Raw genomic sequence first — 57,671 nt, 5'->3', positions numbered from 1 at the left:
CTGGTCGTAAATTAGATGACATGCAAGCAGGCGCTTCAGAACGCGTTGATGTTGAAGTTGAAAAGAAACATCCATTTGACTTTGTTCTTTGGAAACATGCCAAAGAGAATGAACCTGCTTGGGCATCACCTTGGGGCAATGGCCGTCCAGGTTGGCATATTGAATGCTCTGCAATGTCGACTTGCTGCCTAGGCAACCATTTCGATATTCATGGGGGTGGTTCAGATCTGATGTTCCCGCATCATGAAAATGAAATCGCACAAAGTGAAGCATCAACGGGCGAACAATATGTCAATTATTGGATGCATGTTGGTTTCATCAATGTTGATGGCGAGAAAATGTCTAAATCTTTAGGCAACTTCTTTACCATTCGCGATGTGATGGAGAAATTCCATCCCGAAGTGATTCGCTACTTCATTGTGTCTTCACATTACCGCAGCCCGGTTAACTTCTCTGATGTGGCATTAAAAGAAGCAAAAACTGCGCTAAGCCGTTTTTATCATTCATTTAAAGCCTATCAACAAGTCTATGGTCAAACAACTGTTGATACCCTAGAACAAGGCTTTGTTAAACGTTTTAACAATGCCATGTGTGATGACTTTAATACTGCTGAAGCAATGGCGGTACTTTTTGAACTGAATAAAGAACTGAACCGTGCAGTAAAAGAAGAACAAGCTGAACAAGCCACGCTTCTTTACTCTACCCTACGCCATTTAACTGACATTCTTGGCTTGGTTCAGCATGATGTTGATGACTTCCTCAAATCAGATATTGGTCAGGAAGCACTTACCCTGTCCGATGCTGAAATTGAAAGTTTTATTCAACAGCGTGTTGATGCGAAAAAAGCCAAAGACTTTGCTCAAGCTGATGGTATTCGCCAGTCTTTATTGGATCAAGGTGTGGTTTTGGAAGATACACGCCAAGGAACAATCTGGCGACGTGCTGATTAATTAAACACTCAGCATTATAAAGAGTTGACACTTGAATGAAACTCTCTATAATGCGTCCTATTGCGGGAATAGCTCAGTTGGTAGAGCATAACCTTGCCAAGGTTGGGGTCGGGAGTTCGAGTCTCCTTTCCCGCTCCAGATTCAAAAAAGCCCTCATCGAAAGATGAGGGCTTTTTTTATTATCAACACCCACCCCCTACCAAATACTAACTTTACACACTCAGATAAATGAAATATTATAACATAACATTTATTCATGGAGACCCAAAATGAAAGTCTGCTCATCTCTTAAAAGTGCAAAGCGTCGCAGTGCTGATTGCCAGATTGTAAAACGTCGCGGCAAGTTATTTGTCATCTGCAAATCCAACCCTCGCTTCAAAGCAAGACAAGGTTAACTTGTCTTGCTTTACCAAAGGTTAAACAACCCTTACATTCCCTTACTACCATTTCTTCTTTAAATTTCATAACTTAGATATTACTGTTTTCACGAGGTTATATCTAAGATGAAAAAATCACTAATCGCAATTTCTTTGGCATCTATTTTTTTAGTGGCATGTAATAAAGCAGAAACCCCAAAAACAGATGAGCAAACGCCTCCAGCAACTACCACAGAAGCGACCTCTGAAGTCGTAGATAGCGCGCATACCGCAGAAAACTCATTAGACTGGAATGGTACATATACAGGTGTACTTCCATGTGCAGATTGCGAAGGGATCAAAACCGAGCTTGAACTCAACCAAGATAAAACATTTGAGTTAAAAGAGACTTATTTGGGCAAAGGTGATGGTAAAGCGTTTGAAAGCAAAGGTAGCTTTAAATTCGATAGCCAAAACACCTCAATTATTGAGTTAGACAAAGCTGGCGATGGCCGTAAATACTTTGTTGCTGAAGGCTATTTAAAAGCTTTAGATACTGAAGGCAAAGAGATCACAGGCGAATTAGCCGAGAAATACGAGCTAAAAAAAGAAGCTGAATAATCAGTGATGTCTTAAAAATCTATAAATCACAATGAGATTTCAGCAGCCAATAAAAAACCCAGTCATAATGACTGGGTTTTTTTAGAAGATACGAATTACTTCGCAGCAGCTTGAGCAGCAGCAACTTCTTCTGCAAAGCTCATTTCAGCTTTCTTCTCAATACCTTCACCCACTTCGAAACGAGTGAATTGAGCTACAACAGTACCAGTCGCTTTTAATACGTCAGCAACTTTCTTGTCGTTGTCGATCACATACATTTGACGATCAAGAGCAACTTCGTTCAAGTATTTTTCAACTGAACCAGTAACCATTTTCTCAACGATGTTCGCAGGCTTACCAGATTCTAAAGCTTTCGCTTCAGCAATTTCCTTCTCTTTAGCGATCAAGTCAGCTGGAACAGCTTCAGCATTTACAGCAACTGGGTTGAACGCAGCAACGTGCATTGCAATACCTTTACCAGTGTCAGCATCACCTGTGTAAGAAACAACAACACCGATTTTTAAACCGTGTTTGTAAACAGCCAAGTTTTCGCCTTCAACGATTTGAGCACGACGAACTTGAATGTTCTCACCGATTTTTTGAACAAGTGCAACACGAGCTTCTTCTACAGTCGCGCCGTCTTCAAGCTTAAGTTCAGCAATTTTCGCAGCATCAGTTTCATTTGCAGCAAGTGCAGCAGTAGCAACTTTATCAGAGAAGTTTTTGAAGTTTTCGTCTTTAGCAACGAAGTCAGTTTGACAGTTAACTTCAACAAGGATTGCTTTGTTACCGTTTTGAATAATAGTGATCGCACCATCAGCAGCAATGTTACCTGCTTTTTTAGCAGCTTTTGCTTGACCTGATTTACGAAGGTTATCAATCGCAAGTTCGATGTCACCGCCTGCTTCTGTTAATGCTTTTTTGCATTCCATCATTGCAAGACCAGTACGGTCACGTAATTCTTTTACCATGCTCGCAGTAACTGCAGTCATGTTGATCTCCTAAAATCGGTAGAAAATAAATCTGTTCAACAAAAACGGCCCAAAGAAACTCTGGGCCGTTTGCACTCTCGACGCTTTAATTTGCCACCATTACATGTCGCAAAAATGACAAGCTTGCGTCAAAACGCATTAAGCCTCAGATGCGTCTTTCGCAGCATCGTCGCCTTTTGCTTGTGCATTAGCTTGTGATTGAGCGTATTCTTTACCAGCAAGAATCGCATCAGCCATAGCTGAAGCATACAAAGTTACTGCACGAATCGCATCGTCGTTACCCGGAATAACGTAATCAACGTTGTCTGGGTTAGAGTTTGTATCAACGATACCGATTACAGGAATACCTAAGTTTTTCGCTTCTTTGATTGCAATCGCTTCGTGATCAACGTCGATTACAAATAATGCGTCAGGTAAACCACCCATGTTCTTAACGCCGCCTAAAGCACGTTCAAGTTTTTCCATCTCACGAGTACGCTCTAAAGCTTCACGTTTAGTAAGCTTAGCAAAAGTACCGTCTTGAGATTGAGTTTGAAGGTCTTTTAAACGGTTGATAGATTGGCGAAGTGTTTTCCAGTTCGTCAACATACCACCTAACCAACGGTGATCTACATATGGTTGACCAGCGCGTTGAGCTTGTTCACGGATGATGTTAGAAGCAGCACGTTTAGTACCAACGAACAATACTTTGTTCTTTTTGCTTGCAAGATTGTTAACAAAGTTCAAAGCATCATTTAACGCAGGAACAGTGTGCTCAAGGTTGATGATGTGAATTTTGTTACGCGCGCCAAAAATGTATTGACGCATTTTTGGGTTCCAGAAACGAGTTTGGTGACCAAAGTGTGCGCCTGCTTGAAGAAGGTCGCGCATGCTTACGTTGTAATCTGCCATTTTCTTTACCTTAAAGTTTGGGTTAGGCCTCCATATATCCGCATTCTCCACCTATTGCTAGGCACCCAGAGTAATGTGTCGATATATGTGCGGATTTTTTACGACTATTGTTATCAGATATTTTCGTAAAATATATTCACGAAAAGCATTTGATAAAATAGGCGGCTATTTATACCATAGACACTTGCAAATTACCAAAAGTTTTTAGAGATCATGAATACAACTTATACAGCCCCACGCCGATTAATCAAAACACCTGAAGAAATTGAAAAGATGCGTGTTGCTGGGAAATTGGCGGCTGAAGTTCTAGACATGATTAAACCGCATATTAAAGCGGGTGTGAGCACACTAGAACTCGATACAATCTGTCGCAATCATATTGAAAATGTTCAACAAGCGATTCCTGCCTGTGTAGGTTATGGTGCCGCACCAGGCCGCCCTGCTTTTCAACATTCTATTTGTACTTCGGTCAACCATGTGGTTTGTCATGGTATTCCATCTGAAAATAAAACATTAAAGAACGGTGATATTCTTAACATTGATGTAACAGTGATTAAAGATGGTTATCACGGTGATACCAACATGATGTACATCATCGGTGGTGAAACCTCTATTCTTGCTAATCGTTTATGCTCAGTTGCTCAGGAAGCGATGTATCGCGGTATGGCAACAGTTAAAGATGGTTCATATCTGGGTGATGTGGGCTATGCAATTCAGCAATATGTTGAATCTGAGCGTTTCAGTGTTGTCCGTGAATATTGCGGCCATGGTATCGGCAATGTTTTCCATGACGAACCACAAGTTTTACATTATGGTCAAAAAGGTACAGGTATGCGTTTAGAAGCTGGCATGACCTTTACTATTGAACCAATGGTAAACGCAGGTGTTTGGCAGACTAAACTTTTAGGTGATAAGTGGACGGTTGTCACAAAAGATCACAAGTTATCTGCTCAATATGAACATACGATTTTAGTAACACAAACAGGGATCGAAGTTTTAACTGCTCGCCCTGAAGAAGATTTATCACGCTTTATGTAATTCATAATCTTTGAGTTATTTTTAAAAAGTCACTTCGGTGACTTTTTTTATCTCTTCACAATCCCTTCATCAATTTATTTAAATCAAACAAATTTTTTCATAAGCATAACAATTATAAATTTTAACTAAACAAAGTACACGCAAAAAAGAGTTATGGTGGGCGCAAGAAAAATCCTAAAAACTTTTTGGACATGGAGTCCCACGATGATGAAGAAATCATTCGCTTGCCTGATTACAGGCGTATGTGCCCTACCCACACTTGCTTTCGCAGACTCACCTTATTTTAGTCTAAAAGATGGAGATGGCTTTAAACGCTTTTCTGTTTCTGTAGGTGCTTTATATGTAAAACCGACAGGTAAAGCTCAACCCGTAAAAGTTAATACAGCTGTCGCAAATGGAGAACAATCTAAAGTTGGGGATGTTTCAATAAAAACTGTGAAAGGCAGCATTTCCAAAGATATGGATTCTAATTTATCAACTGCTTTCATTGATTTTCTTGATACGCTGGGACAAGAAACATTGCCTGGTTCATTAAGTGGTAATGCCGAAATCTATGGTCTAAACGAATGGAATAACCCAGGTACAGGATTAGAAGCAGATGATGTAATGACTTTAGGCATCATGACCAACTATTTTTTCACAGATAATGTTTCACTTGAAATTAAGGCTGGTATCCCTCCAAAAGTTGATATTCAAGGTAAAGGGCAAATTTATGCACCATTAACCGCTACAGCACATCCATCTATAGAACTTCCTATTATTGGAGGTATAGGTCTACCCTCAATTGATTTAGAAAAACAAATTTTCATTACTGACCTAGAAGCACATGGTACTGCAGCAACAGCTAGAGCATGGACGCCAGCTTTTGAACTCCAATATCATTTCGGTAAAACAGGTGTAAATAAATTTAGACCCTATGTTGGATTAGGCCTCATGTATGCTTATTTTAATGAGTTGAAAATCAATTCCGCAATCGAAAATGATCTCATCAATGCTGGACATATGATTGTCAATATTAAAGATGGTAAAGCAGGTGCAGCTTTGGATCAAAAGACCAGCTCTGGTGATCCAAAAGTTAAATTAGAGGCTTCAGATGCATTTGCACCTGTTGCCACTGCTGGTTTTACTTATGATTTCAACGATCGTTGGTTTGCAGTTGGTTCGGTTTCGTATGCACACCTTACAGGAGAAGCAACCATAACAGTGAATGATGCTAAATATGGGGAACTAATTCGCGCAAAAACAGATATCGAGATCAACCCTCTTTTAGGTTATGCAGGTGTCGGTTACCGCTTCTAAATTTTATTTCATAAAAAAAGCAGCACTCGCTGCTTTTTTTATTGTGCAATCTTTCAAAGCAGCATGATCAAAAATCACGCACCACGAGAACGCAATTTTCAGAAGATTGTCTAACATAGACACCCTCTATCTACGACCCCACATTTACACCAATACCTTGGGTTCACTTAATCCTCCTTATAAATACCTTGATGATTAACATTTTAAATTATTCATTTGGTTAATTTATTTTTCTGGCACGGCACTTGCTATATATCAAACACATTGAATCAATGACGATTCATAAAACAATTTGATGACGGCCAACGACGTCCGTTCTGTTCGATTTACTTAAGCAGCGTAATGACTAAGCAAAATAAATGACGTGCAGTTCAGGAGAAAGTTATGTCTTCACCAATGAATATTGATGCAAAAAAAGCCATCGAAATAAAATTATTTAGTTTTTCAACACCTGCTATGCGTGCTTTCCATATGACATGGCTAGCATTCTTCGTGTGTTTCTTCGCATGGTTTGCCTGCGCACCACTTATGCCAGTCATCAAAGGCGAATTCAATTTAACCAAAGATCAAATTGCCAATATCAACATTGCAGCAGTTGCCATTACCATTTTAATTCGACTCATCGTTGGCCCACTCTGTGATAAATACGGCCCACGCAAAACCTACACTGCTCTTTTACTGCTTGGTAGTATTCCTGTTTTTGGTGTTGCTGCTGCAAATACCTATGAATCCTTCTTATTCTTCCGCTTATTGATTGGTGCAATTGGCGCGAGCTTTGTGATTACCCAATACCATACCAGCGTGATGTTTGCACCAAACGTGGTAGGTACAGCAAATGCAGCCTCGGCAGGCTGGGGAAATGCAGGAGGTGGTGCAACCCAAGCAATTATGCCTCTTATCTTAGGTGCAATCGTCATGTTTGGTGTAGAACAAGCAATGGGTTGGAGAATCGCATTACTTGTACCAGGCATCATGATGCTAATCGTAGGTGTGCTGTACTGGAAATTCACCCAAGACTGCCCACAAGGAAACTTTAAAGCGCTTCGTGAGCAAGGTATCGAAGTTGGTGCTGGCAAAAAAGGCGGTGCTGCCATCTTGATGCAAGCAGCCCGTAATTACCGTGTTTGGATTCTATTTGTCTCTTATGCCGCATGCTTTGGTATTGAAATTTTCATTCATAACATTGCTGCAATGTACTATGTCGATCACTTCAATATGGGGCTCAAAGAAGCAGGTTTGACTGCTGGTATTTTCGGTCTGCTTGCCCTATTTGCCCGTGCACTCGGAGGTTATCTTTCAGATAAGGTTGCAATATCAAAAGGTTTAGATGGCCGCACAAAAGTATTGTTTATCATGATCCTATGTGAAGGCTTATTCCTCATACTTTTTTCTCAGATGAATACCGTAGCACTTGCAATTATCAGCATGACCGTTTTTGCTCTCTTTACCCATATGTCTTGTGGCGCAACTTACGCGCTAGTACCTTTTATTGATCGCAATGCATTAGGTGGTGTCGCTGGTATCATCGGTGCAGGCGGTAATGTTGGTGCTGTTGCTGCAGGCTTCTTACTCAAAGGTTTACTAGATGTACAAACCTGCCTAATGATTTTAGGTGCTTTAGTGACCGTAGCCGCATTCAGTGTCATCCTCATTCGCTTCTCTGTCGAACATAAAGCCAAAGAACAACAATTGTTCGAGCAAGCTGTATTAGAACGTAACTCTCTCGCTTAATCACAACACATTTTGTGTGGGATAAACCCTCCCACACAATTTCCAAATTAAATACATCAACACCATTTTTCAGGGGCCTCAATATGAAATTGAATCTTATTAGCTTCGCTATGCTTGGATGCTTAACCACTACTACTTTTGCAGCACCTACACTTTATGGCGAAATTGATGCAAGCATCGATTACTTACCAGAAAAAAATGCCAACAGCTCAAATAAAGATGTGTGGGAAATTAGCTCAAATAGTTCATATGTTGGTGTCAAAGGTGATGAAAAACTGACTGAACGTCTAAGCTCAGTTTATGCGATTGAATGGGGATTTAGTGCTGACGGCGATAGTAATGACTGGACACAGCGTAATCGCTTCGTTGGCTTAAAGGACAGTCAACTCGGTATCATCAAAGTGGGGAAACATGATACGCCCGTCAAACAGCTTTCAAGCACAGTCGATATTTTCAATAACTATGTAGCAAATAAAGCGGATATCGGTGGCATCTTTACAGGAGAAAACCGCATCGACAATGTTGTTGTATATGAATCTCCTGCAATCAATCTACTGAATGGCTCAGTAAAACTTAATGCTCTGCTTGCAAGTGGAGAATCCTCTGGCATCAAGACATCCAGTGGTGGTGCCAAAGTCGCTGGTCGTGGCTTAGGTGATGCGTGGTCTGCCAGTCTAGTGTATGAACATCCCCTTTTTGTAGTAGGTCTTGGTTATGACAAGGCTATTCCAAGCACATTTGCTGGCCGCGGCTTTCTCAATGTTGCAACAGGACAAGCCTATACGGCTGATGCCCAGTCTTTTGCAGCAGCTAATACAATTCGCGCAATTGGTCGTTTAAATCCAATTGAAGGTTTAGCGATTAAAACCTTATACCAACGTTCGGAAGTTGAAGAAACTACCTATGCAGACCCTGCTGAAGCAACCAAATGGGCAGCGAAGGCGAATAATATTGATGATGCTCAAGGCTGGTTAGTGGGTGCTGAATATATGCTTCCCCATGCAAAAAAATGGGCACTCAAAGCACAATATAGCCAAAATGATACACGCTTTAAAAATAATGCTGCCGACTTTAAAGCTAAGCAAATTATGGCTGGTGCTGACTATGCCTTCAATAAACAAGTGAAAAGCTACGGCTATGCTGGCTATTTAACCCTTGAGCAAGCAAATAAAAAGGATAAACAACCTGTGGTTGGACTCGGTCTAGAATTTAAATTTTAGCAACTCAATTAATCAAGGTACAAAAAAAACAGGAGTAACTAGACGTTGTTTCTGTTTTTTTGATTTCATAATTACTGCTTACCTATTTCAGCCTTATACTTTATATTGCTCAAATAAATGCTGCTTAACAGTATCTAGTATTTTTAATGCTAATTCATGGTCTACTGAGCGGGCTAGTGTGAGCGCGCCTGATAACAGACTCAACTGGATAACCGCATTCTCAGATATCCGTTCTTGATCTTTTGGGTTCAATGAATCAAGTGAACTCAAAATCGAAAGCAATGATTCCACACCTTGATGAAATGACTGTTTTACTGGTTTTTCACTAGACTCTCTTGCAACATCGCTACTTAAGGAAGATAGAGGGCAACTTACTCCAGGATTTTCCAAATTTCGCTCAGATAAATAACCATTAAAAATATCATGCAGTGCTGTTTTCTCATTATCGGATTCATCTATGATGGCTTCCCACTTTCCCACCGATTGCTGGAAAATATCTTTGCAAGCGATATCAATCAACTCATCCTTATTTTGAAAATGCTTGTAAAATCCACCGTGTGTTAAGCCTGCAGCTTTCATTAAATCTGCAACACTTACAGCAAAGCCCTTTTCCCGTATCAATCGTGACGTCGCATGTTCAATATTCTTTCTGTTTTCGATCGCTAACTTTTTAGACACACGTGGCATAAGCAAACCTTCTTAACTCAATAAAAATAAAGAATCAGCAATTCATCATCTATAGATAGAAAGTATTTTAGCATTCCCAATACACGTTATTATAGATTATAGTTGTAATCTATTTTAATATCGTTCAATCATCATCTGAAAGCCCCCCTATAGCAAATGATAAATACGGACAGTGTATGAACAACAACCAAGATCCAAATTTCTCTAAAACTTTGATTATGATGCTGATTGGAAGTGCGCTTATTCTTGCACTTTCATTAGGCGTACGTCATGGTTTTGGTCTATACCTTGTTCCAATGAGCGATAGTTTTGGCTGGGGTCACCATATTTTCAGTTTTGCTATTGCCATGCAAAATCTGATTTGGGGAGCAGCACAGCCATTTACTGGCGCAATCGCAGATAAATACGGTACTAAAAAAGTAGTTATGGCTGGCGGCTTGCTATATGCCATCGGCTTAGTTCTTATGGCATTTAGCTCTACGGGACTCCTACTTAACCTGAGCTTAGGCCTGGTTATTGGACTGGCCTTGTCAGCAACCTCATTCACTGTTCTTCTCTCCGCTGTTGGTCGCGCTGCGCCACCAGAGAAACGCAGTATGGCAATGGGGATTGCCAGTGCAGCAGGTTCATTTGGACAATTTATCATGCTGCCATCGACTTTGCTTTTACTCAAAAACATAGGCTGGTCATCTGCATTACTCGTGAGTGCCTTTGCAATTGCTTTCATTGTGCCATTGGCTTGGTTATTAAAAGCACCTCCTGCTACCGCGCCAAAAACGCTAAACCAAACAAGTTTAAGCTTTAAACAAGTCTTAAATATCGCTAAAAATCACAAACCTTTTTGGTGGTTATCACTTGGCTTTTTAGTGTGTGGTTTCCAAGTCGTATTCTTAGGAGTTCACTTACCTGGTTATTTAATTGATCATGGTTTTGATGCCACAACTGGCACGATATTTTTAGCATTGGTTGGCTTATTTAATATTGTCGGAACTTATGGTGCAGGCTGGTTAGGTGACCGATATTCAAAACCAAAACTGCTCATGTTGCTCTATGGTTTACGTGGTATCGCAATTATTGCATTCCTACTCCTACCACTGAGTACATTGACCGTTTATGGCTTTGGGATCATTATGGGATTACTGTGGCTTTCAACAGTTCCACTCACCAATGGTATTGTCGCCAACATGTTTGGAGTCAAATATTTATCCATGCTCAGTGGTATCGTGTTCTTTACCCACCAAATCGGCTCATTCTTTGGCGGTTGGCTAGGTGGCGTAAATCATGATTTAACGGGTAACTATAATTTAATTTGGCTCACCTGTTTAATCCTGAGTGTCTTTGGTGTAGTTATCCATCTGTTCGTCAATGAAGAGGCTGTGATTCATGATGAGTATTGAACGAAACTTTAAACTGATCTTAGTCATCTCTATTTTTTGTCTGATCAGTCTTTCAATTGCCATCTGGCTTCAAACACCAGATTTATTTGAATACTTTAATCAAGCCTTTTGTGCGCATTGAATAAATATTTCAATCACTGTTATTTGTCATATTAAGATAAAAAAACTGTCATCAAATCATCAAATTTTGATGCTGTAATGAAAAATAAAAAATCTATAAAATGCAAAAAGCGTGTTGATCAAATGAATCAACACGCTTTTTTATTGTCTAAAAATAAATAAAGACTGCTCATCGGCAGCCTTTATTTATCATCAAAACGACATTACTGTTGTTGGCGTTTAGGCAGTGGAATATATTGTGATTGCGCATTTTGTTGCACTTTACGCTCACCTACTTTCACTTGCACCGTTTGCTGTTTTCCTTCACGTTCGATCACTACGTCAATCAAACTCTCTGGTGCTTGCAATGCCACATAATTAATTAAATGTGATGCTGAAGAAATTTGCTCGTTATTGACTTGAATGATCTTGTCACCACGTTTAATTCCTGCAGTATCAGATGGTCCGCCACGTAATACATCTGCAACTGTAACACCAACTGGTTTTGCCGCAAGCACATCTTCATCCAAGTTATTTGGAATTAAACTAATGCCTAACCAACCACGTACCACACGGCCATCTTTCAAAATTGAGTTCAGTACTTGCTGACAAACCTTCGCGGGAATTGCAAAACCAATCCCTAACGAACCACCAGATTGAGAGAAGATTGCTGTATTTACCCCAATCAAATTACCTGCAACATCAATCAATGCACCACCAGAGTTACCCGGGTTAATTGCCGCATCGGTTTGAATAAAGTCTTCATAGGTATTAATCCCCAAGTCAGAACGACCCGTTGCAGAAATAATCCCTTGCGTTACCGTTTGACCGACACCAAATGGATTACCAATTGCGAGCACAACATCACCCACTTCATTACCACTCAACTTAAATGGTAATACTGGCAATTTGTCTAACTCAATTTTGATGACAGCTAAATCGGTATCTGGATCAGTCCCAATCACTGTCGCTTCAGCACGACGACCATCATGAAGTGCCACAACAATATGTTCAGCCTGTGCAATCACATGATTATTCGTCAAGATATAACCATCAGCACGCACAATTACACCCGACCCCAGACTGTTTTCATTCTGAGGTTGCTGTGGCATTTGGTTGCCAAAGAACTCACGAAATACAGGATCATTCAGTAATGGATGATTCATCTGTTTAACTTTCTGAGTGGTAAAAATATTCACCACAGCAGGCGCAGCCACTTTGACCGCAGCGCTATAGGAAACCACCCCACCGGTACGTGATGTATCAATCAGTGGCTCAACCTTTTCTGCTGGCATTTTTACGCCATCAGCAGCCACCGTCGGCTTCGGTTGATGTGATTTCTGCCAAGCCAGAAAACTAAATATAACAAGAATGAGTAATACCCAAGGTAACCATGTAAATGCACGGCGCACGTCTATAATCCTCTAGGCGAAATTATGTTATGAACGTAATTTATTGAAGAAGTGGAAGTTTCCACCATTGTAAAGTAAATTGCTTAAAATCAATGCAAAAGTTAAAAAAGTTTTGTCTAGCTTTAGTTACATTTAAAAATATGTTCTTATTGATCCTGAGAAAAGATGTAAATCATTTGAGGAATCGCATGGCAAATTTGCATGATATTGTGCAATGGTGTAACCAAACTTTAAAAGCAAATGAATTTAAAGACTATGCACCAAACGGCTTACAAATTGAAGGCAAGCTTGAGGTAAATAAAATTGTGTGCGCTGTCACTGCGTCTGAAGATGCAATTGATGCCGCGATTGCACAACAAGCCGATGCATTACTGGTCCATCATGGTTATTTCTGGAAAGGTGAACCCTACCCAATTACAGGCATGCGCGGCAATCGTATCAAGAAACTCATCCAAAATAATATTTCCCTGATCGCTTATCACTTGCCTTTGGATGCTCATCCAACTTTGGGCAATAACATCGCCATTGCCGATTTGATTGGTTTAAAAGATTTGGAAGCTTTGGATCCAAGTGAAAAGCATCCTATTGGCAACATTGCCTCTTTAGACAATCCGCTAAGTCCAGAACAATTTAAGGAAAAGTTACAGAGCATTTTTGACTTTAATGTGATTCATCTGCCAAGTGATAAAACTGCAATTAAAAAAGTAGGCTTCTGCACAGGCGGTGCTCAAGACTTTATTGCAAAAGCAGCTCAAGCAGATTGTGATGCTTATATATCTGGTGAAGTTAGCGAACGTACGTTTTATGAAGCGAAAGAACTTGGGGTACATTATTTTGCATGTGGTCACCATGCAACTGAACGTTATGGTGTACAGCGTTTAGTACAGGCCATTGCAAATCAGTTCTCAATCAAAACGGAATATTTCGAACTCCATAATCCGATCTAGTTCGAGTCAACCATATGAAGGAGTGGAATTATTTGCACTCCTTCTCTTCATAATTTTTAAATGGATCCATTTTCAACTTAAGATTTGCGCTAGCACCACCAGCATCGCAGCATCTTTACCTTATCTTTGGGCTTATAAAGCCTAACTCTGAACACATCCCCTTTCTTTCATTGGCAAGTCAATTCGAGACCCAACAAACAAATGATAAATAAAATTTATTTTTTACTCCATTTCGCATAGATAAAAGCAAATTAAAAGATATTGATTCTCATTTACTTTTAAATGAATAATGAAGGCGCTTCAATTCATCGTAATAAAACCACATTGATTACAAAAGGAATCAAACACATGGCTTATTCTTTACCTGCGCTTCCTTATGCATATGATGCACTCGAACCGAACATTGATACCAAAACCATGGAAATTCATCATAGCAAACACCATCAGACTTATATCAATAATATTAATGGCGCAATTGAAGGCACAGAATGGGAAAAACTCCCTGTAGAGGAACTAGTCGCCAAAGTGAATGAAGTTCCAGCAGATCTTAAAAATATGGTGATCAATAATGGTGGCGGACATGCCAATCATTCACTGTTTTGGACAGTCATGAGCCCACAAGGAGGTGGTGAACCAACAGGTGATATTGCTGAAGCCATTCATCAGCAACTGGGTGGTTTCGATGCATTTAAAGATGCATTTACCAAAGCAGCGATTAGTCGTTTTGGTAGTGGCTGGGCATGGCTGAGTGTGACACCTGAACACAAATTAGTGGTCGAAAGTAGTGGCAACCAAGACTCACCACTAATGCATGGCAATACACCTATTTTAGGTCTAGACGTATGGGAACATGCGTATTATTTAAAATACCAAAACCGCCGTCCTGAATATATTGCTGCATTTTATAATGTGGTGGATTGGAATGAGGTCAATCGCCGTTATCACCAAGCGTTACAAGCAAAAGTATAATAATTTTCGAATCAGCTCGGCCTGATTCAGTATCTCCATAAAAAACGGGTTAGAGTGTTTTAGAGCGTTCACTAAACGAGCTAAAAACTCTAATCATTGTTGTATCGTATATGTCTCATAACGAAATTTTTTGCATATTTTGTGTATTAAAAGACTGCCCTATTGTCTATAGAATCATTTACAATAAAGGCACTTAAATGTAAAACCCAGCAAATTTGCAAGGAATGAAACATGACAACCATTACTTTACCTGCACTTCCATATGGCTATGATGATTTAGCGCCACATATCACTCGCGAAACTTTAGAATACCATCACGACAAACACCACAATACTTATGTTGTTAACTTAAACAACTTAATCAAAGGTACTGACCTTGAAGGCAAAACTTTAGAAGAAATCATCAAAGCGTCTGCTGGTGATGCATCTAAAGCGGGTATCTTTAACAATGCTGCGCAAGTATGGAACCACACGTTCTACTGGAACAGCATGAAGCCAAATGGTGGTGGTAAACCTACAGGCGCGATTGCAGCGAAAATTGAAGAAGCTTTTGGTAGCTATGAAAAGTTTGCAGAAGAATTCACTGCTGCTGCAACAACTCAATTCGGTTCAGGTTGGGCTTGGTTAGTTGCTGATGAAGTAAACGGTAAATTATCGATTACTAAAACTGCCAATGCAGACACTCCACTTGCACATGGCCAAGTTGCAGTATTAACAATCGATGTATGGGAACACGCTTACTACATCGACTTCCGTAACTTACGCCCTAAGTACATCGCAACTTTCTTAGAAAGCTTAGTAAACTGGGACTATGCAAATGCAAAACTTGCAGGTCAACCAGCAGGTGTTGAGAAATAATTTATTATTTCCCAAATAAAAAAACTGCTCTTTATGAGCAGTTTTTTTATGTTTGTATTTTGATGGAATCATTCAACTCAGCCATTCAATTCACTTGCTCTTTTTAAATAAAGTCTCTTTTACAACGTCCTTAGATTAATAAAGATAGACCTCATTGAATAAATTCTTTCAATAGAACGCGTCTGATCACTAATAGTCAGAAAGGCCAAAATTAGTTTCTTGAAACAAAGATTCAGTCTTAAGTATTTATTTTAAAGCAATAAAAAACCCTGCTTTCGCAGGGTTTTCATTTGAATCAGTTCAGTGCTTAGTGAGCAGCGAATTGGTTCATTGTGTTTTTAGCATCATCGTGCGCTTTAAGAGCGTTGTCACCAGAGAAGATTTCTTTGTGATCATCACCGATGTCAGAACCCGCCATTGCTTGGTGTTTAACACAAGCGATACCACCACGGATTTCTTTACGTTGTACGCCAGCAACATAAGCCAACATACCTTCAGAACCGAAGTAACCTTGTGCAAGCTCATGAGTAGAAAGCGCAGCAGTGTGGTAAGTCGGAAGTGTGATCAAGTGATGGAATACACCCGCTTCACGAGCAGCATCTGCTTGGAATGTACGGATCTTAGCGTCTGCATCAGCAGCTAATTCAGTAGCATCGTACTCAGCGCTCATTAATTTAGCACGGTCGTAAGCAGAAACGTCTTTACCTTCAGCAACCCAACGGTCGTAAGCTTGTTGACGGAAGTTTAAAGTCCAGTTGAACGATGGGCTGTTGTTATAAACAAGCTTCGCATTTGGAACAGTTTCACGTACACGGTTAACCATGTGAGCGATTTCTTCTACGTTTGGAGTCGCAGTTTCGATCCAAAGAAGGTCTGCACCATTTTGAAGGCTAGATACACAGTCAAGTACAACACGGTCAATTTGAGTGTCAGCACGGAACTGATATAAACCAGAAGCTAAACGCTTAGGACGGTGTAATTTACCATTACGTTTGATCAAGATTTCATCTTCTTGAGCATCTGCAATGTCAATTTCAGTTGTGTCTAAGTAGCTGATGTATTGAGAAGCGATGTCGCCTGGCTCTTTAACCACAGGGATTTTTTGAGTCAAGTCAGCGCCTTCAGAGTCAGTACGCGCAACGATGATACCGTCATCAAGACCCATTTCTAAGAATGCATAACGTAATGCATGGATTTTAGCGATGAAGTCTTCGTGTGGAACTGTTACTTTACCAGCTTGGTGACCACATTGTTTCGCGTCAGATACTTGGTTTTCGATTTGAAGTGCACAAGCACCCGCTTCGATCATCTTACGTGCAAGTAAGTAAGTCGCTTCTTCGTTACCGAAACCAGCGTCGATGTCCGCAATAATTGGCACAACGTGAGTTTGGAAACCGTCGATTTGAGCAGTGATTTCAGCAGCTTTAGCAGTATCACCAGCTTCGTTTGCTTTTTTAAGCGCACGGAATAAATCGTTAAGTTCTTTCGCATCAGCTTGACGTAAGAAAGTGTAGATTTCTTCAATCAAAGCAGGTACAGAAGTTTTTTCATGCATAGATTGGTCAGGAAGTGGACCAAATTCTGAACGAAGTGCAGCAACCATCCAACCAGAAAGGTAGATATAGCGACGTTCAGTTGTACCGAAGTATTTTTTGTTCGCAATCATTTTTTGTTGCGCGATAAAACCGTGCCAGCAACCTAATGATTGAGTATATTTGCTAGAATCAGCATCATAAGCAGCCATATCACGACGCATAATCGCAGCTGTATATTTAGCAATATCTAAACCAGTTTTGAATTGGTTTTGCATTTGCATACGCGCAGCATCTTCTGGGCTAATATCGCGCCAAGTGTCGCCGAATTTTGCTTTTAGTTCGCGGATTGCATCAATCGCTGTTTGATATGTAGACATGATATATTCCTTTTGCGGATTGGCATCGAATGATCGCTAATAAATCCTGATTTTAATTAGTCTAGATTTAAAGCACCTCATCAACATGTATCACAGCTTAGTCTTTGGCAAGTGTTTTATCCAATATTCTGGCTTAATCTTCAGTATTTTCTAAAAAAATATATGTATAACCATTTTTCAAGAATACAAAAAATACTATTTAAATATTTGTTTTTATTAATCTTATAAAATACACCACTTGGACCAACCATCAAATTTCGGCCCTATTTTCTAGACTCATCAGTTCATAAAAAGCTGAAACTTGCTTATTTAAGTTGCAGAAAATGACAATTTTTCTGTGTATTTTCCTTCAATTTGAATACAAAACCACAGCATAAAAAGCCGTCAAAATTAAATAAATCGACAGAATGTGCCAAGTTGAAGCATAAGCACTAAGGCTGTTGCTTTTATGTAGGATTAAGTTACACAAATCCCTTTGGATATGTCATAATTCAAGGCAATTCAAGGATTTTATTTTCGGTATTTTTTTTATGAATCTGGAGCGCGTCGATCTCAATTTATTAATTTATCTTGACGTACTTCTTCGTGAAAAAAATGTCACCCGCGCAGCAGAGCAATTGGGTGTCACCCAGCCTGCGATGAGTAATATTCTGCGTCGTTTACGTAATTTATTTAACGACCCCCTACTCATTCGTTCTTCTGAGGGCATGACGCCAACAGAACGTGCATTAGAATTACAGCCGCGTATTCGAGATGCACTAGCTGATCTGTCAATGATCCTTGAACCGCGTACTGAATTCCGTCCTTATACCAGTAATCGAGTATTCCGGATTATGACATCCGATTATGCCGAAGCAACATTGGTTCCACGTTTAGTAAAAGCTTTACGCTCAGAAGCACCAAATGTGGTCTTGGATTTCTTAACTCCAAGTGACGTGTCCTACCGTGACATGGAACAAGGTAAAGTTGATCTAGCCATTAACCGCTTCAACGAAATCCCGCAAAGCTTCCATCAGGTCTTAGTATGGCGTGACAGTTTCAGCTGTATTTTAAATGATAAGCACCCTGCAGTTACTCACCTCAATTTAAAAAGCTATTTAGATGCACAGCATATTTGGGTATCTAAAACAGGTATGGGTGTCGGCTTTGGTGTTAATCCAGAAAAACAAGCTGGATTAGGTTGGATTGATCAAGCGTTAGAGCGTATCGGTCAACGCCGTAAGATCTCTGTATTTACCCGTCATTATCAAATGCCAGCACTGTTAGCGCAAAATGTAGATTTAATCGCGACGCTACCAACACGCATGGCACGCTTACAAACACAGAATCCTAGACTGGTTATAAAGGATCCTCCGTTCTATATTCCAGAATTTGAACTTAAAATGGCTTGGTGTCCGTTGTTGCATCATCATCCTGCACATCGTTGGCTCAGACAATTGATCCTATTTGTTGCACGTCAAATGATTGAAGAAGAAAATCGTGAGTATTTGTTGAATAATGGCAATTCACAATTACCACATAGCTTTTTCTAAACAGACACATTAACAAGATGAATTTTCAGCCATATTTTCTGTGTGGCTGATTGTTTTAATAATAATATCAATAAAAATTTATTTCTTTTACTTATTGATAGATTATATTCTCTTAAAGAATAAGCGAGTGAAATAATGCGTTACAAACAATTATTTGCATAAGCGACTTTATAGGCTGTGTCCTATCAACATAGGTGATGTATGGATATTTTACAAAGCATGATGATTCTAGTTCTTCTAGTCGCATGTTCATTCTTTTTATCCTTATCTGAAATCGCGATTGCTGGATCACGAAAACTCAAACTCAAACTCATTGCTGAAAGCGGTGAGGAAAGAGCAAATAAAGTCATTGAGTTACAAGAAAACTCTGCAGACTTTTTTGCATCTACGCAAGTCGGTGTGAATGCTGTTGCGATCTTGGGGGGTATTGTCGGTGAATCCTCATTGCGTCCTTACTTCCACAATTTGGCGACTGAGCTTTACCCGGGGCCTTGGGCAGATACCATCGGATTCAGCTTATCTTTTTTAACAGTCACTTCCCTATTTATCTTATTTGCTGATTTGATGCCAAAACGTTTGGCCATGATTTTCCCAGAAAAACTAGCCATTAAAGTCATCAATCCAATTACGATCTTTATCAAAATCTGTAGACCATTGGCTTGGTTTATTAATATCATTGCAAATTCAATTTTTAGAATCTTTAAAATTGATACTAAACGCGATGATAGTATGACTTTCGATGACATTTCTGCCATCGTAAATGCTGGTGCACAAGCGGGTGTTTTACAAAAACAAGAACACCATTTCATTGAAAATGTATTTGAGCTTGAAGAACGAACCGTCCCATCCAGCATGACGGCACGAGAAAATATTGTTTATTTCACCTTGAATGAACCTGAACAGAGTATTCGTCAAAAACTGGCCGAACATCCTTATTCAAAATTCTTAGTGTGCAGTGAACATATTGATCAGGTCATTGGTTATGTCGATGCCAAAGATATTCTGGTACGTATATTAAACAATCAATCCTTTACTCAACTCAATGAATCAACCATCCGTAATGTCCTGATTATTCCAGACTCCTTAACCTTGTCTGAATTGCTGGATCGTTTCCGCTCGACCAAAGAAAAGTTTGCTGTTGTGATCAACGAGTATGCTTTGGTTGTTGGTGTTATCACGCTCAGCGATATTATGATCACGGTTATGGGCGACTGGGTTACACCGATGGATGAGGAAAAGCAGATTATCAAACGTGATAATCATTCTTGGCTCATTGATGGCAGTACACCAATTGAAGATGTAAAACACGCGTTAACCATCGAAGAATTCCCGGAAAATGAAAATTACGAAACGATTGCAGGCTTTATCATGTATCGTTTGCGCAAGATCCCACGTCCTGCCGATGCTGTTGAATATGCTGGTTTCAAATTTGAAGTAGTCGATATTGACCACTATAAAATTGACCAATTGCTGGTAACTCAAGTTTTACCAAATCTCGAAGGTGAATCTCCAGCACCCCAAGATGATTAATCTTGAAAGCTAAAAAAAGCCCATATATGGGCTTTTTTTTATTTCATAACAAACCAGAACACGGCAGCCAATATCAGTAAAATTAAAATAAAGACTTTGATTCCACCACGGCTCCGCTGCGCCAATTGCTCTTGAATCTGCGCCTGTTCTTGTGGATGATCCTGCAAATACTGATCAATTAAATCTTTAGATTCCTTAAGACCTAAACCTGTTTTTTCTCGCGTGATCTTGATTGCATCAATCAGCTGCCCTGCACGAAGCATAGCTAAAGCTTCTGCAGGAATCATCGGTGGTAAGTTCATAAAATTAACAATCCTTGTTATTTTCTATTGGCAACCGCATTAATCAGAACAGGATATTTATAATTCCTTAATTCCCACCATACATTGAGATGAGTTCATCCAAAGTCGCTTGATAGTGAATACCAATGTCTTCTGCCAAGATCTTATAGGCATTATCAAACTGAACCATTGGCCAACCTTCTTTCCAAAATGGGAAAATATTGTGTAGACCTTCTGTCACAATTGCATCTTCACGGCTAATCGCTTGAGCAACCTGAGCTAAAACCTGAGCGGTTTCTGCACCATCAATCGCTAAATAATCAATACCACGCACTTTTAAAATACGGATACGATCTTTTTTATAGCGAATTTTTTTCGCCTGACCTGCATTCAAACCTAATGCCAGCGTAACCGCTTCTACAAACTTTTCTTCAAAGTTTGTATTCAGTACCACCAAAGCTTGTTTATGTGCTTCTTGACGCCCAGCTTTCCCCCCATTACGGATAATCTCATTTGCTTCCGTATCTAGCTTATCTTTTTTCATAGACTGTAAAATGTCTAAAATTTCGATATCGCTTAAAGATTCAGGAGATTGCTCAATCATGGGAGTCCTAATACACAAAAATAAAAAAACATTGTCTCATAAAAGCGATATCAAAGCAGAATAAAATTGAAAATTGGCATACTATCTGCACCATTTTTTATGTCAGGTTTCAGAGCTGGCTCTCCAACTGAATGAGATCTTTTCGAAGCGTTATTGATTTGCATAATTATTTATACCCTGATAATATTATTTTACCCGTATAAAACAATCCGAAGAAAATGAATACTCAAACAACAACCTATACTGCCTTTTCAGGGAGTACATTCATCGCAAGCGGCCAACCTGCTGAGCTCGCAATTCAGATTAAACTTAGGCCTAAAACAATTGAGAATATTTTAATTTTCAATGATCAAACTGGCCGACAGGTTGATCTTGATCTTTCTGGTTCTGAACAAGAAATTCATCAACGTTATAGCGAGCCTGAGCCGACAAAGAAAGTTGGGCGACCTAAACTTGGGGTCATCTCTCGTGAAATTACCTTACAGAAAAAACATTGGGATTGGTTAGATCAACAGAGTTCCAGTGCATCTGCTGTGATTCGTAAACTGATTGATAAAGAGCTGAATGATCCAACTTCTGAAAGCAATATCATGCTGGCTAAACAAGCCACTGATCGCGTTATGTCGGCAATGTTAGGCAATATGCCCAACTACGAAGAAGCAACCCGCGCGTTATATCAAGGTGATCAAGAGATGTTTTTTAAGATGATTCAAGATTATCCTAAAGATATAAAAAACTATTTAGTTTTCAAAACACATCATATTTTTTAATTTTTTGATTGTTCCACCTCCTTGATAGGTGGAACAATCGGACATAATCTATAAATTATCTTCATCATTTATTGAAGATGTCATTTTCATATCAATATTTTTATAATCAACTCCCTGCAAACAACTTAGACATCTCTCTTTCAATTCATCAATCATTTGTTGTTGATTTATCTCTCCACCATCAAAGCTCGATAAAGCATCAATCTCATCAAAACACGCTATTACATATTTCAGATCGTCAGAAATTATTGTGGATTTTAAGAATTCATTAGAAAAGCTCGACCTTGCTAAAGACCATATTCCAACTTCAGGAGAAAGAATACCCTGTTTCATTGCTTCTAAAACCCCTAGAGCTAGTGAAGCCAAATAAAATTCGGCATTTTTATTATGAGTATCTAGTTTCATCTATTAGAAATGTCGTTATATAAAATATAGAGTATCCACAATACAATAAAAAAACCCGCTTACGCGGGTTTTTCAAAATCAATTCAGTCTATTAAAGACGAACTAACTCCACCACTTTCTCAGCAGCTTCTTCAACCGTTTCAGCAGCAATCTCGGTATCTGTACCTTCAACAGTCGTTGTGATAACCACAACACCTGTTTCACGCAACAATGCAATTTGCTCAGCAGTTAAATCGGCTTTCGCGATCGCAACTACACCTTGTTGGATCAATAAGCTTTCTAAAGCTTGAGCTTTCTCGATCAACGATGCAGAAACACCAATCACCGCAGGCTTCTGACCTAAACGAGCTGCACGATCTTCTGCGGTCACAGGATTGCTGTGTGCTGTCCATTCAACAGCAGCTTCAACCATACCTGCACCGACAGTCACGTTGCTTAGACGGTCAATAAAGATAAATGAACCTGTATAACGGCTGTCTTGATATTGATCAAACACTACTGGCGCATCAAACTCAACCACAACATCTGCAATTGCATTCAACTCAAGCTCTTCAACTTGCGTGTGTTCTAACGTGTTCACATTGACACGGAAGTTAATTACAGTGACTTTAGCTGGAACAGTTTGAGTACCAATTTTTACGTTGTACAGCTTGCCTTTTACCAGTGGATGCTCATTCATCCAGACCACTGATGCACGCACACTACGTGAAATCAATGGTTGCTCGCCTGCACGGACCAAAACGTTACCACGAGAAATATCAATTTCATCGTTTAAAGTTAAAGTAACTGCTTGACCTGCAACGGCTTGTTCTAGGTTGCCATCAAAAGTTACGATTTCTTTAACTGTTGATTTTTTGCCAGATGGCAAGGCAATAATTTCATCACCAACATTCACTTGACCAAGCGCAATCGTACCTGCGAAACCACGGAAATCGAGGTTTGGACGATTCACATATTGAACAGGGAAACGGAATTCACGTTTATTTGATTCACGTTTAATTTCCACCGATTCAAGTAGGCTCATCAAGGTTTGACCCTTGTACCATGGCGTACTTGCAGATGGATTAACAACGTTGTCGCCATTCAATGCCGAGATAGGTACGAACACAATATTTTCAGGACGACGATCACCAAGTTGATTCACGAAAGCATCATATTCAACTTGAATTTCATTGAAACGTGCTTCAGAGAACTCAACCAAGTCCATCTTGTTAATCGCAACAACGATATTTTTAATACCCAGTAAGCTTGCGATAAATGAATGGCGACGAGTTTGAGTTTGAACACCATAACGTGCATCAATCAAAATAATCGCAAGATCGGCAGTGGATGCACCAGTCGCCATATTACGCGTGTATTGTTCATGTCCAGGGGTATCGGCAATGATGAACTTACGCTTTTCAGTAGAGAAATAGCGATAAGCCACATCAATGGTAATACCCTGCTCACGTTCAGCCTGTAGACCATCGACCAACAAAGCAAGATCAGGTGCATCCCCTGTAGTACCCACTTTCTTACTGTCACGCGTTACTGCTTGCAATTGATCTTCATAAATCAATTTTGAATCGTAAAGTAAACGACCAATTAAGGTACTTTTACCATCATCGACATTACCGCACGTCAAAAAGCGTAATAAATCTTTTTGCTCATGCTGTTTTAAATATCCCAAGATGTCTTGGCTAATAAGATCTGATTGATGAGACATTGCTCAAAACTCCACATATTCTTTAGAAATCGGTTTTAATCTCCCTAAATCCCTCTTTAAAAAGAGGGACTTGCTTAAGGAAATTAGAAATAACCTTCTTGCTTTTTCTTTTCCATCGAGCCAGCCTCATCATGGTCAATCATACGACCTTGACGCTCTGAGCTGGTTGCTAAAAGCATTTCTTGGATAATTTCAGGCAAGGTATCTGCTTCTGACTCAACTGCACCAGTTAATGGGTAACAACCAAGTGTACGGAAACGTACCGATTTCATTTGTGGAACTTCACCTTCTTTTAAACGCATACGTTCATCATCGACCATGATTAACGTACCACTACGTTCAACCACAGGTCGAACTGCAGAGAAATAAAGAGGAACGAGTTGAATATTTTCCAAATAGATATATTGCCAGATATCTAACTCAGTCCAGTTAGACAATGGGAATACACGAATACTTTCGCCTTTGTTCACTTTACCGTTGTAAAGGTTCCAAAGTTCTGGACGTTGGTTTTTTGGATCCCAACGATGTTTATTATCACGGAATGAATACACACGTTCTTTGGCACGAGATTTTTCTTCATCACGGCGTGCACCACCAAAAGCAGCATCAAACTGATACTTATCCAAGGCTTGTTTTAAACCTTGGGTTTTCATGATATCCGTATATTTTGAACTGCCATGATCAAACGGGTTAATACCTGCCTCACGACCTTCTGCATTTTGATGCACGATCAGATCGAAGCCATGGGTTTTTGCCATGTTGTCACGGAAAGCAATCATGTCTTTAAACTTCCAACCTGTATCTACATGCAGTAGCGGGAATGGAAGTTTCGCTGGATAGAATGCTTTGAGTGCCAAATGCAACATTACCGCTGAATCTTTACCAATCGAGTAAAGCATCACAGGGTTTTCAAATTCAGCTGCAACTTCACGAATAATATGAATACTTTCTGCCTCAAGCTGCTTGAGGTGAGTTAATCTATTTTCAGTCATGTACAATTTCCTCCTTATCCATGCTATCCATAAAATCTATAAGTGGGATTAAACCACCACTTTGAAGACTGTGTGGAGGAACGAGTGCCATAACAACTCCAATTTTTCATGATATCGATATTCTTACTTGCAGTAGAATTTGCTACTGAGTAAAGGTTATTCATTATAATAATTTAGATTCAATTCTTTAGCTTGTTTTTTCATATCAATATGCAAAATTATGATATGAAAATAAGATTCAGAGATATCAAAACAATCCATTTCACGTGAATCAAAAACAAAAGAAGCTCCGAAGAGCTTCTTTATCTGTATATATTTGAATTAGAAACGGAACATTTTTGTTTCCAAAGGAATTTCCACACCGACTGAAATACCACCATCATTGCCGTTCAAATCAGAATCACTGACCCAACCATTCACTTTTAATGGAATTGTTGGTTTCAGATAATGTGTCCAAGTTAAATCAAGACCTTTTACGGTATCTTCTTTTGGAAATGCTGCATTAATTGCCAAGTTGGATTGATTCACTTTGGCATAAATCACACGTCCATTTAAACGATTCATCACATCAAAACGAATATCACCACCCACCGAATACATTTGACCATCACCACCAATCGCGTGTCCCAATGAGAAACCATGCTGATAATAACCGTCTTTATATTGATGATGGCTGTAAGAGGTACCTCTCACTTCACCATTGGTACGAGTATCGGCCCATTCTGCATAAAGCTGATAAGGGATATTGTTATAGCTTGAAGAATAATCTGCACCTGCTAAATACAAATATTTCGCAGGTAAACCACCCGCTTCATCTTCACCAACGAATTGGGTATATAGGCTCACAGGTACATTCAATAATGGTTGAAGCAATAAACGCCCATCAAAGCCAGCAATTTGGTTAGAGGCATTCTTATCACCAACGCAGCCATTATCATCACAGCCATTGTCACGACCAATCATGGCATTCCAATACGCCTTAAAACTATTCGGCTGTCCTTTACCACCAATTTGAATCGCACGCGAAGCTCCAAGCTCCAAGTAAGATAAAGGCTGAGCCGTAAAACGCAGACCAATTAATTTAGTGTCTGGAACAGCTTTGTAGTCATCTAATTGTCCAGCAAAGGCTTGATATTGCCAAGGACCGATCCAAGATAGCCATTTTGTTTCAAATGCATTTTGCACTGCACGTTGTGCAGTCACACCATAAACTGGACGACTCGCATCACCACGGATCAAACTTCCATCATGCCCAGGTCCCCAATAAGTAGGGATTTGACCTGCGATCACCCACTGATTCCAAAGCTTGCCTGCAATATATGAACCTTCAACATTTGCATCATGCCCATTATCAATCAATGGATCTTTTTCGCCATTTACACGAAGTTTTGCATCCCAATTTTCACCGCCCGCATTAAACTCGACTGCAGCCTGATATTGAGATTTCTGATTGTCACCGAATGCTTGCGGAACAGTCTTCAGATCTGTTCCAGCATGTAAACCCACTTTCACAGTTTCATTGTCTGCCTGTAATGCGTTCACGACAGAATTCACAACTTTTTGCTGTGTATTATTACTAATCTTTGCTTGAGACAATGCACGCTGAATTTCATCACCGCTCATTGGCCAAGTTGAAGTACTGATTTGAATCACACCTTGTTGGTTGAGCCAATTCAGATCAGTTCTTAAATTTTCATCATTCAGCACAATACCCTGTGCAAATACTGGGAAAGAAAGAGAAGCGAATAATGCGATATAAAGCGATTTTTTTAAAAACATATCCAAACTGTTCTCAAATTTATTTATGGTCACATGATCGTTGGTTTATGAGTAGTTTTCAATCGTCAAACGAAACAATTACATTTTTTAACATGCAAGATAAATTGACAATAATTGATGCCAGTCAGTAACATTTAATTTACCTACAATGCGACTGAAATCAAATAATGAAAAAAATTATTGCGATATTTATTATGATGGCAATTTCCATCCCTGCTTTTGCTCAATCTGCATCAAAAGAATCTGTCAAAGAGTTATTAAAGATCACCAAGTCAGAACAATTCCTTGGTCAAATGAGTCAGCAAATAAATACCATGATGCATTCAAGTATAGAAAAAATCACTCAAGGAAGAAAATTAACGACCAAACAGGAGCTTGCTGTTGTTAACTACACTCAAGAACTCAGCAAAATTATGCAAGAAGAATTAACATGGGCAAAATTAGAACCTGAAATGATTAAAATCTATGCTGAAGAGTTTAGCCAAGAAGAAATCGACGGTATGATTAAATTTTATAAAACTCCTGTAGGGCAATCGACGATTGATAAAATGCCAATTGTCATGCAAAAAAGTATGCAAGTGGGCTACAAACAAATGGATGCCATTACACCTAAAATTATGCAAGCTGCTGATAAACTGGCAAAAGATATGCAAGCAGAATAATCAATCAACATAAAAAAGCCACTTTTAAAGTGGCTTTTTTATTAATCGAAGAATTAATCTTTACGGCGCATATGCGGGAACAACAACACGTCACGAATACTCGCAGCATTGGCAAACAACATCACCAAACGGTCAATACCGATACCCTGACCTGCTGTCGGTGGCAAGCCATATTCCAATGCTTCGATAAAGTCAGCATCGTAATGCATAGCCTCATCATCGCCTGCATCTTTTTCTGCAACCTGTGCTTGGAAGCGCTCAGCCTGATCAATCGGGTCATTTAACTCAGAGAAACCATTTGCCAATTCACGACCACCGATAAAGAACTCAAAACGATCGGTAATATGTGGATTATCATCATTACGACGAGCAAGTGGTGAAGTTTCAGCTGGATATTCAGTAATGAACGTCGGCTGACGCAGTTTAGTTTCTACTGTTTCTTCAAACACGATAGTTTGTAATTTGCCTAAACCAAAACCAGGTTTCACCTGCTCTTTTAAAACGTCTTTGGTAAATTTGGCCAAGAATTCGCGGTCATTTACATTTTCAGGGGTGAAATCAGGGTTATTCTCAAGAATTGCATCAAACATTGAGATTTTCTTGAACGGGCCTTTGAAGCTATAGACTTCCTCACCATAAGGCACATCGGTAGAACCCAAGATATCAACTGCCAATTTTTCAAGCATGTTTTCAGTCAATACCATCAAGTCTTTATAATCAGCATAGGCTTGATAGAACTCGATCATAGTGAATTCAGGATTGTGACGTGTTGAAACCCCTTCATTACGGAAGTTACGGTTAATTTCAAACACACGCTCAAAACCACCCACCACAAGGCGTTTTAAATAGAGTTCAGGTGCAACACGTAAATACAGTTCCATGTCCAAAGCATTATGATGCGTTACGAATGGCTTCGCAGATGCGCCACCCGGAATCACATGCATCATTGGCGTTTCAACTTCCATGAAGCGTTCATTGGTCAAGAATGCACGAATACCTGCAACTACTTGGGCACGAATTTCAAAGGTTTTACGTGTTTCTTCATTGACGATCAAATCTAAATAACGTTTACGATATTTAGCTTCTGTATCGGTTAAACCATGGAATTTATCTGGAAGTGGACGCAGTGATTTGGTCAGTAATTCAAAACCTTCAAGGTGTACATATAAGTCACCTTTACCAGAACGGCCAATATAACCTTCAGCAGCGATGATATCGCCAAGGTCTAAACTTTTAATCGTTTCTAGAATATCAGCTGGCAAACCTTTACGATCTACATAAAGTTGAATACGCCCCGTCATATCTTGGATCACCATAAATGACCCACGGTTCAACATCACACGACCAGCAACTTTTACATAAACTTTTTCAGCGCCTTCAATTTGCGCCTTGTCTTGATCTTTAAACTGTTCTTGCAAATCAGCTGCATAGTGTTCACGTTTAAACGTGTTTGGCCACGGGCTCTTACCCGTTTGTTTTGCAGTCTCTTGGATTTGCTTTAATTTGGCATGACGCTGTGCGATTAAATCGTTTTCGGAAAGTGTTTGTTCAGAAGTCGATTGAGCGTTTTGTTGCGTCATCTCTGCCTCGATTAAGTAAAAAATGAAGTGACATAGAATAGCAGATCACAACTCATTTTCGTATTGTTTCAACCAGACAATTCAAAAAAATCAAGATTGATTCATTTTTGAATCGAGATAACGCAGCAATTTTCCACTAAAAAATCGATCGGCTGGCGCTTATTTCTCCGCTAAATGCTTGACCATGGCAAGTCCCTGATCAAAGCCTTTATTCATAAATTCTGCATGTTCTGGTTGAATATCGACCTCTACATGCAATTGCGTTTCACCATTGAAATCAAACAGCATATATTTTTCCAAAGCACCAGCCCAAGACTTCACAGCCTCACTTTCCAGATCCTCCTTACCGTTCTCAATCATCCCAAGATGCTTAAAAACAATCTCTTTAGGCTCATCGATACTCTCAATGGTCGAGATCATGCCATTTCCTTTGCCATCTCCGAAATAGGTTTTACCACCCACTTTCCAATCCGTGGCCATGGTTGAATCGCATGCAAAAAATTTTGTCCATGCCTGATAACTTTCTGGGGTCCACAAGACTTCCCAAACTTTCTCAGGGGTCGCATAAATTTTTATATTATAAGATAAGGTTTCCATGCTTTATTCTCCTTGATCATTGTTTTCATCATCATATCTTGATTCTGAATGTTTGTTTTTTATACACACTATATTTATACATTTCGGCTTTTTCTAATTGTATAAGCGTTATATCTCTACAAAAAATTAGAGTAATTGCTCAAATAACAAGACTTTCAGATAGAATTGCCATATCACTTTTTGAATAAATGATTAAACTCTTGCATTTACTTTACTTAAATGTCGTTCTGCGTAAAAATCTAACTCCCGATTAGCATAAGTTAGTTCCTATTGCAGCGATCATAGCGACATTACGGAATAGTTTTACTGAAAGGCAACTTGAACATACCTATCAGTTTGGAGAGTCACATGAAAAAATATCAATGTATCGTTTGTGGTTGGATTTACGACGAAGCAGAAGGTTGGCCACAAGACGGCATTGCAGCAGGGACCAAATGGGAAGATATCCCAGATGATTGGACTTGCCCAGATTGCGGCGTTTCAAAAGCTGATTTTGAAATGGTTGAAATCTAAATAGATCGAGAAGGCCGTGACAATGATCATGGTCTTTTTTTTGCTATCGTTTGTTTTTAAATAAGAAAATATTGGAGAATAGAATGCATCCTATCGTTATCATCGGATCGGGCATGGCAGGTTACACCGTAGCGCGAGAGTTTCGTAAACTAAGTCCTGAACAAGAACTGGTTATGATCTGTGCAGATGATGCGGTAAATTATGCAAAACCAACATTATCCAATGCCTTTGCAGGGAATAAAGCACCAGAACAAATTGCTTTAGGCGATGCGACAAAGATGGCAACCCAATTGAATATGCGCATTGATGCAGACACATGGGTGAAAGCAATCAATGCCGAAAACCATGAACTAACATTAGAAAAAAATGGGCAAACCATTACCCAACCTTATTCAAAGTTAGTATTGGCTGTCGGTGCAAACCCTATCCGCTTAGCGATTGCTGGTGATGGCAGTGATGACATTCATGTTGTGAACTCATTGGTCGACTATCGTATCTTCCGTGAAAACCTTGCAAACCGTAAAGACAAACGCGTGGTTATTCTTGGTGCAGGTCTAATTGGCTGTGAATTTGCCAATGACTTATTGCATAGCCAATATGATGTTACGGTAATTGACTTAGCCCCTCAGCCACTTGGTCGCTTATTGCCAAACCATGTCGCTGAAGCCTTTAAGACCAATTTAGAACAAGCAGGCATTAAATTTGCACTCTCCACCACCGTGGAAAAAGTAACCAAGATTAATAATGGTGAAGACTACGAAGTCACTTTAGCCAATGGTAAAACACTGGTCGCTGATATTGTTCTTTCTGCAATTGGCTTAAAACCGAATATCTCTTTAGCAAAAGCAGCAGACATTCAAACCAGTCGTGGCATTATTACCAACACCCTTTTAGAAACCAATCAAGCGGATATCTACGCCGTCGGTGACTGTGCAGAAGTGAATGGCACTTTATTACCATATGTAATGCCAATTATGCAGCAAGCACGTGCTTTAGCAAAAACGCTCAGTGGTCAAAGCACAGCGGTACACTACCCTGCTATGCCAGTTGCAGTAAAAACACCTGCTGCGCCATTGACGGTTTTACCTGCACCGCTTAATGTGGATGTAAACTGGGAAACTGAAGAGTTTGATGACGGTATGCTTGCTAAAGCAGCTGATGGCGAAGGAACCTTGAGAGGTTTTGTACTGTTAGGCCCAACTGCAGGTAAACAACGTTTAACGCTCACCAAGCTGGTTCCAGACTTGATTCCAGCGCAAGTTTAAGGTTTAAATACGAGAGTTTGTTGAGAAAAGAATTTCCTCCAAACTCTCTAAGCAATAAGAAGAATTCTATTTGGAACGAAGATCATGAACAGTGCCCTCCAATTTAACGTGTCACCATATGCTTCTTTTATGCAGGAAACCAAAGTTACTTTGGGCAATGGTATTGAACTACATGTTGAAATGGGTGGGAATCCTGAGCATCCAACCATCTTATTGATCATGGGTCTAGGTGCACAAATGCTGTTTTGGCCTGATTTCTTTTGTAAAGCCTTAATCGATCAAGGTTTCCGCGTAGTTCGCTTTGATAATCGCGATATTGGTTTATCTTCTAAAATTCGTAATAAAGGCAAACGACTCAATACCATGAAACTGATGAGTCGTTTCATGTTTGGTCTTCGCAATGAAGGTGCGCCATATACCTTATATGATATGGCCGATGATGTAGCAATGTTGATTGATCAATTAGGTATCGAAAAAGCCTATATTATTGGTGCCTCAATGGGCGGAATGATTTCACAGATTGTTGCTGCGAAATATCCAGAAAAAGTAGAAAAAATCGGTTTGTTATTTACCAGTAATAATCAGCCGTTTTTACCTCCGCCTTTTCCAAAGCAGCTTTTTAGCTTATTGGGTAAACCTGAGGGGCATGATGAAGAAACAATTATTAATCACAGTTTAAATGTTTTCCGTATTATTGGCTCACCTGGTTATGTCAATCCAGTCGAATCAATTCAAACCATTCGCAAATTATATCGACGTAGTTTTTACCCAGCGGGTGTACTTCAACAATTTTTAGCAATATTATGTACAGGTTCTTTGTTACCATTGAACAAAACAATTACTCAGCCGACTTTGGTTGTACACGGATCAAAAGATCGCCTGTTACCACCAAGTCACGGGAAAGCTGTTGCAAAAGCAATTTCTGGTGCTAAGTTTGAATTAATTCAAGGAATGGGGCATGATATTCCTGCACATTTCATTCCGCAACTTAGTGGTTTGTTTACTCACCACTTTAGATCATCACACTAGGACACTATGGCTGCATTACCCTCATTAAGACAGCTATCATATTTAGTTACGTTGTCAGAAACTTTACATTTTACTGAAGCAGCGCGTCGTTCCTTTGTTACCCAGTCAACACTGTCTGGTGGCATCATGGAATTGGAGCGTTTATTAGGTGGCGTCTTAGTTGAGCGTGATCGTCAAAACGTCCGTTTAACCCCATTAGGTGAGCAAGTAGTAGCGCGAGCGCGAGTATTGCTTGCCGATGCCCAAGACCTGATGCGTTTAAGTCGAGAAATGAGTGAACCATTAACGGGTGATTTACATCTCGGTATTATTCCAACCATTGCACCTTTTATTCTGACTCAACTCTTAGATGAAGTGCATCAGCAATTGCCAAAGATCCAACTACACCTACATGAAGCACAAAGTGAGAAGATTGTAGAGAAGTTGGAACATGGTAATTTAGACATGATTGTACTTGCGCTTCCATTTGATACGCGCAGTCTAAAAGTTGCTGAAATTGCCAAAGAACACTTATTCCTTGTGTATAACAAGAAAGATACCAATGCAGCCAGTGCAAATTCTCTCGATGATTTGGATCTATCTCGTTTAATGCTGCTAGAGGAAGGTCATTGCTTACGTGACCATGCTTTAAGTGCCTGCCCTGTTGGCGAGCGCAAAAATGATCATCGTTTAAAAGCAAGTTCATTACCAACGCTGGTTGAAATGGTATCGTCTGATTTAGGCTTTACCCTTTTACCTGAGATTGCACTGAAAAACAGTATGATTCACTTCAATGAAGATATTGATGTGAAAGCGATTGAAGCTGCACCAAGCCGCACATTGGCTTTAGTGACCCGCAAAAGCACACCATTACAAAGTGAATTTGATGTGATCTTGCAGATTCTGCAAAAAATCACGGCTCATTTATCGTAATAAAAAAAGCCTGTAATTCAGATCGAATTACAGGCTTTTCAATGCAGTTAAAATAATTATTAAATATCCAATAAATTCATTTGTTCAACTTGTACATCACTCATTCGCAAGCCTTGATCAAGTAATTCATCGAAATATGATTCCACCACTTTGGCTTGATCAGCCGTATTTTCAACTTTATACATATTCTGACGAAACTCATTACTTGAGCGTAAGCCTTTGGTATACCAAGCAATATGCTTACGTGCAATACGACAGCCTGAGTATTCTCCATAGAAATCATATAGCTCAGCCAGATGCCCCAATAATACTGCTTTGACTTCAGCAATATCAGGCGCAGCAAGATGCTCACCTGTTTTTAAATAATGGGCAATTTCTCTGAATATCCAAGGTCGGCCTTGGGCTGCACGCCCAATCATAATGGCGTCTGCACCCGTATAATCCAGTACATATTTGGCTTTTTCGGGACTATCAATATCACCGTTGGCAATCAATGGGATATCAATCAATTCTTTAACCTGCTTAATCAACTCATAGCGTGCAGTATTCAAATACATATCTTCACGAGTACGACCATGCAAGGCTAAGGCTGCAATTCCAGATTCTTCGGCACGTTTGGCCACACGTAAAATATTTTCATGGCCATTTAAAAAGCCCAAACGGGTTTTTAAAGTGACTGGCACATCCACTGCAGAAACTACGGCATCGAGAATACGCGCAACGAGATCTTCGTCTTGTAATAAAGCCGAACCTGCAAGTTTGTTACATACTTTCTTGGCTGGGCAACCCATATTGATATCAACAATCTGCGCACCATTCGCCACCTGATAACGTGCCGCTTCAGCAAGCTGCTCAGGGTCAGAACCTGCGATTTGTGCAGAGATTGGTGCAAGCTCACCATCAAAATTAGCTCGATAGAGACTCTTTTTACTCATACGTAGTGTCTTGTCTGCAGTCATCATTTCACTGACTGCATGTCCTGCACCAAAGTACTTACATAGCGTCCTGAAGGGCCTATCGGTGACGCCAGCCATTGGGGCAACAATCAAATTATTTGACAGTTGATATGAACCAATATACATATATTTTCTTACAATTTCTGATCAACATAGTATACTTCATTCGCCCGTTCGGCTCATCTTTTTGTGCGGTGTTGTCTTCATTATGAACCAATCGTTTTCGACTCGTCCTCTATTCAAAACATTTAGCCTCTTGGCAATCAGCATAAGCTTAGTGGCTTGTGGTGATAATGCTTGGTGGTCAAATAATAAAGAACCCGAAATGAAGGCAGAACAGATCACCAAAGTGCTGCCACCGCGTGTTAATGATCGCCAGTCTTGGTCGCAAGATATCTTTGATATCATGCAACAGCTTAGTATTCCTAAAACCAAGCAAAATGTATGCAGCATTGTGGCTGTGGTCGATCAAGAGTCCAACTTTGTCGCCGATCCTGCTGTGCCTGGCTTGGGTGAAAAAGCAGTTCAGGAAATCAATACGCGCCTCAAAGAGAAGTTTGAAGCTAAATTAGGTGAAACCATTGGCGGTACTGTAGCGGGTTATTTTGAGGATGTACTCAAAAATCAACCTTCCCCAGAAAATAACTATATGAGCCAAATGCGCAAAGTCAGAACTGAGCGTGAACTCGATTTGCTTTATCGTGAAATTTTTGACTATATGTCAAAGCATTATCATGTCAGTGCCCTAACAGGCGCAGCGAAATTGGTTGGACAAGACATTGGCGAGAAAATGAACCCGATCACGACACTGGGTTCTATGCAAGTGCATATTAATTATGCCAAAGAACATAAACGTCAAAGCGGAAATATTGCTGAACTACGTAATGATCTCTACACCCAATACGGTGGCCTATATTATGGCATCCATCGTTTGATGGAATATTCTGCCGATTATGATAAAGCCATCTATCGATTTGCCGATTACAACTCAGGCATGTATTCAAGCCGTAATGCGGCTTTTCAAAAGATGCTTGAAGTCATACAAAGTAAAGACCTTGATTTAGATGGCGACCTGTTACTTTATAATAAAGATGGGAATGTTCAATCCGCACTAAGTCAATCTGAAAAAGAAGTGATCTCTGCGTTTACCAACAATAAAATTCTGGTTACTCCGCGTCAAATTCGTGCGGATTTAAAGAAAGAGAAAGAGAAGAAATTCGAAGATACACAAACTTATTTAGCCGTTCAAAAGTTGTATCAAAGTAAAACCAATAAAGAACCTATTTATGCAATTATGCCTGAAGTCGTTATTTCGGGCCCTAAACTGAGTCGCGACTACAATACCAATTGGTTTGCCAGTCGCGTTAATGGACGATATGAAACATGCATGCAAAGAGCGAAACGCATAAAACTCTAAATCTTGCTTTATTTGATTTCGATGGAACACTCTATCCAAGAGACAGTTTCACAGGGTTTATTTTCTTTGCACTATCAAAACGCCATATTGTCAAAAGAGGCTTGAAAATCCTGCCATGGATTCAAGCCTACTATTTACGCCTCTACCCTGCACATGCCATGCGACCACGTTTATTCCAAAGTATGTTTAAAGACATTTCTGTAGATGTGGTCGATCAACTGGCTCAAGAATACGCACAGAAACTGATTAAAAGATTAGATCCAGATTTATTCCAGCAGCTTCAACAGCATCAACAACGTGGCGATCATGTTGTCCTTGTTTCAGCCTCGGTTGATCTTTATCTGGCTCCAATTTGTGAGGTTCTCAATATTGAATTACTGTGTACCCAAACTGAAAGTAAAGATGGACGTTTAACGGGTCGCTACAGTTCAGAAGATTGTAGTTGTGAGCAAAAGAAATTGCGCATTTTACAAAGCTACAATTTAGCAAATTATCAAACGATTTATGCCTATGGCAATAGTGAAGAAGATTTAGAAATGCTCTCTTTAGCAGACCATCCTTATATGATGGGAGCAGAGCAAGCACTTCCCACCTTAGAGCTAAAACAATTAAATCAAGCAGACATAAAAAAGCCCGCTTAATGCGAGCTTTTTTATTTCACACAATTTAATAGATTGCCATATGATCACGATGGATCATTTCTAGCGATCGTGCTTCACCTAAAACCTGATAGACTTTTTCTGATGATAAACCTTTAATCATTTCGGCAGAACGCGAACTAAAATTCACACGACCTACTGCGACACGACCACCGTTTTTATCAACACATTCAACCACATCACCACGATCAAAATGCCCTTCAATCGCTCTGACTCCAACAGGCAACAAACTACGATGTTTTAGCTTAATCGCTTCAACAGCACCATCATCAATCACTAAACGACCTGCAGTTTGCAAATGCGCTGCCAACCATTGCTGATGTGCTGTTACACGATCATTATCAGTGGTGAATAAGGTACCCAACATCTCACCCGCCATTAGGCGAGCCAGCACATTTTCGCTTTCCCCACTGGCAATCAAGGTAGGACAACCTGATCGTGCAGCCAAACGCGCGGCACGAACCTTGGTGACCATACCACCACGACCAAGCACACCACCGCCACCTGCCATTTCAAACAAACGATCATCGAGTGCTCGAACAGCAGAGAACAATTTTGCATTTGGATTGCTACGTGGATCTGAATCAAACATACCTTGTTGATCCGTTAAGATAATCAACAATTCTGCCTGTACCTGACCCGCAACCATCGCTGCCAAAGTATCGTTATCACCAAACCGAATTTCATCAGTAGAGACGGTGTCGTTTTCGTTAATGACTGGAATGACATGCCAATCAATCAAGTTCTGCAAAGCATCACAAGAGTTGAGATAACGACGACGATCAGCAAGATCATCATGCGTGAGTAAGACTTGTGCAGTTTGGATCCCATGTTGATCCAGTACGCTTGACCATGTATGGATTAAACCCATTTGGCCAATAGCAGCACAAGCTTGTAGACTGGGTAAATCAGTGGGTCGACTCGCAAGTTTCATGCGTACCATCCCTTCTGCAACCGCACCTGAAGACACCAGAATAATCTCATGTCCAGCATTGTGTAGATCTGCAATTTGTTTCGCCCAGTGCGAAATTGCATTTAAATCTAGACCTTGCCCATTTGCAGTGAGTAAAGATGATCCGATTTTAACAACGATTCGTTTACACGCATTGAGCTGACGTTGCCCATCGACCACTTCTATCATTTTTCCCTCGGTTTACTAGTCACGAATGTAGACGCTTTCTACATCGCCTTCGTCTTCATCGTCATCAAAGTCTTCATCATCGTCCAAACCAGCTTCACGCTGTGCTTTACGCATGGCACGATATGCTTCTTTCGCTGCGATGGTTTGTTCACGTGTCTCAGCTTCAAGCTGCTCACGGAATGCTTTCACTTCTGCTGCATACTCAGGATCTTCAACTTCGCGCTCACGTTGTTGTTCGATTTGATCCATTAAGTAATACACAACTTCTTTGGTTCCTTCTGACATAAGACCAGAAGTTTTAAATACAGGACCTTTCCACTGCAATTCATCAAGAATGTGCTGACACCATTCTTCTCTTGATTCTTCTGCAATTTGATCCAGTTTATTTAACACCAAGACCACTGGCAGTTTTGCCAATGTCGGAGAGAATTTTTCTAACTCACCTAAAATCGCTCTTGCATTATGTGCTGGGTCAGAACCATCAATTGGCTGAACATCAACAATATGCAAAAGAATACGCGTACGCGCCAAATGCTTAAGGAAACGAATTCCAAGACCAGCACCTTCAGCAGCACCTTCGATTAATCCTGGAATATCTGCCATTACAAATGAACGATGACGATCCGCATCAACCACACCGAGGTTTGGTACCATCGTGGTAAACGGATAATCTGCAACTTTTGGCTTTGCTGCGCTGACTGCACGAATGAACGTTGACTTACCTGCATTTGGCATACCGAGTAAGCCAACATCTGCAAGTACTTTCAACTCTAAACGAACTTCACGATATTCACCTTTAATCCCGTGCGTACACTTACGTGGCGAACGGTTAGTCGATGATTTAAAGTGAGTATTACCTAAACCACCATCACCACCATGGGCAACTTTTACGCGCTGACCATCAGCGACCAAGTCACCGATAATGTCACCAGATTCAGTATCGACAATGGTTGTACCGACTGGCACTTTCAGAATAACGTCTTCACCACCACGACCAGAACAGTTCGCACCCGAACCATTTTTACCACGCTCTGCACGATAGCGACGCGTATAACGGTAATCTACCAGTGTGCTGGTATCATCATCGGCTTGAATATATACACTTCCGCCACGTCCCCCATCACCGCCATCTGGGCCACCAAAAGGGACAAATTTTTCACGGCGAAAACTGGCTACGCCATTGCCACCGTCGCCAGCCTCTACGATAATGACTGCTTCATCAACAAAGCGCATGTGCCAATCCTCAAATTCTTAAAAGCGGACTATTTTGCCACATTTTAAGAAAATTCTCGAATAGAAAATTGAATGTAGCAACAGTTTTTATTTCAATCTTGACCACATTAAGCAAAAATTTTAGTATTCCATTAATTTTATCAGTATAATTAACCACTTAAAAAAATTACAGGATAAAAATAAGTGTCATCATTATTTTATATTTGGGATGCGAAACAACATCATCCTGAGGTCACAATTGACTCGTTGGCACAAGCAGAATATTACGCAACCAATTCTCAATGTACAGGATTCACAGAAAAGTTTAAAAATTGGCTGCTTAATGTAGAGAATATCGTCACCAATCCTGAGCTTGCCGCAAATTTTGATGATGAAATTATTGGTTCTTTTACCAATGTAACACGTTACTTTGATGCTGCTGACAATGTCTTTAAGATTGAACAAGGTTTATTGGTTAAAAGTAAATATCTCTATAAAATCTTGATTGAGACTTTACGCCAACATGACCTAGTTGCCTTTGATGCAAGGTCTTATCTCTTTTTTAGTCAGAAACAAATATTCCCAGACCAACACAATATTGAAAGAATGCTGGATGCGGTAAGTTCCGTAACTCAAGAGCAACTAGAGCAATTTAAGGCTATTCCACCAAATGGAGATAAATTGGTGACCTTTGCAAAACAATGGTTGGCCTTAAATAAAGACACTATACATTTTATTGAGCAGAAAAAGAAAAATCAGTATAACGATGGTCTTAGGTTGTACAGAAATTTTCATGAAGAAGTATATGAAGATATTTTAATAATAACTTCATCGGATCCACTCGGATATACACGTATTGCAGTAACGAGTTTTGTACAGGTTACACCAGATATAGCAATTAATATTCTTAGACAGCATCATATTAATGGTTATACTCTTCAATACTTCCCAACTATACATGGTATAGAGGGAAGTTTTTCATCTCTTACCAATCCAAAACAATTAAAAATCATTTTCCAGCAAATATATGATTTTCTTATTTATGATGCAGAAAAGCATCAAGATATAGAAACATTAAACCAATGGCTCAATCATGGTGATGAAAAAGAATATATTACAGGCTTAGGTGCAATATCACGACTTGTACTGGCGAAATATGTAAACGATCCTTTATATAATCAATTGGTGGCAGAAGCCCTACCTTATGTTAATAGAAATAGATTCTTCAAAAATATGACAGTAGAAAAATTCCATGAGAGACTGGAGCAGGAAATAGAAAATATTCTAGAAAACTAAACTATCCCCCCTTCCTCATTATCATTCGACCTTGAACTATCTCAAGGTCTCACATTCTTCAAAGGCAACTCCATTTGCATATCTAAATTGGCTTTGGTCTGTTGCACCGAGTTATACATGATCGCATCAAAGGAAGAGATCTTACTCATATTAATTGCATCATTCATATAAAAGCTCGGTTTAAATTGATGCTTCACCGGCAAATCTACAGTTTCATCAAAAGCAAAATATACAGGTCCATCAAAAACAATTTTCACAGGAACGGTATAAGTACGTTTCAATTGAAATGGAATATCCAATTTGACTGGGATATTCAAACTCAAAGGAAACTTGGGTAATAATTTATTCTGATAGATCAAATCTGTACTGGTTTCAATTGGTACGACTTCATCTACTTTCAGCATGGTTTCATAATTGATATCAACCGTAATCGGTGTTTCGACTTCGAAACTTAAATCAGCCAAATACTTGCCTTTTAAAGGCAATTGTAGAGTCCGATCAATGTCCAATACAGTATTCAGCTGACCTTCCGACTTCACTCTTAAATGATCACCCACTTGAATCTTGGTTCCCAAGGATTCAGGCAAACGAATATCCGCCTGTTGCGCAGAAACAATCAAAGATGCCTGAATATTTAAATAAAACCAAAATAGGATGGCCACCAGAGTTGTGACAATCACAAAACTAATCAGCAGGCTTTTCAGTGTTTTGGGCATCTCCATTACTCACCTGCTTTTATATCATTTTGAGCTGCTTGTACTTCGACGGGTTGAGCTTTAACACGATCCAAATACATCGTGGATAACGGAATCTTTAATTCACCCTGTGCAATTTTGACAGGTAAGGTATTTTTAACATCGACAGTAGCATTAAGCTCAGAAGTGATCGGTACATTCAAATTACCTTGAATTGGAATGTTTGCATTCAGCTGTGCTTTCAAAGGAATATGCAAATTTTCTTTAAGTTCAGTACGAACGGGTGCATCAAACTTCAAATGTACTTTTTGCTGTAGCGGCACTTGAATATCAATCGGCACATCCAGTTGTAAAGGAATTGAACCTTTCAATGGTAAGGTGACGTCCTTACCTAAAATTTTAACCTGTACCTTGGTATCAATCGGCAGGCTTTGATTGACCTTAATCGTTTCCTTTACAGGAATCGTGGTACTGATTGGAACTAAATTATCAAAATACACTCGTGGCGTTAGGATTTGAGTCAGTGGAACATTCAGCTGTTCATTAATTGGAATCTTAGCATCGACACGACCATTCACATCCACATTGAGCGCATCTTTAACCTTCACACGAACCTGCAAAGGCTCTTGTAAGTCGATGGCGACATCTTGATTCTTTAATGGAATATAAATATTAAAATGCTTAAATACCCACATCGCGATATATACACCACACAAGTTGGCAACCACAATTAAAGCAAATACCACGAACAAACGTCTGAACTGCAACAATGAACGATTCCTTAATTAATTATTTCCCTTTTCCATCATTCTCATCGATTTTTATGTTTTATTCAGCATATATTCTGTACAGTCAATAAAAAAGCCCAGTTAATTAACTGGGCTTTTTATCATTCTGCGAACAAATTATGCATTTGTTTCAGCAGGGATTTTTGTATAGCTTACGCCACACATTTGTTCAGCTATACGTAATACTTGGCAGCTATAACCCACTTCGTTATCGTACCAAACATAAGCAGTTAAACGTGTACCTGAAGCGATTGTTGCTTGCGCATCAAACACACCAGCAGTACGTGAACCGATAAAGTCACTTGATACAACTTCAGTTGAGTTGGTATAACCAATTTGACCTTGTAAGCTAGAGTTGATTGAGATTTGACGAATGTATTCGTTCACTTCTTCACGATCAACTTCTTTCTCTAAGTTAAGGTTTAAGATTGCAAGAGATACGTTTGGTGTTGGTACACGTACAGAGTTACCTGTCAACTTACCTTTAAGACCTGGTAACGCTTTTGCAACTGCTTTTGCAGCACCAGTTTCAGTAATTACCATGTTCAATGTTGCAGCACGGCCACGACGGTCCGCTTTATGATAGTTATCAATTAAGTTTTGGTCGTTTGTGAACGAGTGAACTGTTTCAACATGACCATTCAATACTTTGTATTTGTCATCTAAAACTTTTAATACAGGTGTAATTGCGTTGGTTGTACAGCTTGCAGCAGAGATGATTTTGTCTTCATCTAAGATGTCAGAGTTGTTCACACCAAATACAACGTTCTTCATCTCACCTTTACTTGGCGCAGTTAATACCACACGTGCAACACCTGCACATTTCAAGTGTTGGCTCAGGCCTTCAGCATCACGCCATTTACCTGTATTGTCGATAAGAAGTGCATTTTCAATACCATAAGCAGTGTAATCCACTTCGCTTGGGCTTGATGCATAAATCACTTTAATGAATTGACCATTTGCAATGATTGCTTCGTTTTCTTCATCTACAGAAATCGTACCGTCAAAAGTACCGTGAATAGAGTCACGACGTAATAGAGAAGCACGTTTCGCCAAGTCACCGTCAGATGATTTACGAACAACAATTGCTTTAAGGCTTAAACCACGACCCAAACCAGATTGGCTGATGATTAAACGCGCTAGGATACGACCGATACGACCAAAACCATAAAGAACAACATCTTTAGGCGCAGCAGCAGTCACGTTACCTTGAATTGGAGCAACCGCTTGAGCAACGAAAGCATCAACATCGCCACCTTGGTTTTTATATTCAACAGCGAGTTTACCGATATCAACTTCAGCTGAACCGATGTTCTCAACTTTCATTAACGCTTCCAAAATTGGGAAGGTATTTACAACAGAAAGTTCAACATCAAGCATACGTGTACGACGATGCGTTTTTAAAATTTGAATAACTGAACGGTTAATTAAAGAACGGCCGTAAACAGAAACAACAATATTTTTCTCACGGTACAATTGACCAATTAAAGTAATCATACGTTCCGCGATTTCTTCACGGTTTTTCCAACGACCTTGGTGTTCTGCGTGTAGGGCAATGATAGTGTCTTTGCTCACTGATACGTCCTCTAATTTATATATACTGGGCGTGAATTTTTAAAACGCCATAATTGTAATAGAATTATCATCAAGATTGAATCAAAAGCTGCTAAACGAGCTAAGATTTTGTCCTAATTGACTATAAATTCATAAAATACCTATAATTATTTTTGTGAATTTTGGTGAAGATTGATTTTTATCATCAAAATAAATGCCAATTTCAAAACCCTACTAACAGTTTTGCTGATAATAAGGCTAATTTTGTTCTTAGCCTTAACAATGATATAAATCTCAATCGCTGTCAAAACTGCTAAGCAATCGCAATAGAAACTAGACATTCATCTCTAATACATTGAAATAAAAATAAATAACACGTATCAATTTAAATTAAAAAAAGCACTGCTCAAAACATGAAGGTAAAAATGAATTTTAAAGTATGGCTATTACTTATCAGCATTCCTCTTGCTTGCGAAATCTCTATGGGCTTGGTTGGAATGATCGGGCTTGTACTGACAAATATCGTTTACTTGCCAATCTCTTGGATTGGAGAGCCCTTTTTCAACTGCAATAGCGAGGTAGGCTGTCTTCCCAAAGAATATGGACGTATTTTAATGTTTCTTATCATTAACCTAACTTATTACCTATATACCAAGATTAAAGGTGTTTAATTTTAAAATTAGACTCGTATCAATCTAAATTATCATCCTTCACTCGTTGCGAATACTGTTTTAAGTTCAATTCTAGATGTTGTTTGCGCTTTCTCTGTTGGTACAAATGCATTGCTCCTTCAATCACCAGTACCAACACAGCCAACCAAATTGGGATATAGGTTAACCATTCATCTGCCCCGATTTTTTCTCCAATCAGCAAAGAGACCAAGGCCAACAAAACAGGTTCCAAATAACCCAGTAAACCGAAAATAATTAAAGGTAGATAGCGACTCGCAAGAATATAACTCCCCAGACCAATGGCGCTGAGCAAACCTAGCCCTATCACCACCAAGATCAGACTCGGATATTCTAAAAACTTGAGATAAGGCGTGTCTCCCGTTTGAGTAAGGAAAATCGCAACTGGAAGAATCAGTAAAAGATCCCACCAAAATCCACCTAGATTATCAGTTTGAATCTTTTTGCGAAGAATAAAATAAGCTGCGTAGCCCAAAGCAACAAAGGCAGTTTCCCAAGCAATACTGCCTAAACGCCATATCTCATGCCCTACACCAAATGCTGCGAGTAATACCGCAACGTACTGCAACTTTGAAAGCTTTTCACCATATAGGATACTTCCAGCCAACACCAAAACCAGAGGTAATAGGAAATAACCCAATGAGACCTGTAGCCCACGACCATGCATAGGTGCCCACAAAAACAACCATAACTGCGCTGATGTCAGTACCGATGTAATGATTAAAAGTAGTAATAACGAGGGCTGCGCGACAATTCTTTTAAAGATGTGTTTGATATGACTTAAATCACCGCTGAACCACATAAATAGCGTTAAAACGGGCAAGGTCGCAATGATGCGCCAACCAAAGGTTTGTTCACTATCAAATGCACCAAGAAATTGAGTATAAAAGTACAAAACCCCAAAAGTAACTGAAGCCAAAACTGAATAAGCAATTCCTTTAAACATTTTAGGCCTCTAATTTTAGGGTATCTTCCAAAATACGTGATTTATCCACTATTTGAAATTAAAAAAACCATGCAAGCATGGTTCTTATTCAGTATATCGTATTTATTTAATGATGTTCAGGGTAAATCACATCACTAATATCATAACCTAATGATTTAGCGTAATTTAAATATTCATGAATAATTTCTTTTTTGGGATTAGGTATCCGTGAAAGTACCCATAAATATTTACGGCGCGGTTCTCCAACCAGTACGGTTTGATAATCAGCATCGAGTTTTAAAATCCAGTAATCACCACGGATCACAGGAACCCAACGCACAACCTCAGGCAAAAAACTTACCCGCAATTTGGTATTAAATGGTGCATTGGCAACAAATGCCTCACCTACACTTTGCTGTACGTTGCCTTCACTGTCATAACACTTGTTATCAACAACAATATTGCCATTTTCATTTAAGGTATAAGTCGCGGTGACGTTATAAGCGCACTTACGCTCAAAAAACATCGGTTTTCGCGCGACTTCGTACCAAACTCCCAAATACTTATCGAGTTCAACTTTATCGACTGTCGGTAACGGTTTTGCTTGTGCATAAGCAATCGTTCCAACAGCTAACCCAGTTAAGACAGCCCCACCAATCGCAATCTTTGCAAGGCGCCAACTCGCTTTCGGGAAATTTTTAATAAAAGGCATGAGAAATCCTCAAAACAGTAATTTGTTATCAATAGTCATATAGTTAGCAATTTAAAATAGCTTACTTTGTGAACAAAAACTGTTGCGATATGTATCCCTTTTGAGGATTTCTCTGTTTGATTATGATTGCAACATATGCGCTTTAAGACGGACAATCTCATCGCGTAATCTTGCCGCTTGTTCAAACTGTAGCTCTTTCGAGGCTTTTAACATTTCCTTTTCCAGTTTGCCGATATGCTTTGCAAACAATTTTGGATCAGATAACAAATGCTGCTCATCTGCACTGATCGACTGCGCTTGCTCAAGCACTTTTTCATCAATTTCATCATCACTGAGTACTTCACCCGTATCGATTTCCTTGATAGTTTGGCGCACCGCACTACGTGGGGTAATACCATGTAATTCATTAAATTCAATTTGTTTATTACGGCGGCGATCTGTTTCATCCATCGCTTTACGCATTGAATCAGTAATACGATCAGCATATAAAATCGCTTTACCTTTGACATTACGTGCTGCACGACCAATGGTTTGAATCAATGAACGTTCTGAACGCAAGAAACCTTCTTTATCTGCATCTAAGATTGCAACCAAAGACACTTCCGGCATATCCAGACCTTCACGCAGCAAGTTAATCCCAACCAGCACATCGTGCACACCGGTACGTAGTTCGTGAATAATTTTAACGCGCTCAACCGTATCAATATCCGAATGTAGATAGGCCACTTTAACGCCATATTCTTTCAGATATGAGGTTAAATCCTCAGCCATACGTTTGGTCAAGGTTGTCACAAGCACACGTTCATTCAGCTGTTTACGAATATTGATTTCGGAGAGCACATCATCCACTTGGGTTAATACTGGACGTACTTCAATTTCAGGATCAATCAAACCTGTTGGACGTACCACTTGCTCAACAATTTGCTCTGACTTTTCTAATTCATAATGTGCAGGCGTTGCGCTAACAAAGACCGTCGTTGGAACAATCCGCTCCCACTCTTCAAATTTCATTGGACGGTTATCCAAAGCACTTGGTAAGCGGAAACCATAATTCACCAGGTTTTCTTTACGTGAACGGTCGCCTTTATACATTGCACCAATTTGTGGAACCGTCACATGCGATTCATCAATAATCAGCAAGGCATCTTCAGGAATATAATCAAATAAAGTTGGTGGTGCCTCACCTGCTGTACGACCCGAAAGATGGCGAGAGTAGTTTTCAATACCATTGGTATAACCCAATTGCTGCATCATCTCTAGGTCGTAACGCGTACGCTGTTCAATCCGCTGTGCTTCTAATAACTTGTCATGCTCTTTAAAGAATTTAAGCTGATCTTTCAACTCATCTCTAATGGTATCAATAGCACGGGTTAAATGATCTTTCGGGGTCACATAGTGACTCTTTGGATAAATGGTCACACGCGGCACTTTACGTACCAATTTTCCAGTCAAAGGATCAAACCAGCGAATCGAATCAACTTCATCATCAAATAATTCGACCCGTATCGCGTCTTTATCCGATTCCGCAGGGAAAATATCAATAATTTCTCCACGGATACGATAAGTACCCCGTAAGAACTCCAGTTCATTACGGGTATATTGCATCTCTACTAAACGACGAATGATCTCATCGCGACTAACACGATCACCTTGTACGATATGCAATAGCATTTGCATATAGGCATTTGGATCACCCAAACCGTAGATTGCAGAAACCGAAGCAACAATAATGGCATCACGACGTTCTAACAGTGCACGTGTCGCAGAAAGACGCATTTGGTCGATGTGATCGTTGATTGCAGAATCTTTTTCAATAAAGGTATCTGACGAAGGCACATACGCTTCGGGCTGATAGTAATCGTAATAACTGACGAAATACTCAACTGCATTATTTGGGAAGAATGCCTTGAATTCACCATAAAGCTGTGCCGCAAGAGTCTTGTTATGTGCCATGACAATCGTTGGACGTTGCGTCTGAGCAATCACATTGGCCATGGTATAGGTTTTACCAGACCCTGTTACCCCAAGCAGTAATTGATTACGAAAACCTTGATCGATACCGCTGACCAATTTTTCAATCGCCTGAGGTTGATCTCCTGCAGGTTGATAATTGGTGACTAACTCAAAAGGTTGGTTTTCGCTCATATAGAGATACTCAACTGATTGGATGGCTATTTTCACTTTTTAATGGGGGCAACAAACTGCTTTTTAAAGTCTAATGATACTTTTGAATTGTTATGTAATTTCCAACACAGTCAAATCAAGAGATTGCCCTAGTCTTTAAAAAAGCGCGCAATTTATACTTATAAACCTAAAAAACTTAACAGAATGGGGTTAAATTTCAATCTCGTTTTGATATCAATTGTTAACTATAACGCCTAAACAATACATCACAATATCAAAGACTCTGCCAAGAAAGCCATGATATATATTTTAGTGCTTAGCAATACTTGAATCTAATCGTCATTGGAATAGCGTCACTCAGAAACATGTCTTGAATAAATTAATCTCAAGCAAGACTTGACCCGCTACGCAATCAACTGCAACATGGACTTATACTCGATTTCAATGATAAGAATATGACTTACCAATATCACGATGAAACAATCGTAACGGAACTCCCAGAAGATACGGTCTTTGTTTTTGGTAGTAATTTAGCAGGGATACATGACAGCGGTGCGGCCCGTGTCGCGGCACAACATTTTTCGGCAGTCAAAGGTGTTGGTCGGGGTTGGGCAGGACAAACCTTCGCAATTCCAACACTGAATGAACACTTACAACAAATGCCATTGGCTCAGATAGAGCATTATGTCGAGGACTTTAAAGTCTACGCAAAACACCACCCTAAAATGAAATACTTTTTAACGGCATTAGGCTGTGGTATTGCGGGTTATAAAGTATCTGAAATCGCCCCATTATTTAAAGGCATTCACTCCAATGTGATTTTTCCAGAATCTTTTCGTCCCTATATCGAAGAAGATGCTGTTTCACAATTTCCAGACCTAACTGCTGATGCGGTACATGCTTTTATTTCAGATAAGGTCATTTTCTATTTCGATCATGGCTACGAGTCTTTCGAAGAAGCACTCGATCAAACTCAGTTAACCGCAGCTGAAAAAGCCATTGCTTTGGTTGTTTTAAATGAAGAGTTGTACCCACGTGATCGTTATGGTCGCGGTCGTGAACATGAAATCAACGATATTTTAGGCAAGCTCAATGGAAAAATTTTCAACTTCCATAACAACGCTGAAGGTGCAATGACCTTTGTGAGTGTGATTATTGCCTTGATGGAACTGTATGATATTGATGAGTACGATTTTCTTAAACTTTGGCGTGGTGAACTAAAAATACAACACCCATTAAACCGCCATTAATAAGAAAAAAGCCAATCAGATTGATTGGCTTTTTTATTAACGCTTACCCATCGAACGACGTGTACCGCGTGGTGGCATCCAAGTACGATCAGCATATTGTTCAGGTTTTGGACGAACCTGATTATGCGTTGCATCCTCAGCATCATCCTGAGCAGATGGCATTGGAAAAGGCAATTTCACCAAAGCTTTTTTGGCTTTAGGTTGTTGGGTACTCATTGGAATTCTCTCGAAATCTAGATTTCTAGCCGCATATTGTAATAGATTTTTGCGCTTTTGATAAAAATAAAATATGTAAAAAAACACAATGATTCTAATGCTTAAAATTTAGTAACTTTTTATGCGATTCTGGCAAGTTTCAGCCACAAAGAAGTCGATTTAGGCTAAGATAACCTGCTTTTTATTTTTTAATCCCATAAGAAGGAATAATGCCGTGGACGTACGTCTCTCTGATCGTGTCAATGCCATCAAACCGTCCCCTACACTTGCAGTGACCAATAAAGCCGCTGAGCTTAAAGCTGCTGGTAAAAACGTGATTGGTTTAGGTGCAGGCGAACCAGACTTTGATACCCCTCAACACATCAAAGATGCTGCAATTGAAGCGATTAATAAAGGCTTTACAAAATATACAGCTGTAGACGGTACTCCAAGCTTAAAAAAAGCAATTATTGCGAAATTCAAACGCGATAATAATTTAGATTATCAAGCCAACCAGATTCTCGTGTCTTGTGGTGGTAAGCAAAGTTTCTTTAACTTGGCACTTGCTTTGTTAAACAAAGGTGATGAAGTGATCATCCCTGCACCTTTCTGGGTAAGCTATCCAGATATGGTGATTATTGCTGAAGGCACCCCCGTAATCGTCAAATGTGGTGAAGAACAACGCTTCAAAATCACACCAGAACAGTTAGAAGCGGCAATCACACCAAATACACGTCTAGTGGTATTAAACAGCCCTTCAAACCCAACAGGTATGATCTACACCAAAGCTGAATTAGAAGCTTTGGCAGAAGTGTTACGTCGTCACCCACAAGTATTTGTTGCTTCAGATGACATGTATGAACCAATTCGTTGGGAAGATGAGTTCTACAATATCGCGACTGTTGCACCAGACTTATATGACCGCACCATTGTTTTAAATGGCGTATCTAAAGCCTACGCAATGACAGGCTGGCGTATCGGTTATGCAGCAGGTCCTGCAAAAATCATTGGTGCGATGAAAAAAATCCAGTCACAATCAACTTCAAATCCAACTTCGATTTCGCAAGTTGCAGCTGAAGCCGCATTGAATGGTCCACAAGATGTACTTGAGCCAATGATTGAAGCGTTTAAACGTCGTCATGATCTCGTTGTGAGCGGCTTGAATGACATCAAAGGGATTTCTTGTCTTCCTGCTGATGGTGCTTTCTATGCCTATGCCAACATCCGTCCGTTGATTCGTGCCAAAGGCTTAAAATCTTGCACAGAATTCTCTGAATGGTTACTGGAAGAAACAGGTGTTGCTGTTGTTCCTGGTGATGCATTTGGTTTAGGCGGTTTTATGCGTATCTCTTATGCGACTGCTGACGAAGTTTTAGTTGATGCTTTAGCACGTATTAAAAAAGCAGCTGATTCAATTGAAGGCGTTGATGCCGCAATTGCATCGATTGCAGCAGAAAAAGCTGCGAAATAATTTTTCCGCAATAAAAAAAAGAAGCTTCTCAATGAAGCTTCTTTTTTTATCTCTTAAATTAAAATCTTCAATACAATTAGAATTTCCTACAAGCTATACTATTCCGCAGATTCACCACTAAAAAGTGCGACGACCTCCGCTTCTGTCATCTTCTTGGTCAAATTTTGAAAAGCATAAAACTCAGGCTTACAATCAATATAAATTTCCAAATCGAGATTCAGATCTTTTGGTGACTCATTCAATGCAAATGCATTGATATTGCAATAATTCTGATCTTTAGTCCGCCAAAACAAATTGGTACCACAGGCATTACAGAATCCTCGCTCACCCCAAGCCGATGAGTTATAAACAGAGAGATAATCTTGTTTTAAAAATTTTAAGCTGCCCTGTTTGACATCAATCGTCATAATCACACCACTGGTCTGTCGACGACAAATCGAGCAGTGACAGGCATGCACTTCATGATTACTTAATTCGACTTCAAATGTGGTTTCACCACAAACACACTGTCCTTTCATTATAAATTTACCTTTTATTCAAAATTGTTATTTATGAATTATCGTTAGCATAAAACAAAGCAAGCATGCTGCAATCAATAATTTGTAAAACATGATATTGATCGATGAACTGTATTGACAGCCTCTAATGGAAAGACTACGTTATACACAAGTTCCTTTTTAGAACTATATAGGAAAAAATATGAAACACCCGAAAGAAATGAATGGACTTGAGTTTTTAACCGCGATGTGTGAAGGGAAAATTCCACCTGCCAGTATTAGTGAAACTATTCCGATGCAACCTGTCGAAGTTGCAGAAGGATTTATCAAATTTGAAGTTCAAGCAGATCAACGTCACCTTAATCCCTTAGGTGGAGTACATGGGGGCTTTGCTGCAACCGTACTTGATTCAGTGACAGGCTGTGCTGTTCATACGCTTTTAGAAGCAGGCGTCGGTTATGGCACTATTGATCTAAATATTAAAATGTGTCGCCCTATTCCTAAGAATCAAAAACTCACAGCGATAGGCAGCATGATCAATATCAGTAAAAATTTAGGTATTTCCGAAGGTAAGATTGTCGATGCAGATGGCAAACTTTATGCCCATGCAACAGCAACCTGCATGATCATTCGCCCATAAGCACAAATTAAGCAAATGGGCTATTTCATCATAGCCCTATGCAATGGCCTTATTCGCTTGAAAGTTTTTTGGTCGAATACATAAATGACTGAATACTGCGTATTGCCAAATGCTTTTCACTTGTACTGAAACAACCTTTTGCTCTGCCACAGACCAAGCCAAAGCAGTGTTTGCGCCTAAAAATAATTCACCACCAAGTTGAAATAAATATAAAGGTGTGTGTTCATCAACAGTCAATGTATTTTTTTGTGTGAGTAGATCTTTAGCCGTTTGAATTTTCCACTTATTACCAAACCATAATTGCAGTAAATCCCCCAGATACAAGGCTTGTTGCTTAAACGGAAAAGTATTTATAAATGAATGTTCAACTGGCGTGTAATATTGCGCTGAATCTTGAATAATTTCGAGATAATGCTCTTGATAAAAAGACAAATTTGAAAAAATAGATTGAATATTTAGAATAGTCATTTCGACCTCCAGTTTAGCCATTTTAGTGCTGGCAAGTAGGGTTAAATCCACACTGTTTAGATAAATATCTAAACGCTCTTTCTGATTCGAATCTAGCAATAGCCTGTTCAAAGTTCAAGTTATTTTTCCTACTTTATCGTAATTGTGCAAATAAAAAGCATACGATGCAAAAATGAAAGAAACATGACAGTTTTATCTTGACCAATTTTAAAAGCTGCCTATAATGGCACTCAGATTCTCCCATAGCTCAGTCGGTAGAGCGACGGACTGTTAATCCGCAGGTCCCTGGTTCGAGCCCAGGTGGGAGAGCCAAGATTCTAAAAAGCCCAGATCGCTGATCTGGGCTTTTTATTTTAAATAAACAAAATACCCTTATAACGACAATTACGATTATTTTGTTCATTTCATGTTGAGTATCGTATAAATTTCGCCCTACCTTATTATTTTAACTATAAGATAAAACTTAATGATGTTGTTAAGGAAAACACATAATGAAAAAACTTCTATTCTGTTTAATCGTCTTTTGTAGTCCAGCAATGGCCGCCCAAACCACTTGGTATGCTGGTTCCTCTTATAAGGGCACGGTGACTGTACCAATTGAAAATGGACCCAATGTCGTCTGGAAATGTAATGGTCGTGTCTGTAGCATGTCTGGCCCTTGGGGCAATGCACTCTCCTTGGATTCTTGTCAGAGTCTGGTCTTACGTATCGGTAAGATTAGTTATTATAAAAACTCAGCAGGTGCAATCTGGAATGCCCGCTCTACTGAATTGGCACAATGTAATCAAGTTGCACGTTAATACACAACATTTTGGTTAAGCGATTATTATTCATACTGATTTTACTTGACGGACTGACATTTAAGCCCTAAAATTCGCTCCAGATTCTCCCATAGCTCAGTCGGTAGAGCGACGGACTGTTAATCCGCAGGTCCCTGGTTCGAGCCCAGGTGGGAGAGCCAAGATTCTAAAAACCCACTCTTAATTGAGTGGGTTTTTTATTTGCTCTTTGATAAATACATGTTTGAATCGAATCACTTCTTATTTCTAACGATTGGTTTTATTAGTACAGCTATCTTGCTTTTTAGCTGTATACGCCCTTTCTTTCCCAAACAAAAATTCTTTGCTCGACCTGTCATCACATCATTTGAATCAAGAATGTTTGTACGATTACAACAGGCCTTTCCACAGCATCATGTACTTGCGCAGGTAGCCTTTAGTGCATTGATTACCAGTGATCATTACAAGATCCGCAGTAAGTTTAATCGCAAGGTGACAGACTTTGTGGTTTTAGATCAGCAGATGAATGTTTTGGCGATTATTGAGTTAGATGACCCAAGCCATTTAGGTAAAGAATTAGAAGATAAAAAGCGCGATCAGATGTTGCAAGAAGCAGGCTATCAAGTACAGCGTTATACGGAGATTCCATCTATAAAACAGCTACAGATGGATCTTCGATAGTCAGCTAATTTAAGAAAGATTACTCCGTCTTTGCCGATTGTTCAGCATTTTTCTGCTGTTCAAATTTCTTTGCCATTTCGGCGCGTTGCTGGTCATATTTTTTCTTGGTTTGTGCATCACTTTTGGCAGCAACAAAGGCCATACCGACAATAAAAATTGGAATCAACAATCCCAAACTCATTAATAACCAAGGGATTGACTTTTTCTCAACAGGTGGCTGGCTCATAAGTGATTTAAACTCAAATTGCATGGCTTTAAACAGTGCAACAATATAACAAAAAAGAGCCTCTATAAAGAGACTCTTTTTTAAAAGCAAATTTTTATTGCGCTGGCATATTTTGCTTAATAAATTGTACCAATTCCCCACTCTCATTTGCTGCGAGAATCGCTCCAGTGTGTGAACCATTAACTACTGGATTAGTTGCGCTTGGAACAATATCAATTGGAATGATCTTCACATCCGTTCCAGCCTTATACATAGCTTGGTACATTGCATTAGTAATCACATAAGGTACATTCGTATCGTATACACCCTGCACAATTAAAATCGGTTTATCCAGCTTTTTGGTAGTTGGTTGACTATAATCTGTTAAGAATTTTTGAATAGTTGTATCATTCTTAAACTCCACCTTATCGATACCATCGTACTCCGAAACTTTAGCAGCAGGATTATTCACAATATAATTTTGAATATCTTGCTTATAAGCCTCTACAATTTGGCCTAAGCATTCCGTTTTCGCCAAAGACGATATTTCTTTTGCTTTCGCACTTCCAAACATTCGTTGATAGTTGAATGTCGGTTCATAGGAAGTAATCCCTACCCCTGTTAGCGCAGCATACGATAATAAAGTTGCATATGTATCGATTGCTGCTGGCTGTGGCAAGGTGTCAATCGCCTGAGGAGCAACTTCTAAAATAATTTTATCTAAACTAGATGCAGGAGCGCCTGCGATAGCCCCCTTAAATGTCACATCATTATTCGCATATTCAGCAATCCCTAATGATGCTTGCCCGCCTTGTGATTGGCCTACGGACATCCATGAACCATGTAATTGATCCGCATAATGTTCTTTTGCCGCTTTAACAGCATACTGCGCTGAACGCGCCTCACTTGGAATATGCAAATAAGGGTGTTCACCTTCGCCCCCCAGCCCTTCATAATCTGGTGCAACAATCACATACCCCTGCTCTAACAAATTTTTTGCAGTATAATTCTTAAAATTAGAATTTAATGGAGTATTAGTCGGGGCACATTTATCTGCCACCCCTAATGTACCATGCGCCCAAACAATCACACGATAGCCGTCTTTTGGCTTTGGAATTTTAGGAAAAAATACTAGGGCAGAAGTTTCAACCATCTTACCAAGTACATTTGGCATTTTATAGTTCATGACTTTGATTGAGCTAGCAGCACTTAAATCAGCTAAGCCCTCTGACTCATAACTATAAGAGGTCTCCGAAACAAAAGACTTATTGTCCTGATCAACTCCGTGATTTGAACCGTTGTCGTCGTCATTACATGCGGTTAAAAATAATGCAGAAATAGAGAATGTCATTGCCAACGCAATTTTAGACCGTTTCATAAAATATCCTTTTAGTCCTTGTTTTATTTTAAGCATGAAACTACATGCCACATTATTAAGGCATAAAAAAAGTGCTCTGCATAGAACACTTTTCAACTATTCAGTCAGTTTAAAATATTAATTCTAAAAAAATTCCAATGAAAATAATCAGCCCTACCCAACGATTGTGACGGAATGCCCAGAAACAAATTTGCGGATCACGATCTTTGGTTTTAAACGCCTGATAAGCAAAATCAGCAGCGACAATTAACAGTGCAGCCAATCCAAATGGCAATAACAGATTTTCCAAATATAGAGCCCCACCGATGAGGAGCAAACTTAAAATCTGGAGTAAACCAATAATCTGTATATCGTAACGACCAAATAAAATTGCTGTCGATTTCACCCCAATTTTCAAATCATATTCACGATCTGTAATTGCATACTGAGTATCATAAGCCACAGTCCATGCCAAATTACCAAAATATAAAAGCCAGCAAGTTAAATCTAAAGGCTTACCCATTGCGGTAAAAGACATAGGAATTCCCCATGAAAAGGCCATACCCAAAACCACTTGTGGCAAATGCGTATAACGCTTCATAAAAGGATAAATAAATGCCAGTACTAAACCTGCTAGGGCACAATAAAACGTCGCGATCGGTAGAAAGAATAAAGTACATGCACTTGCAGCAACCAACCCCAGAAAAACATAGACCGCTTCTCGTGGACGAATAATACCAGTGGCTAATGGACGTGTTTTAGTACGCTCTACATGAGCATCTACTTTACGATCAGCAAAGTCATTAATCGCACAGCCAGCCGCACGCATAAAAATCGTACCCAAAACCATCGCAATGAGAATCTGCAATGGTGGTAAACCTCCAGCCGCAATCCATAACGCCCACATTGTCGGCCAAAAAACCAGCTCTGTACCTACAGGCTTATCAAAACGGCATAAATAGTAATAGGCCTCTAAACGCTGCCGCCAAGTTGTGTGTTGCACTGTTTCCATGATGAATCCTTAGAGTCAATGCTGTCGAATAAATTGTTCAAATGCAGGTAGAAATGTTTCTTGCACAATAAACTTACAACCATGCCATGTATAGCAACTCTGACGCGTCCAGCCTTCTTCGAGAAGAATCACTCTACGTTCACAAGCAGGATTGGTTCGTTGAAATAAAAACCAGCCAATCGGTTTATTACGGATATGCCGAAACAAGCGTGCTTTTTTTTGCATACTCAAAATCGGGAAAATACTTTTTGCTTTGACCCATGCCTGCTCTTCACTGCCATAAAGAAGGGTTTCACGCACCCAACCAATATGATGAGGTGGCATCTCCATCCACTGACTATCTGCAAAGGTTAAACGTTGATAATGTTCTTTCAATCTTTCAACATGAAACTGACCGTGACCTAAATCGGTTAATTGTTGAGTAAGCGAACCAGATGCATACAACCATTTTTTTAAATCAATCGGGATTTCTTTGCCCTTTATTCTGTTTGGTCGTAAATTTCGCATGCTTGGCTCACTAAAAACATCGCGATTAGTGTACATGAATTTCTTGGTAAAAACGTATGACTTTCAATTGAATCAAAAACATAAAAAAAGCTCGCCGAAGCGAGCTTTTTTGAATTGGATGTATTACAAGCTGTAGTACATATCAAATTCAACTGGGTGAGTTGTCGTGTTAAGACGACGTACATCTTCAGTTTTAAGTTCGATATATGCATCAAGCATTTCTTTGGTGAATACACCACCTTTCAACAGGAACTCATGGTCATTTTGAAGAGCTTCAAGTGCCATATCCAAGCTGTGAGCAACTGTTGGGATTTTTGCTTCTTCTTCAGGAGGAAGATCGTACAAGTTCTTATCAGCAGCTTCACCTGGGTGAATCTTGTTTTGGATACCATCGATACCCGCCATCAACAATGCCGCGAAACCTAAGTACGGGTTCATCATTGGATCTGGGAAGCGTGCTTCAATACGCTTGCCTTTAGGGCTAGAAACGTAAGGAATACGGATAGATGCAGAACGGTTACGGGCTGAGTAAGCAAGCATAATTGGTGCTTCGAAGTGAGGAACCAAACGCTTGTACGAGTTCGTAGAAGGGTTTGTGATCGCGTTTAATGCACGAGCATGCTTGATCACACCACCGATAAAGAATAATGCCATTTCTGATAAACCAGCATATTCATCACCAGCAAACAAGTTCTTGCCATCTTTAGAGATTGACATATGAACGTGCATACCAGAACCGTTATCACCTACCATTGGTTTAGGCATAAATGTTGCTGTTTTAGCATATTGATGCGCAACGTTCCAAACTGCATATTTGAACTGTTGAACTTCGTCCGCTTTGCGAACTAAAGTATTGAAGCTCACACCAATTTCTAATTGGCAAGATGCAACTTCGTGGTGATGTACTTCTACACGACCAGGACCCAT

Annotated in this window: 57 protein-coding genes and 3 tRNA genes (2 of these 60 cut by a window edge); 30 read left to right on the top strand and 30 right to left on the bottom strand. The window is 39.6% G+C overall.

From position 1 onward, the window contains the following. The 4 genes from cysS to GBI66_RS12105 form a co-directional block, all read left to right on the top strand. Positions 1 to 950, top strand: partial view of a cysteine--tRNA ligase gene (gene cysS / locus GBI66_RS12120; RefSeq protein WP_151716269.1) — the 3' portion only. The gene continues 472 nt to the left of window position 1, outside the view; only the last 950 of its 1,422 coding nucleotides appear in the window; its start codon lies off the left edge, out of view; it ends in the stop codon at positions 948 to 950. Positions 951 to 1,012: 62 nt separating this feature from the next. Further along, a tRNA-Gly gene (locus GBI66_RS12115) sits at positions 1,013 to 1,088 on the top strand. A gap of 131 nt (positions 1,089 to 1,219) precedes the next feature. Next, positions 1,220 to 1,345 carry a type B 50S ribosomal protein L36 gene (gene ykgO, locus GBI66_RS12110; protein ID WP_005231541.1) on the top strand — a complete coding sequence of 42 codons (126 nt, stop codon included), beginning with the start codon at positions 1,220 to 1,222 and terminating at the stop codon, positions 1,343 to 1,345. Positions 1,346 to 1,453: 108 nt separating this feature from the next. Then, the gene (locus tag GBI66_RS12105; protein ID WP_151716268.1) at positions 1,454 to 1,927 is read left to right on the top strand and encodes a copper resistance protein NlpE; all 474 of its coding nucleotides are present in this window, start codon (positions 1,454 to 1,456) and stop codon (positions 1,925 to 1,927) included. 95 nt (positions 1,928 to 2,022) lie between these two features. Here GBI66_RS12105 and tsf read toward each other — a convergent pair whose 3' ends face one another. Then, a complete protein-coding gene (gene tsf, locus GBI66_RS12100) occupies positions 2,023 to 2,898 on the bottom strand; it encodes a translation elongation factor Ts (protein WP_005183689.1) in 876 nt (291 codons plus the stop codon). A gap of 138 nt (positions 2,899 to 3,036) precedes the next feature. Beyond that, complete coding sequence (gene rpsB / locus GBI66_RS12095) at positions 3,037 to 3,789, bottom strand: 30S ribosomal protein S2 (RefSeq protein ID WP_004652723.1); 753 nt, start codon at positions 3,787 to 3,789, stop codon at positions 3,037 to 3,039. Between the two features lie 213 nt (positions 3,790 to 4,002). Between rpsB and map the strand changes: the two genes are divergently transcribed. From map to GBI66_RS12075, 4 genes are all read left to right on the top strand, one after another. Then, complete coding sequence (gene map / locus GBI66_RS12090) at positions 4,003 to 4,827, top strand: type I methionyl aminopeptidase (protein ID WP_005183693.1); 825 nt, start codon at positions 4,003 to 4,005, stop codon at positions 4,825 to 4,827. Positions 4,828 to 5,031: 204 nt separating this feature from the next. Then, entirely contained in the window at positions 5,032 to 6,126 is a 1,095-nt protein-coding gene (locus tag GBI66_RS12085) for an OmpW family protein (RefSeq protein ID WP_151716267.1), read from the top strand. Between the two features lie 384 nt (positions 6,127 to 6,510). Further along, positions 6,511 to 7,857 carry an MFS transporter gene (locus GBI66_RS12080; protein ID WP_151716266.1) on the top strand — a complete coding sequence of 449 codons (1,347 nt, stop codon included), beginning with the start codon at positions 6,511 to 6,513 and terminating at the stop codon, positions 7,855 to 7,857. A gap of 83 nt (positions 7,858 to 7,940) precedes the next feature. Continuing rightward, positions 7,941 to 9,077: a porin gene (locus GBI66_RS12075; RefSeq protein WP_151716265.1), complete on the top strand. Its 1,137-nt coding sequence runs from the start codon at positions 7,941 to 7,943 to the stop codon at positions 9,075 to 9,077. A gap of 93 nt (positions 9,078 to 9,170) precedes the next feature. Here GBI66_RS12075 and GBI66_RS12070 read toward each other — a convergent pair whose 3' ends face one another. Further along, positions 9,171 to 9,764, bottom strand: coding sequence for a TetR/AcrR family transcriptional regulator (locus GBI66_RS12070; RefSeq protein ID WP_151716264.1), 594 nt, complete (start codon positions 9,762 to 9,764; stop codon positions 9,171 to 9,173). A 176-nt stretch (positions 9,765 to 9,940) separates the two neighbouring features. Here GBI66_RS12070 and GBI66_RS12065 point away from each other — a divergent pair, with 176 nt between their 5' ends. Beyond that, positions 9,941 to 11,161, top strand: a complete 1,221-nt coding sequence (locus GBI66_RS12065; RefSeq protein ID WP_151716263.1) for an MFS transporter — start codon at positions 9,941 to 9,943, stop codon at positions 11,159 to 11,161. A 323-nt stretch (positions 11,162 to 11,484) separates the two neighbouring features. Here the strand turns inward: GBI66_RS12065 and GBI66_RS12060 are convergent, their stop codons facing one another. Beyond that, positions 11,485 to 12,672, bottom strand: coding sequence for a trypsin-like peptidase domain-containing protein (locus tag GBI66_RS12060; RefSeq protein WP_005183715.1), 1,188 nt, complete (start codon positions 12,670 to 12,672; stop codon positions 11,485 to 11,487). Positions 12,673 to 12,860: 188 nt separating this feature from the next. On the opposite strand from GBI66_RS12060, the gene GBI66_RS12055 reads away from it, so the two are divergent. From GBI66_RS12055 to GBI66_RS12045, 3 genes are all read left to right on the top strand, one after another. Beyond that, complete coding sequence (locus GBI66_RS12055; protein WP_151716262.1) at positions 12,861 to 13,619, top strand: Nif3-like dinuclear metal center hexameric protein; 759 nt, start codon at positions 12,861 to 12,863, stop codon at positions 13,617 to 13,619. 348 nt (positions 13,620 to 13,967) lie between these two features. Continuing rightward, positions 13,968 to 14,588, top strand: coding sequence for a superoxide dismutase (locus tag GBI66_RS12050; RefSeq protein ID WP_151716261.1), 621 nt, complete (start codon positions 13,968 to 13,970; stop codon positions 14,586 to 14,588). Between the two features lie 231 nt (positions 14,589 to 14,819). After that, entirely contained in the window at positions 14,820 to 15,446 is a 627-nt protein-coding gene (locus tag GBI66_RS12045) for a superoxide dismutase (RefSeq protein ID WP_004652711.1), read from the top strand. Positions 15,447 to 15,753: 307 nt separating this feature from the next. On the opposite strand, the gene GBI66_RS12040 is transcribed toward GBI66_RS12045, so the two are convergent. Beyond that, on the bottom strand, positions 15,754 to 17,358 hold the full coding sequence (locus GBI66_RS12040; RefSeq protein WP_004808463.1) for an isocitrate lyase: 1,605 nt from the start codon (positions 17,356 to 17,358) through the stop codon (positions 15,754 to 15,756). 530 nt (positions 17,359 to 17,888) lie between these two features. Here GBI66_RS12040 and GBI66_RS12035 point away from each other — a divergent pair. Both GBI66_RS12035 and GBI66_RS12030 read left to right on the top strand, forming a co-directional pair. Beyond that, on the top strand, positions 17,889 to 18,890 hold the full coding sequence (locus GBI66_RS12035) for a LysR family transcriptional regulator (protein WP_004808464.1): 1,002 nt from the start codon (positions 17,889 to 17,891) through the stop codon (positions 18,888 to 18,890). Positions 18,891 to 19,091: 201 nt separating this feature from the next. Beyond that, the gene (locus GBI66_RS12030; RefSeq protein WP_005183736.1) at positions 19,092 to 20,420 is read left to right on the top strand and encodes a hemolysin family protein; all 1,329 of its coding nucleotides are present in this window, start codon (positions 19,092 to 19,094) and stop codon (positions 20,418 to 20,420) included. Positions 20,421 to 20,458: 38 nt separating this feature from the next. Here GBI66_RS12030 and GBI66_RS12025 read toward each other — a convergent pair whose 3' ends face one another. After that, the gene (locus GBI66_RS12025) at positions 20,459 to 20,722 is read right to left on the bottom strand and encodes a ribosomal protein L7/L12 (RefSeq protein ID WP_151716260.1); all 264 of its coding nucleotides are present in this window, start codon (positions 20,720 to 20,722) and stop codon (positions 20,459 to 20,461) included. Positions 20,723 to 20,789: 67 nt separating this feature from the next. Continuing rightward, positions 20,790 to 21,305 carry a hypothetical protein gene (locus GBI66_RS12020; protein ID WP_151716259.1) on the bottom strand — a complete coding sequence of 172 codons (516 nt, stop codon included), beginning with the start codon at positions 21,303 to 21,305 and terminating at the stop codon, positions 20,790 to 20,792. Between the two features lie 218 nt (positions 21,306 to 21,523). On the opposite strand from GBI66_RS12020, the gene GBI66_RS12015 reads away from it, so the two are divergent. Continuing rightward, the gene (locus tag GBI66_RS12015; RefSeq protein WP_151716258.1) at positions 21,524 to 22,075 is read left to right on the top strand and encodes a DUF2239 family protein; all 552 of its coding nucleotides are present in this window, start codon (positions 21,524 to 21,526) and stop codon (positions 22,073 to 22,075) included. 48 nt (positions 22,076 to 22,123) lie between these two features. On the opposite strand, the gene GBI66_RS12010 is transcribed toward GBI66_RS12015, so the two are convergent. From GBI66_RS12010 to GBI66_RS11995, 4 genes are all read right to left on the bottom strand, one after another. Further along, positions 22,124 to 22,480, bottom strand: coding sequence for a hypothetical protein (locus tag GBI66_RS12010; RefSeq protein ID WP_151716257.1), 357 nt, complete (start codon positions 22,478 to 22,480; stop codon positions 22,124 to 22,126). Positions 22,481 to 22,571: 91 nt separating this feature from the next. Further along, positions 22,572 to 24,185, bottom strand: a complete 1,614-nt coding sequence (gene cysN / locus GBI66_RS12005; protein ID WP_151716256.1) for a sulfate adenylyltransferase subunit CysN — start codon at positions 24,183 to 24,185, stop codon at positions 22,572 to 22,574. Between the two features lie 83 nt (positions 24,186 to 24,268). Beyond that, positions 24,269 to 25,177 (bottom strand): sulfate adenylyltransferase subunit CysD, encoded by a 909-nt coding sequence (cysD, locus tag GBI66_RS12000; protein WP_005213498.1) that lies wholly within the window; start codon positions 25,175 to 25,177, stop codon positions 24,269 to 24,271. A gap of 321 nt (positions 25,178 to 25,498) precedes the next feature. Further along, a complete protein-coding gene (locus GBI66_RS11995) occupies positions 25,499 to 26,956 on the bottom strand; it encodes a capsule assembly Wzi family protein (RefSeq protein ID WP_151716255.1) in 1,458 nt (485 codons plus the stop codon). 167 nt (positions 26,957 to 27,123) lie between these two features. Here GBI66_RS11995 and GBI66_RS11990 point away from each other — a divergent pair, with 167 nt between their 5' ends. After that, complete coding sequence (locus tag GBI66_RS11990) at positions 27,124 to 27,618, top strand: DUF2059 domain-containing protein (protein ID WP_151716254.1); 495 nt, start codon at positions 27,124 to 27,126, stop codon at positions 27,616 to 27,618. 53 nt (positions 27,619 to 27,671) lie between these two features. Here the strand turns inward: GBI66_RS11990 and lysS are convergent, their stop codons facing one another. Beyond that, on the bottom strand, positions 27,672 to 29,198 hold the full coding sequence (gene lysS / locus GBI66_RS11985; RefSeq protein WP_004808486.1) for a lysine--tRNA ligase: 1,527 nt from the start codon (positions 29,196 to 29,198) through the stop codon (positions 27,672 to 27,674). Between the two features lie 159 nt (positions 29,199 to 29,357). Then, complete coding sequence (locus GBI66_RS11980; protein WP_151716253.1) at positions 29,358 to 29,795, bottom strand: SRPBCC domain-containing protein; 438 nt, start codon at positions 29,793 to 29,795, stop codon at positions 29,358 to 29,360. Positions 29,796 to 30,143: 348 nt separating this feature from the next. Here GBI66_RS11980 and rubA point away from each other — a divergent pair, with 348 nt between their 5' ends. From rubA to oxyR, 4 genes are all read left to right on the top strand, one after another. Further along, the gene (gene rubA / locus GBI66_RS11975) at positions 30,144 to 30,308 is read left to right on the top strand and encodes a rubredoxin RubA (RefSeq protein ID WP_004678010.1); all 165 of its coding nucleotides are present in this window, start codon (positions 30,144 to 30,146) and stop codon (positions 30,306 to 30,308) included. An 83-nt stretch (positions 30,309 to 30,391) separates the two neighbouring features. Then, positions 30,392 to 31,573 carry a rubredoxin reductase RubB gene (rubB, locus tag GBI66_RS11970; protein WP_151716252.1) on the top strand — a complete coding sequence of 394 codons (1,182 nt, stop codon included), beginning with the start codon at positions 30,392 to 30,394 and terminating at the stop codon, positions 31,571 to 31,573. Between the two features lie 84 nt (positions 31,574 to 31,657). Beyond that, positions 31,658 to 32,602, top strand: coding sequence for an esterase EstB (gene estB, locus GBI66_RS11965; RefSeq protein ID WP_004808493.1), 945 nt, complete (start codon positions 31,658 to 31,660; stop codon positions 32,600 to 32,602). A 6-nt stretch (positions 32,603 to 32,608) separates the two neighbouring features. After that, a complete protein-coding gene (oxyR, locus tag GBI66_RS11960) occupies positions 32,609 to 33,514 on the top strand; it encodes a LysR family transcriptional regulator OxyR (protein ID WP_151716251.1) in 906 nt (301 codons plus the stop codon). Positions 33,515 to 33,573: 59 nt separating this feature from the next. On the opposite strand, the gene dusB is transcribed toward oxyR, so the two are convergent. Further along, positions 33,574 to 34,596 (bottom strand): tRNA dihydrouridine synthase DusB, encoded by a 1,023-nt coding sequence (gene dusB / locus GBI66_RS11955; RefSeq protein ID WP_151716250.1) that lies wholly within the window; start codon positions 34,594 to 34,596, stop codon positions 33,574 to 33,576. An 82-nt stretch (positions 34,597 to 34,678) separates the two neighbouring features. Here dusB and GBI66_RS11950 point away from each other — a divergent pair, with 82 nt between their 5' ends. Both GBI66_RS11950 and GBI66_RS11945 read left to right on the top strand, forming a co-directional pair. Next, positions 34,679 to 35,887 (top strand): DUF1615 family protein, encoded by a 1,209-nt coding sequence (locus GBI66_RS11950; protein ID WP_005183767.1) that lies wholly within the window; start codon positions 34,679 to 34,681, stop codon positions 35,885 to 35,887. After that, on the top strand, positions 35,854 to 36,528 hold the full coding sequence (locus tag GBI66_RS11945) for an HAD-IB family hydrolase (RefSeq protein ID WP_151716249.1): 675 nt from the start codon (positions 35,854 to 35,856) through the stop codon (positions 36,526 to 36,528). Before GBI66_RS11950 ends, GBI66_RS11945 begins: the two co-directional genes overlap by 34 nt. 25 nt (positions 36,529 to 36,553) lie before the next feature. Here GBI66_RS11945 and proB read toward each other — a convergent pair whose 3' ends face one another. Then, positions 36,554 to 37,687 (bottom strand): glutamate 5-kinase, encoded by a 1,134-nt coding sequence (proB, locus tag GBI66_RS11940; protein ID WP_004808498.1) that lies wholly within the window; start codon positions 37,685 to 37,687, stop codon positions 36,554 to 36,556. A 15-nt stretch (positions 37,688 to 37,702) separates the two neighbouring features. Continuing rightward, positions 37,703 to 38,920 (bottom strand): Obg family GTPase CgtA, encoded by a 1,218-nt coding sequence (cgtA, locus tag GBI66_RS11935; protein WP_004808499.1) that lies wholly within the window; start codon positions 38,918 to 38,920, stop codon positions 37,703 to 37,705. 183 nt (positions 38,921 to 39,103) lie between these two features. On the opposite strand from cgtA, the gene GBI66_RS11930 reads away from it, so the two are divergent. Further along, positions 39,104 to 40,195: a hypothetical protein gene (locus GBI66_RS11930; protein ID WP_151716248.1), complete on the top strand. Its 1,092-nt coding sequence runs from the start codon at positions 39,104 to 39,106 to the stop codon at positions 40,193 to 40,195. A gap of 41 nt (positions 40,196 to 40,236) precedes the next feature. Here GBI66_RS11930 and GBI66_RS11925 read toward each other — a convergent pair whose 3' ends face one another. The 6 genes from GBI66_RS11925 to uvrB all read right to left on the bottom strand — a co-directional run bounded on the left by GBI66_RS11925 (position 40,237) and on the right by uvrB (position 47,703). Then, positions 40,237 to 40,917 (bottom strand): hypothetical protein, encoded by a 681-nt coding sequence (locus tag GBI66_RS11925; RefSeq protein WP_151716247.1) that lies wholly within the window; start codon positions 40,915 to 40,917, stop codon positions 40,237 to 40,239. Further along, positions 40,917 to 41,660 (bottom strand): MFS transporter, encoded by a 744-nt coding sequence (locus GBI66_RS11920; RefSeq protein ID WP_151716246.1) that lies wholly within the window; start codon positions 41,658 to 41,660, stop codon positions 40,917 to 40,919. Before GBI66_RS11920 ends, GBI66_RS11925 begins: the two co-directional genes overlap by 1 nt. Before the next feature lie 135 nt (positions 41,661 to 41,795). Further along, positions 41,796 to 43,253 carry a glyceraldehyde-3-phosphate dehydrogenase gene (locus GBI66_RS11915; protein WP_004808502.1) on the bottom strand — a complete coding sequence of 486 codons (1,458 nt, stop codon included), beginning with the start codon at positions 43,251 to 43,253 and terminating at the stop codon, positions 41,796 to 41,798. A gap of 669 nt (positions 43,254 to 43,922) precedes the next feature. After that, a complete protein-coding gene (rarD, locus tag GBI66_RS11905; protein ID WP_151716244.1) occupies positions 43,923 to 44,867 on the bottom strand; it encodes an EamA family transporter RarD in 945 nt (314 codons plus the stop codon). A gap of 106 nt (positions 44,868 to 44,973) precedes the next feature. Next, the gene (locus tag GBI66_RS11900) at positions 44,974 to 45,558 is read right to left on the bottom strand and encodes a lipocalin family protein (protein ID WP_151716243.1); all 585 of its coding nucleotides are present in this window, start codon (positions 45,556 to 45,558) and stop codon (positions 44,974 to 44,976) included. 120 nt (positions 45,559 to 45,678) lie between these two features. After that, complete coding sequence (gene uvrB, locus GBI66_RS11895; RefSeq protein WP_151716242.1) at positions 45,679 to 47,703, bottom strand: excinuclease ABC subunit UvrB; 2,025 nt, start codon at positions 47,701 to 47,703, stop codon at positions 45,679 to 45,681. A gap of 434 nt (positions 47,704 to 48,137) precedes the next feature. On the opposite strand from uvrB, the gene GBI66_RS11890 reads away from it, so the two are divergent. Continuing rightward, the gene (locus tag GBI66_RS11890) at positions 48,138 to 48,932 is read left to right on the top strand and encodes a hypothetical protein (protein WP_151716241.1); all 795 of its coding nucleotides are present in this window, start codon (positions 48,138 to 48,140) and stop codon (positions 48,930 to 48,932) included. Positions 48,933 to 48,968: 36 nt separating this feature from the next. Here GBI66_RS11890 and GBI66_RS11885 read toward each other — a convergent pair whose 3' ends face one another. Continuing rightward, positions 48,969 to 49,148, bottom strand: coding sequence for a hypothetical protein (locus GBI66_RS11885; protein ID WP_004652676.1), 180 nt, complete (start codon positions 49,146 to 49,148; stop codon positions 48,969 to 48,971). 214 nt (positions 49,149 to 49,362) lie between these two features. On the opposite strand from GBI66_RS11885, the gene GBI66_RS11880 reads away from it, so the two are divergent. After that, positions 49,363 to 50,598 (top strand): pyridoxal phosphate-dependent aminotransferase, encoded by a 1,236-nt coding sequence (locus tag GBI66_RS11880; protein WP_004808509.1) that lies wholly within the window; start codon positions 49,363 to 49,365, stop codon positions 50,596 to 50,598. A 98-nt stretch (positions 50,599 to 50,696) separates the two neighbouring features. Here the strand turns inward: GBI66_RS11880 and GBI66_RS11875 are convergent, their stop codons facing one another. Next, positions 50,697 to 51,116: a GFA family protein gene (locus GBI66_RS11875; RefSeq protein ID WP_151716240.1), complete on the bottom strand. Its 420-nt coding sequence runs from the start codon at positions 51,114 to 51,116 to the stop codon at positions 50,697 to 50,699. A gap of 181 nt (positions 51,117 to 51,297) precedes the next feature. On the opposite strand from GBI66_RS11875, the gene GBI66_RS11870 reads away from it, so the two are divergent. Beyond that, on the top strand, positions 51,298 to 51,735 hold the full coding sequence (locus GBI66_RS11870) for a PaaI family thioesterase (protein ID WP_005202437.1): 438 nt from the start codon (positions 51,298 to 51,300) through the stop codon (positions 51,733 to 51,735). A gap of 36 nt (positions 51,736 to 51,771) precedes the next feature. On the opposite strand, the gene GBI66_RS11865 is transcribed toward GBI66_RS11870, so the two are convergent. After that, positions 51,772 to 52,203 carry a hypothetical protein gene (locus GBI66_RS11865; protein WP_151716239.1) on the bottom strand — a complete coding sequence of 144 codons (432 nt, stop codon included), beginning with the start codon at positions 52,201 to 52,203 and terminating at the stop codon, positions 51,772 to 51,774. Positions 52,204 to 52,439: 236 nt separating this feature from the next. Here GBI66_RS11865 and GBI66_RS11860 point away from each other — a divergent pair. From GBI66_RS11860 to GBI66_RS11845, 4 genes are all read left to right on the top strand, one after another. Then, positions 52,440 to 52,515: transfer RNA gene (locus tag GBI66_RS11860), tRNA-Asn, on the top strand. Between the two features lie 179 nt (positions 52,516 to 52,694). Continuing rightward, positions 52,695 to 53,003 (top strand): hypothetical protein, encoded by a 309-nt coding sequence (locus tag GBI66_RS11855; RefSeq protein ID WP_005183810.1) that lies wholly within the window; start codon positions 52,695 to 52,697, stop codon positions 53,001 to 53,003. Between the two features lie 85 nt (positions 53,004 to 53,088). Beyond that, positions 53,089 to 53,164 (top strand) — tRNA-Asn (locus GBI66_RS11850). 58 nt (positions 53,165 to 53,222) lie between these two features. Then, positions 53,223 to 53,663 carry a DUF2726 domain-containing protein gene (locus GBI66_RS11845; protein WP_032858108.1) on the top strand — a complete coding sequence of 147 codons (441 nt, stop codon included), beginning with the start codon at positions 53,223 to 53,225 and terminating at the stop codon, positions 53,661 to 53,663. Between the two features lie 19 nt (positions 53,664 to 53,682). Here GBI66_RS11845 and GBI66_RS11840 read toward each other — a convergent pair whose 3' ends face one another. The 5 genes from GBI66_RS11840 to glnA all read right to left on the bottom strand — a co-directional run. Continuing rightward, positions 53,683 to 53,889: a hypothetical protein gene (locus GBI66_RS11840; protein WP_005145387.1), complete on the bottom strand. Its 207-nt coding sequence runs from the start codon at positions 53,887 to 53,889 to the stop codon at positions 53,683 to 53,685. A gap of 94 nt (positions 53,890 to 53,983) precedes the next feature. After that, on the bottom strand, positions 53,984 to 55,246 hold the full coding sequence (locus GBI66_RS11835; protein ID WP_151716284.1) for a S9 family peptidase: 1,263 nt from the start codon (positions 55,244 to 55,246) through the stop codon (positions 53,984 to 53,986). Positions 55,247 to 55,355: 109 nt separating this feature from the next. Next, the gene (gene ubiA, locus GBI66_RS11830) at positions 55,356 to 56,237 is read right to left on the bottom strand and encodes a 4-hydroxybenzoate octaprenyltransferase (RefSeq protein ID WP_005183825.1); all 882 of its coding nucleotides are present in this window, start codon (positions 56,235 to 56,237) and stop codon (positions 55,356 to 55,358) included. Positions 56,238 to 56,252: 15 nt separating this feature from the next. Then, complete coding sequence (locus tag GBI66_RS11825; protein WP_151716238.1) at positions 56,253 to 56,744, bottom strand: chorismate lyase; 492 nt, start codon at positions 56,742 to 56,744, stop codon at positions 56,253 to 56,255. A gap of 123 nt (positions 56,745 to 56,867) precedes the next feature. Next, positions 56,868 to 57,671, bottom strand: partial view of a type I glutamate--ammonia ligase gene (glnA, locus tag GBI66_RS11820; protein WP_171067166.1) — the 3' portion only. The gene runs 612 nt beyond the window's last position; 804 of the gene's 1,416 nt are visible here — the last part of the coding sequence; its start codon lies beyond the right edge, outside the window; the stop codon is at positions 56,868 to 56,870.

It is taken from the genome of Acinetobacter sp. TUM15071, assembly GCF_008980925.1.
Lineage (GTDB): Bacteria > Pseudomonadota > Gammaproteobacteria > Pseudomonadales > Moraxellaceae > Acinetobacter > Acinetobacter dispersus.
The sequence above is the reverse complement of the archived record's forward strand: the minus strand, read 5'-3'. Positions and strand labels throughout refer to the sequence as shown.

What these genes read in the sequence shown, in the direction of transcription:
- GBI66_RS12020 (WP_151716259.1), bottom strand. Translation starts at nt 21,305, where the DNA reads ATGATTGAGCAATCTCCTGAATCTTTAAGCGATATCGAAATTTTAGAC.
- GBI66_RS11950 (WP_005183767.1), top strand. Translation starts at nt 34,679, where the DNA reads ATGAACCAATCGTTTTCGACTCGTCCTCTATTCAAAACATTTAGCCTC.
- cgtA (WP_004808499.1), bottom strand. Translation starts at nt 38,920, where the DNA reads ATGCGCTTTGTTGATGAAGCAGTCATTATCGTAGAGGCTGGCGACGGT.
- ubiA (WP_005183825.1), bottom strand. Translation starts at nt 56,237, where the DNA reads ATGGAAACAGTGCAACACACAACTTGGCGGCAGCGTTTAGAGGCCTAT.
- GBI66_RS12030 (WP_005183736.1), top strand. Translation starts at nt 19,092, where the DNA reads ATGGATATTTTACAAAGCATGATGATTCTAGTTCTTCTAGTCGCATGT.
- GBI66_RS11865 (WP_151716239.1), bottom strand. Translation starts at nt 52,203, where the DNA reads ATGACTATTCTAAATATTCAATCTATTTTTTCAAATTTGTCTTTTTAT.
- GBI66_RS11875 (WP_151716240.1), bottom strand. Translation starts at nt 51,116, where the DNA reads ATGAAAGGACAGTGTGTTTGTGGTGAAACCACATTTGAAGTCGAATTA.
- GBI66_RS11925 (WP_151716247.1), bottom strand. Translation starts at nt 40,917, where the DNA reads ATGGAGATGCCCAAAACACTGAAAAGCCTGCTGATTAGTTTTGTGATT.
- GBI66_RS11885 (WP_004652676.1), bottom strand. Translation starts at nt 49,148, where the DNA reads ATGAGTACCCAACAACCTAAAGCCAAAAAAGCTTTGGTGAAATTGCCT.
- GBI66_RS12050 (WP_151716261.1), top strand. Translation starts at nt 13,968, where the DNA reads ATGGCTTATTCTTTACCTGCGCTTCCTTATGCATATGATGCACTCGAA.
- tsf (WP_005183689.1), bottom strand. Translation starts at nt 2,898, where the DNA reads ATGACTGCAGTTACTGCGAGCATGGTAAAAGAATTACGTGACCGTACT.
- GBI66_RS11990 (WP_151716254.1), top strand. Translation starts at nt 27,124, where the DNA reads ATGAAAAAAATTATTGCGATATTTATTATGATGGCAATTTCCATCCCT.
- GBI66_RS11890 (WP_151716241.1), top strand. Translation starts at nt 48,138, where the DNA reads ATGACTTACCAATATCACGATGAAACAATCGTAACGGAACTCCCAGAA.
- ykgO (WP_005231541.1), top strand. Translation starts at nt 1,220, where the DNA reads ATGAAAGTCTGCTCATCTCTTAAAAGTGCAAAGCGTCGCAGTGCTGAT.
- cysD (WP_005213498.1), bottom strand. Translation starts at nt 25,177, where the DNA reads ATGACTGAAAATAGATTAACTCACCTCAAGCAGCTTGAGGCAGAAAGT.
- rarD (WP_151716244.1), bottom strand. Translation starts at nt 44,867, where the DNA reads ATGTTTAAAGGAATTGCTTATTCAGTTTTGGCTTCAGTTACTTTTGGG.
- uvrB (WP_151716242.1), bottom strand. Translation starts at nt 47,703, where the DNA reads ATGAGCGAAAACCAACCTTTTGAGTTAGTCACCAATTATCAACCTGCA.
- GBI66_RS12025 (WP_151716260.1), bottom strand. Translation starts at nt 20,722, where the DNA reads ATGAACTTACCACCGATGATTCCTGCAGAAGCTTTAGCTATGCTTCGT.
- GBI66_RS11845 (WP_032858108.1), top strand. Translation starts at nt 53,223, where the DNA reads ATGTTTGAATCGAATCACTTCTTATTTCTAACGATTGGTTTTATTAGT.
- GBI66_RS12080 (WP_151716266.1), top strand. Translation starts at nt 6,511, where the DNA reads ATGTCTTCACCAATGAATATTGATGCAAAAAAAGCCATCGAAATAAAA.
- GBI66_RS12085 (WP_151716267.1), top strand. Translation starts at nt 5,032, where the DNA reads ATGATGAAGAAATCATTCGCTTGCCTGATTACAGGCGTATGTGCCCTA.
- GBI66_RS11825 (WP_151716238.1), bottom strand. Translation starts at nt 56,744, where the DNA reads ATGCGAAATTTACGACCAAACAGAATAAAGGGCAAAGAAATCCCGATT.
- GBI66_RS11945 (WP_151716249.1), top strand. Translation starts at nt 35,854, where the DNA reads ATGCATGCAAAGAGCGAAACGCATAAAACTCTAAATCTTGCTTTATTT.
- GBI66_RS12010 (WP_151716257.1), bottom strand. Translation starts at nt 22,480, where the DNA reads ATGAAACTAGATACTCATAATAAAAATGCCGAATTTTATTTGGCTTCA.
- GBI66_RS11995 (WP_151716255.1), bottom strand. Translation starts at nt 26,956, where the DNA reads ATGTTTTTAAAAAAATCGCTTTATATCGCATTATTCGCTTCTCTTTCT.
- oxyR (WP_151716251.1), top strand. Translation starts at nt 32,609, where the DNA reads ATGGCTGCATTACCCTCATTAAGACAGCTATCATATTTAGTTACGTTG.
- rpsB (WP_004652723.1), bottom strand. Translation starts at nt 3,789, where the DNA reads ATGGCAGATTACAACGTAAGCATGCGCGACCTTCTTCAAGCAGGCGCA.
- GBI66_RS11840 (WP_005145387.1), bottom strand. Translation starts at nt 53,889, where the DNA reads ATGAGCCAGCCACCTGTTGAGAAAAAGTCAATCCCTTGGTTATTAATG.
- estB (WP_004808493.1), top strand. Translation starts at nt 31,658, where the DNA reads ATGAACAGTGCCCTCCAATTTAACGTGTCACCATATGCTTCTTTTATG.
- rubA (WP_004678010.1), top strand. Translation starts at nt 30,144, where the DNA reads ATGAAAAAATATCAATGTATCGTTTGTGGTTGGATTTACGACGAAGCA.
- GBI66_RS11980 (WP_151716253.1), bottom strand. Translation starts at nt 29,795, where the DNA reads ATGGAAACCTTATCTTATAATATAAAAATTTATGCGACCCCTGAGAAA.
- GBI66_RS11855 (WP_005183810.1), top strand. Translation starts at nt 52,695, where the DNA reads ATGAAAAAACTTCTATTCTGTTTAATCGTCTTTTGTAGTCCAGCAATG.
- GBI66_RS12035 (WP_004808464.1), top strand. Translation starts at nt 17,889, where the DNA reads ATGAATCTGGAGCGCGTCGATCTCAATTTATTAATTTATCTTGACGTA.
- GBI66_RS12040 (WP_004808463.1), bottom strand. Translation starts at nt 17,358, where the DNA reads ATGTCTACATATCAAACAGCGATTGATGCAATCCGCGAACTAAAAGCA.
- proB (WP_004808498.1), bottom strand. Translation starts at nt 37,687, where the DNA reads ATGATAGAAGTGGTCGATGGGCAACGTCAGCTCAATGCGTGTAAACGA.
- GBI66_RS12015 (WP_151716258.1), top strand. Translation starts at nt 21,524, where the DNA reads ATGAATACTCAAACAACAACCTATACTGCCTTTTCAGGGAGTACATTC.
- GBI66_RS12055 (WP_151716262.1), top strand. Translation starts at nt 12,861, where the DNA reads ATGGCAAATTTGCATGATATTGTGCAATGGTGTAACCAAACTTTAAAA.
- cysN (WP_151716256.1), bottom strand. Translation starts at nt 24,185, where the DNA reads ATGTCTCATCAATCAGATCTTATTAGCCAAGACATCTTGGGATATTTA.
- GBI66_RS12105 (WP_151716268.1), top strand. Translation starts at nt 1,454, where the DNA reads ATGAAAAAATCACTAATCGCAATTTCTTTGGCATCTATTTTTTTAGTG.
- GBI66_RS11835 (WP_151716284.1), bottom strand. Translation starts at nt 55,246, where the DNA reads ATGAAACGGTCTAAAATTGCGTTGGCAATGACATTCTCTATTTCTGCA.
- map (WP_005183693.1), top strand. Translation starts at nt 4,003, where the DNA reads ATGAATACAACTTATACAGCCCCACGCCGATTAATCAAAACACCTGAA.
- rubB (WP_151716252.1), top strand. Translation starts at nt 30,392, where the DNA reads ATGCATCCTATCGTTATCATCGGATCGGGCATGGCAGGTTACACCGTA.
- GBI66_RS12045 (WP_004652711.1), top strand. Translation starts at nt 14,820, where the DNA reads ATGACAACCATTACTTTACCTGCACTTCCATATGGCTATGATGATTTA.
- lysS (WP_004808486.1), bottom strand. Translation starts at nt 29,198, where the DNA reads ATGACGCAACAAAACGCTCAATCGACTTCTGAACAAACACTTTCCGAA.
- dusB (WP_151716250.1), bottom strand. Translation starts at nt 34,596, where the DNA reads ATGTATATTGGTTCATATCAACTGTCAAATAATTTGATTGTTGCCCCA.
- GBI66_RS12065 (WP_151716263.1), top strand. Translation starts at nt 9,941, where the DNA reads ATGAACAACAACCAAGATCCAAATTTCTCTAAAACTTTGATTATGATG.
- GBI66_RS11900 (WP_151716243.1), bottom strand. Translation starts at nt 45,558, where the DNA reads ATGCCTTTTATTAAAAATTTCCCGAAAGCGAGTTGGCGCCTTGCAAAG.
- GBI66_RS11870 (WP_005202437.1), top strand. Translation starts at nt 51,298, where the DNA reads ATGAAACACCCGAAAGAAATGAATGGACTTGAGTTTTTAACCGCGATG.
- GBI66_RS12070 (WP_151716264.1), bottom strand. Translation starts at nt 9,764, where the DNA reads ATGCCACGTGTGTCTAAAAAGTTAGCGATCGAAAACAGAAAGAATATT.
- GBI66_RS12075 (WP_151716265.1), top strand. Translation starts at nt 7,941, where the DNA reads ATGAAATTGAATCTTATTAGCTTCGCTATGCTTGGATGCTTAACCACT.